Origin of the sequence: Pseudomonas sp. CCI1.1 (assembly GCF_034348165.1) — a bacterium.
GTDB lineage: Bacteria > Pseudomonadota > Gammaproteobacteria > Pseudomonadales > Pseudomonadaceae > Aquipseudomonas > Aquipseudomonas paracarnis.
In genome coordinates this window covers 864348-922018 of the sequence record NZ_CP133780.1, presented here as the reverse complement: position 1 = coordinate 922018, position 57671 = coordinate 864348, and the positions used below count along the sequence as shown (strand labels likewise).

The window sequence follows — 57671 nt, the reverse complement described above, 5'->3', positions numbered from 1 at the left end:
GGGCCAGCCCCAGGTTGGCCTGGTTGCTGAGCAACTGCGCCTGAGCGATAGCCACGTCGGTATTGGACTTCTCCCACTCCTCACCGGAGATGGCGAACCCTTGTTTGAGGCTACGCCGGCGCCGCTCTTCACTTTGGCGCTGTTTGAGCTGCGCCTGGCTGGCAATGATTGCAGCCTCCGACTGGCCCATTGCGGCCTGGGCCACTTCAACAGAGCGTCGTGCGTGCTCGACTGCCAGGGCATAGCGCGCCGGGTCGATTTGCAGTAGCAGGTCCCCTTTGCTCACATGCTGGTTATCCTGAACCCGCAAACTGGCGATCAGCCCGGAGACGTCCGCCGACAAGGTCACCACATCAGCGCGCACCCTGGCATCGCGAGTCCAGGGTGAACGGGTGTAGTGCTCCCAGGCGAACCAGCCCAGGACCAGCGCCAGCAAGACAACCGCCAGGGTAATCAGTTGGGCGATGTATTTTTTCAAGGTGACGAGGCTCCCATTACTAGAATCACAACAGCACACACGCAGACATAGAGCGCGCCTTCGAACAGCGCCTCATGCCACACAAACCGCAGCACGCCCAGCCGACGCAAGGACCAGCCCAGCACCATGAAAATCGGCAGCGCCAGCAACAAAGCCTGCGCAATGGGCGGCAGGTAGACGCCACCTACCTCAAAATCAATGTGCAAGAGACGGCACTCCTTTTTCATCGAGCTCAAGAAATTCGCGGTAGCGCTCAATAAACGAGGCAACGATCAGCAGTGCCACGCGAATGCGAAACACCGACCAGAGCTGTTCATGCCCGGACGAAAGCTCAGCGGCATGCAGTTGGTCCAGGTCATCGCCCAGGTGCCGCAATGCATCGGTCAATGCCTGCCAGTCGACGGTGGGCCTTCCCGCCACATAACGGCCTGACTGGTCCAGAACCGACTGCAAACGGGCCTGGGTTTGCGCCGTCAGCAATGTATTGTTCTGCCCTTGTTGCTTGAGCTGGTTCAACGCCACGCCCAGGGCCATGCAGGCCAGAGTGACCTCGAACAGCGCATGGGCTCGCGGGTCTTTGGTCGCGGGCAACAAACCCAGCATCATGGTCAGGCGATCCATCATCCGGCTTTCAAAGGCGAACTGCTGCTGATCCGTCGCTGAGGTCTTGAGCAATACGTAGACCTGCTCCCGGCTCTCATCGAACAGACGGTGAATGCGCCGGGCCGGATTGAATGGAAACACCCAGGAGTACACCAGTAACGACAAGGTGCAAGCTCCGATATAGGCACCGGCAAATTCGAACCACTGACTCGCGGTGTTTTGCCAGGCCCCGATATTCTGCGGGCCCACCATCAGGAAGGTCGAAAGCCCCAGGCCCATGCCTATCCCGGCAGTCAGCGGGCTGGCCAGGCCCACAGCAATCACATAGAGCAACGGCGCCAGAATCAACAGCAGCATTTCGACGTCGCCAATGGCGGGCACCAGCATGAATTGATAGACCGCTGAAATCACCAGCGACAGGCCAAACCCACGTGCGTAGTTCTGGCTCGCCGCCAAGGGCCGTGGAAAGGTCGCCATCAATGAGCACAGAATTCCCACCAGGATCATCCCTGCCCGGGCGCCATCCCAAGCCGTTTCGATCCAGATCAATCCACACACAAGCAAGGCAATAAACGCACGGGCAGCGTTCATTCCCGCCAGGCGCCAGTCCAGGTACAGCGGATTACTTCGGCTCTGGCGGTGCAGGCAGTTGGCCGGACGGCCCTCCTGAATGGCATCACTCAGTTGCAGGATCTCTTCCAGTTGTTGCAACAGCCTGGCCTGCTCCCAACGCAAGGCCCACGCCAGCGCGCGTAACGTACCTGTTATGGGCTCATCACGTTGCTCAACCTTATTGGCCTGCTGGTCAAAGCGCTGCTGCAACACGCTAAAGCGCTGGCGCGCCTGCGTCGATAATGAACGCCCCGCCACTGCCAACTCATCCAGGAACGCCAGTTCGTCAGCGCGCAGCTGTTGAATGTCTTCGGGAAGCTCACCTTGCCAACGCTCATCGATCAGCGTGCGTTGACGACGCAGCACTGTCAGACGTGAAGTCAGCAATACCAATTGATTACCCAGCAGTTGCACCAGGCCGTTGGCACTGCGCAACCGTGGCGCATCGAAATACAAATGCCGGCGCAGGCCTTCCAGTGCGTTGATTTCTCCGAGTAACTGCATCTGGCGCTTACGGAAATCGGCCTCGCTCTCCTCGGTACGAATCACCGCCGCCGCATGGGCCGCCATCAATTTCAGGACTTGATCTACTTTGGCAAAGTACCCCCGGGCGACCGCTTCCGGGCGCGCCGTCAACAGGCTGACCACGCCGACACAGGCAACCGCCAACAGCGTCTCAGTGAGTCGGGTGATCGCCAGCATCAAGGTATTATCCTGCTCCGGTACAGCAAGCAGCCCAACGACGACCGCCGTGAACCCGCTGAGCACAAAGGCGTGGGAACTGGTGTAGCGCAGCAACCTGCCACCCGCCGTGCAGAACGCCAGCCACAGCGACAAGGTAACAATGAATGGGACCGGTGCCTGGGGGAAAACGCCCATGATCAGCACCGCCACTGCCGCGCCGACCAGGGTGCCGATAATCTGTGAAAAACTACGCTGCAACGCCATGCCACCCAAGGGTTGGCTGACGATAATCACCGCCATCACTGACCATTTTGGCTGGTCTAGGTCGAAGATGAAGGCCAGGTACAAGGTCAACAATCCAGCTGCAACGGTGCGCAACGCAAATAGCAGCGCGCCCATACCTGGATTGAACACCACTTTGAAATAGTTGATCAGGGGCTGCATAAACGGCTCAAGCGGGCTGCCAAGGCCTGCGGACCGAGACACAACCTTTGGTCAAAAGCTGCGCCCAATTCATAACAGGTCGTTAGCTGGAAACCGGTTCATGCTCATCTGAACGCACCTGGTGCTAGGTTGAAATGAGGACTGCCTGTCGCAGCACAGCCCCCATGCTCGGGCTTACTTGCCTTCAGTCAAGGCGTTGTAGCTGGTGAACAGGTTGCGGTAGTCCGGAATGTGGTTGGAGAACAACGTCCCCAAGCCCTCGATGTCGTTGCGCCAGTCGCGGTGCAGCTCACAGGCCAGGCCAAACCAGGTCATCAGTTGCGCGCCGTTGGCCGACATGCGGGCCCAGGCGGACTGCTGGGTCAGTTCGTTGAAAGTGCCGGAGGCGTCGGTGACCACGAACACTTCAAAGCCTTCGGCCAGGGCCGACAGCGCCGGGAACGCCACGCACACTTCGGTCACGACGCCGGCAATGATCAATTGTTTCTTGCCGGTGGCCTTGATGGCCTTGACGAAGTCTTCGTTGTCCCAGGCATTGATCTGGCCTGGGCGCGCAATGTACGGCGCATCCGGGAACAGTGCCTTGAGCTCGGGCACCAGCGGGCCATTGGGGCCGGTTTCGAAACTGGTGGTGAGGATGGTCGGCAGCTTGAAGTACTTGGCCAAGTCAGCCAGGGCCAGCACGTTGTTCTTGAATTTGTCCGGGTCGATGTCACGGACTAGTGACAGCAAGCCGGCCTGATGGTCGACCAACAGCACAGCGGCGTTGTCTTTGTCCAAGCGAACGTAAGGTGTAGACATCGTGGTACTCCTGATAAAGAAGGTGACGCCCCGAGTAGGCGCCCCGTAAAGAACCCAGCGTGTTTACTTGCGCTGTGAGTCTAGTACTTCGTGGTTGTTTGCCACTTCCTGAGCCTTGACGTAGCTCTCGATGAGAAGCTGGTAGTGCGGCATGGCCTGGGTGTAGACGTTGGCCCACTCCTGGGCATCCGGGCGGTTCCAGGAGCCTTGCAACTCCGACAGCGTGCCCATGATGTCGATCGGCACCACGCCGGCCTGGGCCAGGCGTGCAACGGTCAGGTCGGTGGCCAGCCTGGAGTGGTTGCCCGAGGCATCGACCACCGCGAACACCTTGTAGCCTTCATGCACCGCCGCAATCGATGGGAACGCCAGGCACACGCTGGTCAGGGTGCCGGCGATCACCAGGGTCTTCTTGCCGGTGGCTTTGACGGCGGCATGAAACTCCGGGTTGTCCCACGCGTTGATTTCGCCACGGCGGGCCACGTACTGGGCGTGCGGCGCGGCTTCGTGGATTTCCGGGATCAACGGGCCGTTGGGTCCTTGCGGCACCGAAGCGGTGGTGATAACCGGTATTTTCAGCAGGGTTGCGGCCTTGGCCAGCGCGATGGCGTTGGCGCGCAATTGAGGAACATCAATGTCCTTGACGATCTGGAACAGACCACTCTGGTGGTCGATCAGCAACATGGCGGTGTCAGCGGGGTCAATCGTCGGCTTTTGACCATTGAAGTTTGCAGCGTTACCTGATGCAGTCATTTGCATTTCCTCTTGCTTGGCGATACCTCCCTGGCGTGTGCGCCGGAACTGCGCCCGGCCGTGCCTGCACTTCCTGTACAGACACGCTTGGGCAACGACCTGGACGTGTGTCAGCAGGCCCACCCAAAAAAACAGTGGAACCACCTTAATCATCGCGTTCAGGGTTAGGTAGTGGCTGAAACGGGCCGCTCCATCTCAAAAATGGAACAATGCAGCCGCACGGTGGCAAGGGCACTTGGACGTGCCGGTCGTTACAATGCGATCATCGGCTCCATCCCGTGGATTTCAGGCACTTGCGCCAATCATGACCGTTCACTTATTTCCAGGCAGGTGCCTTCATGGACATCAAACAACTTAAATTCCTGATCGCGCTGGAGCAGACCCGCCATTTCGGCCAGGCCGCCGCCCGCTGCAACATCACCCAGCCCACCCTGTCGATGCGCCTGCGCAACCTGGAGGAAGAACTGGGCTTGGAACTGGTGACCCGCGGCCAACGCTTCGAAGGCTTCACCCAGGCCGGCGAACGCGTGCTGGCCTGGGCCAGGACTTTACTCGCCGCCCACGACGGCCTGTTCGCCGAAGCCGCTGCGTGTCGCGGCCAGTTGGTCGGTAACCTGCGCCTGGGCCTGGTGCCCCTGAGCGGCTTCAATCCGATCAGCTTCATCCAGGGCTTGTCCCACAGCTTCCCGGAACTCAAGTTCAGCCTCACCTCCATGAGTTCGGACAAAATCATCGAAGCGCTGGGCACCAATCAACTGGACTTGGGCGTGTGCTACCTGGACCACGTGAGCCCCAACTACCTGGAATTTTTCGAACTGGGCGAAACCCGTGTCGGCCTGCTGTACGACACTCGCCACTTCCACTTCGAAGGCACGCAGATGAGCTGGGAAGAAGCCGCCGAACTGCCCCTGGGGATGATCAGCAATGGCATGCACTACCGAAAATCCATCGACTTGAGTTTCCGCAGTCGCGGTCTCGATCCCCAACCGATTCTGGAAAGCGACTCCACCTATCAACTGTTCCAGGCCATCCACGAAGGCTTCTGTTGCGCAATCATGCCGTTGGACAGCGGCCTGGAAAACCCCATCGAAAACCTGGCATTTATCCACCTGCCAGACGCCAGTGTCCTTGCGCCCCTGGGCATGGTGATGCGCAAGACCGAACCGCGCTCGGTCATCGCAGAGAAGTGTTTTGCCGAGGCCAGGCAGTTGTTTGCACCCAATACCCAGGCTTAGCCGGCCTGCGTTTGCAGCGCGCACAAAAAAGGCGCTCCGTAGAGCGCCTTTTTACCGCCGATTGTTTTACTGCAAGCTGACCTGACGCAGCTCGGGTTTGGTCTCACCACCAATCATGATGCGTTTTGGCTTGGCCTCTTCAGGCACTTCACGCAGCAGGTCGATGTTGAGCAAACCGTTGGTCAGGGATGCGCCACGTACTTCGATATGGTCCGCCAAGCGGAACGACAACCGGAACGCACGTTGGGCAATGCCCTGGTGCAGGTAAGCGACCTTATCGTCGGTTTCGCGTTTTCCGCCGGAAACCGTCAATACACCCCTCTCGACCTGGATATCCAGATCCTCCTCCGTCAGGCCAGCCACGGCGATCACGATGCGGTACGCGTCGTCACCGTGCTTTTCCACGTTGTGAGGTGGATAGGAATTCGGAGCCTCGCTGCGCAGCGCCGACTCGAACAGGTCATTGAAGCGATCAAAGCCCACCGATTGACGGAACAGTGGGGCCAACGACAGGGTAGTAGCCATTTTAAAATCTCCTGAGTTTCTCCAAGTGATTTAGTACGCAACCCGGATTCGGCATCGCGTGATCCAAAATTTATGGACGCGCAAAAGGAATTCAAGAGGGCTGGAAAAAAATTTTCTTGTGCAAGGGGCGATCACCGAAGCCCAAGTGTTATGACGTGTGCTCTAATCAAAATGCCAGGCGTGCTTTACCCCGTGAGCGCCTGAGACAGCCCTTGAGGTACAAAAAAATGAAAATGACATTCCCGGCCCTGGCATTGGGCATTCTGATCTCCCAAGGGGCCCTGGCCGCTGGAGATGGTACAGCCGCGCTGGGAGGCGGTGTCGGCGGTGTGTTGGGCAACGTGGTAGGCCAGCAGCTTGGTGGCTCGACCGGTGCGGCCATCGGCGCCGGCGTGGGGGGCGCCGCCGGGAGTGCGGTAGGGGCGCAAAAGGGCAACAAGACCGAAGCGGCGATTGGCGGCGGTTTGGGCTCGGCAGGCGGTTCGCTGATTGGCAATCGCCTGGGCGGCACCACCGGCTCGACCATCGGCGCCGGCGTGGGGGGCGCAGCCGGTGGCGCGCTGGGTAATAACCTGGCCGATGACGAGAGCGGCCATCGTTCAGGCGGTGCCAAGCACAAAGGCAACAAGCATAAGCACAAGAACAAGCACCACTGATCGCGTGGCGCGGCTTGCCATGTAGGAGCGAGCTTGCTCGCTCCTACGCCGGGCCAATATCCCTTTACATCGGCGTGCTGCTCACCACCCGCAACGCCAACCCTTCATACGCGTCCAGCGTGATCGTGAACGCACCCTCCTCTGTCAAATCGCCTTCCACCCGCTCATTGATGATATCCACCACCGGCCCCGGTGCGATGTTGGGCAGGTGCAGGGTTTCGGTGATCGGCGTGGCGCCAAAGTTCAGCGCAGTGATTTGAGTGCCCTTACCCGCCGGCAGTTCGTGGACCATGATCAGCAAGCCGGGATGCTCGACGTCCGGCACCAGGATCTGGCGGCTGGCGGCGATGTCGTAGGCGCGGCGTACGGCGAGGATTTTTTGCAGTTGGGAGGCAAAGGAGTCCGGGTCCTGCAGCTGGCTGTTCAGACTGCCATACAGGCTTTTTGAGCGCGGCATTTGCCCCGCCGACAGTTCGGCGTCGGGGTTCAGGTCTACCAGATCATAAGCGCCACGATGGATCCAGCGGGTGTCGCCATCGGCCATCAAATGCGCCACCTCTTCGGCCGCCAACGGCAGCGCGCCCACCAGGTCCCAGCCGGACAAGGCAAACACCCCAGGTTGCATGGCGTTGTACATCACCAGTAGCAAGTGGATCTGGCGAACCTGCTGTATATCCGCCGAAGTGATCGCCTCCAGGTCACGGATACCCAGGGCTGCGGTGATGATGCTGGCGGTGGTGCAGGACACGCCGTTGGTGACGAATTTGAGGTTATACGGCGCATGTTCGCCGGTGAGGCGTTCATACATCTGCTCGCGGATATGCTCGCGCAGGATGTTGCCGGGGAAGGTCTGGCCCTGGAACAGGAAGCTGTCATGGGCGTGCAGCGTCCAGAAATGCACCAGCTCCAGGGTCAGTTCATCATGGTTCTGCAGCGCGTGAATCAGCGAGCCGGGGTCGATGCCGAGGCTGTGCATCTGGCGCAGCATCAGGCGCAGGAATTCGGTATCGCCCATCAGCAATGCATGCTGGTAGGCCGGCCGGGTGATGAAGTCATAAGACAGGTCAGCGCCGCCGTGGGACATCGACGCGATGTCGTCCACGGTGAGGTTGAGTTCCTGAAAACTGAACCCGCCCGCCTTGCGAATGGCGCCGCCGAGTAACTGATTGCCGGTGATCGACAGCGGATGGCTTTCGGACCAGGCCGTGCCATCGAGCTTGCGCTCCACGCCGAGAAAGCCGTTGGCATCCAGGCGCAGGATTTTCGCGCCCATCACATCAATGGCGTGCAGCGCATCACCGATGATCATCTGCTGCGCAGCAAACGAAGGGTCGAGCCAGTTGAGCGACGGCTGGCCTTCCTTGAAGTAATGCAGGTACACCCAGCGCCGCGGCTTGCCATCCACGCCGAGCACCACCGGGGTGGCGCTCCAGTCGGTTTCTTTGACGCCGGGCTCGAAGAAAATCACCCGCTGCAATTGGCCGACGATGTAGTGCTTGTCACGCAGTGCGTCTACCTGGGAGGGGCTGAGGTTGTGTGCATCGCGCCCGGCGGCCACGTCGGGCAGCAACGGCCAGTCTTCCTCGCGGATTTCGACCATATGGTACAGGCCGGGATAGTCCTCATAGGCCATTTCTGCCAGACGAAAGTCCGCGCCCTTGCCGGTGTGCGACGGGATCACATCGTCGATGATCACCGCATTGTGCGCGGCAGCCATGCGCGTCAAAGCCTGCAGTTGTGCCTCGGTGCCCAGTTGCGGATCGATGTCGAAACTGATGCGGTCGAAATTGCCGTCGATGGTCGGGGTGTGCTCGGTGCCAGACAAGCCACCGGACTTCTTCAACGGGCCGTTGTGAATGCCCTGGATGCCGATCTTGGACAGGGTATGCCACAAGGTTTCGTCCCCCAGCGCCTCAAGCACGGTGCCGCCTTCGCGGGTGACAATCGAGGCGGGGTAGGCCGTGAACCACACCGACGACAAGGCCGAAGCGTCACGCGGCCGGGTCTGTGCATAGGGCTGCTGCCACAGGCGGCCTTGCCCCGAATACAGCTTGGCCCGCTGCCGCGCTGCGTGGAGCATGGAATGTTGCACCAGCCAGTTCACATGGTCGTTGTTCGCCGCGGTCATAAGCTCGGTACCTGTCGTGGTGAAAAGGGTCGGTGTAAGCATATGAGGGGCGTGCGCGGCATTCGTTGCATCGACTTGGCTTCATCCAAATGTGGGAGGGGGCTTGCCCCCGATGGCGGTGGATCAGATAAAAATAGCCTGACTGACACACTGCTATCGGGGGCAAGCCCCCTCCCACATTAGATTTTCATCTGGCCTGCCGCCTTGCGTCGCTTGCCGGTACTGCCTCGGGGTGAACCCGGTTGAAGATTTGAACTGCCGGGTAAACGCGCTGTGATCGGTGTAGCCGCATTGCAGCGCCACCTCGGTAATTGGCAGCTCGGTATGCAACAACCGCCGGGCATGTTCCAGCCGGACTTTCTGGATCATTTGCCGAGGCGTGAGGTGAAACACGCGCTTGCAGTAGCGCTCCAGTTGCGCCACGGAAATCCCGGCGATGCGGGTCAATTCCCCCAGGGTGACGCGGCGGTTGAAGTGGCTGCGGATGTGTTCGTCCACCGCCGCCAGACGCTGATAGGCCGGGTGGGTTTCACTGGCTGATTGCAGGTCTACCGAGATCCCGGCCAGGCCGATGATCGCACCGAGCTGGTTGTACAGCGGCCACTTGTGGGTCAGGCACCAGCCGGGTTCGCGGGTGCCGTAGAGGTGCAATTCGAGTTGATCTTCCAACACCAGGCCCTGCCTCAGCACACGAAGGTCCTGTTCGGTATAGCCGGGGCCCAATTGTGCGGGAAACACTTCGGCGCTGGTCTTGCCCAGCAGCGGTTGCAGGTGCTTGAGGCCGCAGCGTTGCACCAGGGTGCGGTTGGCGAGCACGTAGCGGGCGTCGATGTCCTTGATGAAAATCGCGGCGTTGGGCAGTACATCGAGCATCGGCAGCAACTGCTCTACCCCGCTCAATAGCTGCTCGATGTTGTGGGGTCGGCTGCCCTGGAAAAGGCTCGCGAACGCGCTCTGCAACATGACTTTATCTGCCCTTTTTTTCGTCGACAGCCAGCAGATTGCGCCATGGAACGAGCGCTGTCGAGCGCGGCAAATTGTGCTGAATTCGTCATCCATCGCCGCATAAAACATCAATCGTCAGCCGGGCATGTGGGTTCAGGATAGCGCCACTGCATGCCTATCCAATAACTCACAAGAAGGCGCCGCTATGTCAGGCCAAGGCAAGTTCAAGAAACAGCTGTCACTGATGGACCTCACCTTTATCGGGTTGGGGGCCATCTTCGGTTCGGGTTGGTTGTTCGCCGCCAGCCACGTGTCTGCCATCGCAGGCCCGGCGGGAATTTTTTCCTGGTTGCTCGGTGGTTTCGCCGTGCTGCTGCTGGGCATTGTCTACTGCGAACTCGGTGCCGCCCTGCCCCGCGCCGGTGGCGTGGTGCGCTACCCGGTGTATTCCCACGGTCCGCTGCTCGGGTACCTGATGGGTTTTATCACGCTGATCGCGTTTTCCAGCCTGGTAGCAATTGAAGTGGTCGCCTCGCGCCAATACGCCGCAGCCTGGTTTCCGCAGCTGACCAAGGCAGGTTCCAGCGACCCCACCACCCTGGGCTGGCTGGTGCAATTTGCCCTGCTGTGCCTGTTCTTTGTGCTCAACTACCGCAGCGTGAAGACCTTTGCGATCGCCAATAACCTGGTGAGCGTGTTCAAGTTCATCGTGCCGTTACTGGTGATCGGCGTGCTGTTCACCTTCTTCAAGCCGGCGAATTTCCAGGTGCATGGCTTCGCGCCGTTCGGCTTATCAGGTATCGAGATGGCCGTGTCGGCAGGCGGGGTGATCTTTGCCTACCTGGGCCTGACGCCGATCATTTCGGTGGCCAGCGAAGTGAAAAACCCACAGCGCACCATCCCCATCGCCCTGATCCTCTCGGTACTGTTGTCTACGGCCATCTATGTGCTGCTGCAAACCGCGTTCCTCGGCGGCGTGCCTACCGACATGCTCGCCAATGGCTGGGCCGGCATCAGCAAGGAACTGGCCCTGCCCTATCGCGATATCGCCCTGGCGCTGGGCGTGGGCTGGCTGGCCTACCTGGTGGTGGCCGATGCGGTGATCTCTCCCAGCGGCTGCGGCAATATCTACATGAACGCCACCCCGCGCGTGGTGTATGGCTGGGCGCAGACTGGCACCTTCTTCAAGATATTCACGCGCATCGATGAAAAGTCCGGCATCCCGCGCCCGGCGCTGTGGCTGACCTTTGGCCTGTCGGTGTTCTGGACCTTGCCGTTCCCGTCCTGGGAAGCGCTGATTAACGTGGTGTCTGCCGCCCTGATCCTCAGTTATGCCGTGGCCCCGGTGACGGTCGCCGCCCTGCGCCGCAATGCACCCGACATGGCGCGCCCGTTTCGGGTCAAGGGCATGGCGGTGCTGGGCCCGCTGTCATTTATCATCGCGGCGTTGATCGTCTACTGGTCGGGCTGGAGCACGGTGTCGTGGCTGTTGGGCCTGCAAATCCTGATGTTTGTGGTGTACCTGCTGTGCGCGCGCTGGGTGCCGACCGTGCACCTGAACCTCAAGCAACAAGTACGCTCCTCGGCCTGGCTGATCGGCTTCTACGCCGTGACCATCCTGCTCTCCAAGCTCGGCAGTTTTGGCGGTATTGGTGTGATCAGCCACCCGTTTGACACCCTGGTGGTGGCGGCCTGCGCCCTGGGCATTTACTACTGGGGCGCCGCCACCGGCGTACCCGCCCACTTGGTACGCCTGGAGCAGGAAGAGGACGAAAGCGAAGCCGTCATCGACGCGCACTACAGCGCCCCACTGTCCCCGACTACCCACTGATGGAGCGCCTTATGAAACGACTGCACGTGATTGACTCACACACCGGCGGTGAACCTACACGCCTGGTCATGAACGGCTTTCCCGAACTGGCGGGTGCCTCGATCGCCGATCAACTGGACCACCTGCGCACCCACCACGATCAATGGCGCCGCGCCTGCCTGCTGGAGCCCCGGGGCAACGATGTGCTGGTGGGCGCGCTGTACTGTGCGCCAGTCACGCCGGGGGCGACCTGCGGGGTGATCTTCTTCAACAACGCCGGCTACCTCGGCATGTGCGGCCACGGCACCATTGGCCTGATTGCCTCGCTGCACCACCTGGGGCTGATCCAACCGGGCGTGCACAGCCTCGACACGCCGGTCGGCCCGGTCGCGGCCACCTTGCACGAAGACGGCAGCGTGACCCTGCGCAATGTGCCCGCTTACCGCTACCGCAAGCAGGTGCCGGTTGAGGTGCCTGGGCATGGCGTGGTGCTGGGCGACATCGCCTGGGGCGGCAACTGGTTCTTCCTGGTGTCGGACCACGGCCATGAGTTGCAGATGGATAACGTGGAGGCCCTGACCGACTACACGTGGGCCATGCTCAAGGCCCTCGAAGCCCAAGGCATCCGTGGCGCAGACGGTGCGCTGATCGACCATATCGAATTGTTCGCCGACGACGCCCACGCCGACAGCCGCAACTTCGTAATGTGCCCCGGCAAAGCCTATGACCGCTCCCCCTGCGGCACCGGCACCAGCGCCAAGCTCGCCTGCCTGGCCGCCGACGCAAAACTGGCCGCAGGAGAACTTTGGGTACAAGCCAGCATCACCGGCAGCCAATTCCTCGGCCGCTATGAGTGGGACGGCGAACACGTACGCCCATTCATCACCGGCCGCGCCTACATGACCGCCGACAGCACCTTGCTGATCGACGAACAAGACCCGTTTGCCTGGGGCATCTGAGCCCTTGATCAATTCAACTGAAATGGAGTTAGCACCATGAGCGACAACATCTTCACCGGCTGCATGCCCGCCCTGATGACCCCTTGCACCGCCGAGCGCCAACCGGACTTCGATGCCCTGGTGGCCAAGGGTCGCGAGCTGATCGACATCGGCATGAGTGCCGTGGTGTATTGCGGCTCCATGGGCGACTGGCCGCTGCTCACCGAGGCCCAGCGCCAGGAAGGCGTGGCGCGCCTGGTGGCTGCGGGTGTGCCGACCATCGTCGGCACCGGTGCGGTGAACAGCCGTGAAGCCGTATCTCACGCAGCCCATGCCGCCAAAGTCGGCGCCGATGGTTTGATGGTGATTCCCCGCGTGCTGTCCCGAGGGGCTTCGGCCACTGCGCAAAAGGCCCACTTTGCAGCGATCCTCAACGCCGCCCCCAACCTGCCGGCGGTGATCTACAACAGCCCCTACTACGGTTTCGCCACCCGCGCTGATTTGTTCTTCGAACTGCGCCGCGAGCACCCTAACCTGATCGGCTTCAAGGAGTTCGGCGGCGCCGCCGACCTGCGCTACGCCGCCGAAAACATCACCTCCCAGGATGACGATGTGACCCTGATGGTCGGCGTCGATACCCAAGTGGTGCACGGCTTCGTCAACTGCAACGCCACCGGCGCCATTACCGGCATCGGCAACGCACTGCCCCGCGAAGTGCTGCAACTGGTGGCGCTGAGCAAAAAAGCCGCCAAGGGCGATGCCAAGGCGCGTCGCCAGGCCCGCGAGCTGGAAGCTGCACTGGCGGTGTTGTCGTCGTTCGACGAGGGCTGCGACCTGGTGCTGTATTACAAGCATCTGATGGTGCTCAACGGCGACCACGGCTACGCCCTGCACTTCAACGAAACCGACGGCCTCAGCGCTGCCCAGCGCCGGTATGCCGAGCAGCAGTACGCGCTGTTCCGCCAGTGGTATGCCAACTGGTCGGCCGAACAGAACGTCGCTTGATTTTCTGTAGGCGCGAGCTTGCTGTGGCGAGGGAGCTTGCTCCCGCTGACTGCGCAGCAGTCTCCGGCTTTTATTGGGGGCGCTTCGCACCCCAGCGCAAGCATGCTTGCTCGTCACATAAGCTCGCGCCTACAACACCTCTTTTTGTTCCAGGATGTCCCCATGACTCTGACAGGCAAGATGCTGATCGGTCAGCAATCCGTTTGCGGCCATCGCGATGCGATCCGGGCCATCAACCCCGCCACCAACACCCCACTGGAACCCGCCTATGCCGGCGGGGATGAGCAACACGTCGAACAGGCCTGCGCACTGGCTTGGCTCGCGTTCGACGCTTACCGCGAAACCACCTTGGCAGATCGCGCCACGTTGCTTGAAACCATCGCCACCCACATCGAAGCCCTGGGCGATGAGTTGATCGAACGCGCCTGCGCCGAAACCGGCTTGCCGCGCGCACGCATTGAAGGTGAACGCGGCCGTACCTGCGGGCAACTGCGCGCTTTTGCCCGCACCGTGCGCCTGGGCGAATGGCTCGACGTGCGCGTCGATACCGCACAGCCCCAGCGCCAGCCCCTGCCCCGCGCCGACCTGCGCCAGCGCCATATCGCCCTGGGCCCGGTAGCCGTGTTCGGAGCCAGCAACTTCCCTCTGGCCTTCTCAGTGGCGGGCGGCGATACCGCATCGGCCCTTGCCGCCGGTTGCCCGGTGATCGTCAAGGCGCATAACGCGCACCCCGGCACTAGCGAACTGGTGGGCCGCGCCATCGCCCAGGCGGTTAAAGAGTGTGGCTTGCCGGAAGGTGTGTTTTCACTGCTCTACGGCGCGGGTAACGAGGTGGGTATCGCATTGGTGCGCGACCCGCGCATCAAGGCCGTAGGCTTCACGGGGTCGCGCAGTGGCGGTATCGCCCTGTACCAAGCGGCGCAGGCACGCCCGGAGCCGATCCCGGTGTACGCGGAAATGAGCTCGATCAACCCGGTGTACCTGTTTCCTGCTGCGCTTGAAGCTCGGAGCGAAGCCTTGGCCGATGGGTTCGTCGCGTCGCTGACCCAAGGCGCCGGCCAGTTCTGTACCAACCCTGGCCTGGTGATCGCCCTGCAAGGCGCCGCTCTGGACCGTTTTGTCCAATCCGCCAGTGAGCGTCTCTCGCGTTGCCCGTCCCAGACCATGCTCACACCGGGTATTTTCAGCGCCTGCGAAACCGGCCTGAAGACCCTGGCCCAGCACGCCACCATAGCCGCCAAAGGCTTGCCAGCGACCGGGCCAAACCAGGGCCAGCCCCATCTGTTCGTGACCCAGGCCGAGGCGTTCCTGAACAATGAACACCTGCAAGCCGAAGTATTCGGCGCCGCCTCGCTGGTGGTGCAGTGCCGCGATGTCGAGCACATGCGCCAGGTGTCCGAGCACCTGGAAGGTCAACTCACCGCCACCCTGCACATGGATGACCACGACCTGCCAAAGGCGCGGGCATTGCTGCCGGTGCTGGAGCGCAAGGCTGGGCGCCTGCTGGTGAACGGCTGGCCGACCGGCGTAGAAGTGTGCGACGCCATGGTGCATGGCGGGCCCTTTCCGGCGACTTCGGATGCGCGCAGTACCTCGGTGGGCACGGCGGCGATCCTGCGATTCCTGCGCCCGGTGTGTTACCAGGACGTCCCGGACGCCTTGCTGCCCACCGCGCTGCAGCACGACAACCCGCTGCGGTTGCGGCGCCTGCTCGACGGCCAGCGAGAAGCATGATCATGGCCGATCCCAAGCAAGCAGACATCGTAGTAGTCGGCGCCGGCATTATCGGCGTCGCCTGCGCCTTGCAACTGGCACGCCAAGGCCGCCGAGTCGTCGTGCTCGACCCGCAGGCACCCGGCATGGGTGCCTCCTACGGCAACGCCGGCCACCTGGCGACGGAACAGGTGTTTCCCATCGCCGACCTGTCGATCCTCAAGCGCTTGCCCGCCATGCTCCTGGACCCCATGGGCCCGCTGCGCCTGGACTGGACCTATCTGCCCCGCGCCCTGCCCTGGTTTATCCGCCTGTTGCTCAACCTGCGGCCAGCGCGTTACCAGCGCACCGTGGCCGGCCTTCGCGCGCTGAACGAAGGTAGCCTGGGCGCGTGGCAACGCTTGCTGCAATCGATGGGTCAAACGCAATTGCTGCGTGAAGACGGTTCGCTATTGGTGTATGAGCGCGCCGAATCCCGCGCTGCACTGGATGCAGTGCAGCAACGCATGCGGCAGCAAGGCGTCGCCGTGGACTTCTGGAGCGGCGATGCGGTGCGCAAGGCTGCGCCGCAACTGAGCGACGCCATACAAGGCGGGTTGTTCTTCCCCGCTACCGGACACTTTCTGGACCCGTACACGGTGGTTGGCGAACTGGTGAACGCGGCCAAGGCTGAGGGGGTGCAATTTCTTCAGCAGCGCGTTCTGGACGGACGCCTGGAGAGTAACGGCGTTTCCCTGATGACCGACCAAGGCGTACTGACAGCGCAGCAAGTGCTGATCGCCTGCGGCGCCCACTCGGCCAAACTCACCGCAGCTCTCACCGGCAAACAAGTGCCGCTGGACACCGAACGCGGTTACCACCTGATGCTGCCCCACGAACAACAGCGCCTGCCCTTCGCGGTCACTTCGCTGGAGCGCAAATTCATCATGACGCCCATGACCGGTGGCCTGCGCCTGGCCGGCACGGTCGAATTCGCCGGCCTCGACCGCCCGGCCAATATGCAACGGGCCTGGCAGTTACACCGGTTGAGCAAAGGGTTGTTCCGACACGACTTGAGCGACAGCGAAGCCACGCCCTGGATGGGGTTTCGCCCTTCCCTGCCCGACTCGCTGCCGATCATTGACCGGGTGTGCGAAGGCAAAGTGCTGCTTGCATTTGGTCACCAGCATTTGGGACTGACACAAGCGGCGGTGACGGCCGAGCGGGTTGGGCAGCTTGCTGCGAGTGAGCAGGTGCCAGAACTGCAGCCTTATCGGCTGGATCGTTTCTGAACCTTACTGTGGTAAGCGCGAAGTGCTGAATAACGCATCAGCCGTTTCTTGGATTTCATCGCGCATCCATAGCTTGTTCAACCAACCGACAGGGATAGCCTGGACGCCGTAATACGCCCCCGCCAGTTGCCCAACGATTGCGGCAGTAGTGTCTGCGTCATCCCCAAGGTTGGCGGCGGCCAGTATCGCTTCAGCAAAGTTGGAGGTCTGATCGAAACACCAGAATGCAGCCTCCAGCGAAGCCACCGCATAACCTGAGCCAACGATTTGAGCAGAGGTCTTATCGCGATAGTCGCCAGAGGCGATAGCCTTGACCTTAGGAGCCGACAGCGCGGTGTGGGAAAAACTCAGCACCTGTTTCTTTGGCACGCCGCTCAGGGCATTGCTGATAGCCTCGGCCAGCAGCAGGCAGCACTCGATAGCCTCCTGCGCGGCATGCGTAGTTCGCGAGCTTTGCTCGGCAAACAGGTGGATGTCCGCCCTATCTGGAAAGTAAAACAACACGACAGGTGCGAGACGCATCATTGAACCATTGCCGGCCGAATACGGATGTGTTGAGCCCGCAAAAGCGTTGCCACTTTGCTGAAATTGCTCCAGCGCTTCGCGAACCGTCATGCCGATATCAAAGCACTCTCCGGTAGAACTCAAGTAACCCCACTTCCACCAATTCAGATAACGTCCCATCTGGTCCATCGCGTCAAAACCGCCTTTGCGCAACAGGCTTTCGGCCAGACACAGTGCCATGGACGTATCGTCAGTCCATTGGCCAGGCTTGAGACTAAACGGTCCGCCGCCTAGCATATCCGTCACGGGAGAAAAGCTGCCGCGGGGCATGAATTCAACCGTCGTCCCTACAGCATCGCCACACGCCAGCCCAAGTAGGCTGCCGCGATAACGATCCAAAAGCGTGATATCCATTGCCACTCCTCGTGAAAATCTTGCTACACCCGCCAGGCTACTTGACCAACCGCTTCTCCTTGGAGGGGCGATAGCCGAAATACGCGCTGTAGCATTTGCTGAAATGGCTCGGCGAGACAAACCCGCACGCCACCAGCACATCCACCTGTGACAACTCGGTGTGCTGCAACAGGCGTCGCGCTTCAGTGACGCGCAATTCCATGTAGTAGCGTTGCGGCGTGGTACCCAGTTGTTCCTTGAACAGGCGCTCCAGCTGGCGGCGGGAACGGCCGGCGTAGACGGCGAGCTGATCGAGTTCCAGGGGCTCTTCGAGGTTGGCGTCCATCAGCTTCACCACCTCGCGCAGCGGCGCGCTGACACAGATGTTTTCGGTGGGTTTGATGCGGCGGTAGCGCGATTCTTCGAACGCCAGAATATCTTCGATGCCTTCGACCAAGGCTTTGCCATGCAGGCTCTTGATCCAGTCCAGGGCCATATGGAAAGCCCCCGAGGGGCTGGACGCGGTGAGGCGGTCGCGGTCGATGACGTAGGGTTCGCTGGTGACCTGCGCCGCCTTGGACACTTCGGCCAGTGCCGGCCGATGCTCGGGATGGATGGCACAGCGATAACCCTGCAGCAGCCCCGCACGCCCGAGGAACCACGAGCCGTTCCACAAACCGGCGAGGCGCACGCCCGCTTCACCCGCACTGCGCAGCCATTGGATAAATGGCTCGCTGGCCTTGAGTTCGGTACGAAAACCACCGCAGATCACCAATAGGTCCAAGTCCTGCAAGGTCGTCAGCATCAGGTTCGCATCCGGGCGAATGACCAGGCCCAGGTCGCTGATGACTTCGCCCTCACCCGGGGGCGTGCCGAGATAAGCCAAAAATTAGGACATTCGTTCTGTAAGTAACTGTTTTTAAGGGAACTGCTCATGTGCTGCGGAAGGACGGTCGAGAATAGAGGGTGGCCACTTGGGATTCTAACCAGCCCTGCTTACAAACCTTGGCTACGGTTTGCGTCGTAATAACGAGCCAGCCGCATTCTCCTCGAAAGCTCCAGCTTCCTCGATATAGCCGTGTACGGTGCCATCGTGCCGCCAGCCACCCTGTCGTTTGATCTCAAGGAAATCCGCCCCAGCCCGATGCGCACTGGTAGCCAGTCCCCGACGCAGACTGTGGCTGCTCAGTTCGGGCACATACAACAGCCCTGCGGCTTCGGCACGTGCCGTCAGGATGGTATTCACGCTGCCCTCGTGCAGTGCCACCTCGCCGAGTACGCCCCAGCGGCTGATGCGCCGGAACAGTGGCCCCTGAACGATCTGAGCCGCGTCCAACCACCGGCGTAGCGCTGTCGCGGGGCAGCAGATGCTGTCGCCGTATGGGATCGCCTTGTCGAGTCCCTCGCCCTCCTGATCGGTCTTGGAACGGGGCAGCGTGATCCGTAGACCTTCCTGCTCCCACTCGAGGTATTGCATCTCCAGCGTGACCAATTCGCTGCGCCGGAACGCACCAAAATACCCGACCTGGAGCAGTGCACTGTCCCGCAGTGTCGCCAGTCCGTCGAGCGTGTTCAGGTGCACCACGATGCGTTCGAGATCCTCTAGGACCAGGGCCTTGGCTTTTTGTCGAGGCCGCCCGTTCACCCGCTCAATACCGCGCAAGGTTTTGCCCACGGTGGCGCTGGCGGTAGGGTCAGGAAAACCCTGATAACGGTGCCATTGCGACAGCGCCGTGAGGCGCAGGGCCAGGGTGCGCGGGTTCAATACTTCCGCAAAAGACAATAGATAACGAATCAGCGCGGCTTCATCGCACGGCAGCACGCCGCCCCAGGCGAGAAAGTGGCGAATGGCCGAGCGGTAGGTGCGCCGGGTGTTGTCGGTTGTCGCGGCGGCGAGAAAACGCTGATGTTGCTCAGCCAATTGTTCGGGGGTGGTGAGCGTACCGGGGGTACGCGCAAGTACTGTCGGCTCTTCGTGCCGCCTGGTGGGGAGGTTTTCGTCATTATTGCCGGCTGTCATCACGAAGCGCCTGTTTAGGCCATGTGTACCGCAGATTATAGACACAACCCTCGATCGCGATGACTTAACTCACGATAACCGCGCTTATCGTGGGTCAACTGACGGTCTCAGTCGGCTGAACTATTCTGTACTTAAATCGAGGTATTACGTTTTCCATAATACGGTACGAAAAAATCCGAGGTGTTCATGGCCCGTTCCGGCGTCCTCTACCTGCATGTTGCCCAGGCGGCCACCCAACTGGTGGCTGCGGGCCACAACCCCACCATTGACAGCATCCGCGTCGCCCTGGGTGGGACGGGCAGCAAAAGCACGATTGCTCCGTTGTTAAAGCGTTGGAAAGCCGCGCATCCCGGCACGCTGGCCCAGGCCGAACTGGGATTGCCCGCGGAGCTGGTCCTGGCGCTGAAAGGACTGTACGAAAAAGTTCAGGCGGAGGCGGCCGTCCAACTCCAGCAGGCCGTAGCGGCTCACCAGGCAGAGGCCGACGCGTTGCAGGAACAGTTGCAGCAGGCATTCGTCGAGCGCGACGCGCAACTCAGCGTTCAGGAGCAGCAGGCCCAGGCACTTGCCGTAGCCACTACGCGCAGCCAGGGGCTGGCTGACACCCTGCAGCGTCAGGAGATCGCCCTGGCCAGCCTGGGCAGTGAAAAGACCGGGCTCGAACAACGTCTGGCTGACCGCGCCGCCGAGGCGGCCGCACTGACCCGGCAACTGCAACAAGCGCGGGAGCAGTTTGAGCACTACCAGGCATCGGTCGCGCAACAACGCAGCGACGAGCGCCAGGCCACTGAGCAACGCCAGCAGCGCCTGGAACACGAATTGGCAGCGCTCCGGCAGCGTCTGCTCGCGCAGCAAACCCGCCTGGGCGAACTGCAGGCGCAGGAACAACGCCTGGTGCAGGACCATGATCGTCTAGAGAGCACCCTGCTCACGACGCAAGCGACGCTCGCGCAGAGTCAGATTGCGCATGAACACGTCTTACTTCAATTCACCGACTTGCAACAGTCGCATCAGGCACTGGAGCAGCGCCATGGCCAAGGTGAGCAGCGTTTGGCTGAGACGCGGACTTACCTGGCCGTCAATGAACGGGAGCGAAGCCTGCTGGCGGAACGCTTAAGCCAAACTGAAAGCCAATTGAGCCAGTTGGCCACAGAAAAGCAGCTTCTCGTGCAAGACAACGCGGTGCTGTCAAGCCAGCTCGCAGAGTCCAGAGCGATGAAGCCGAAGACTTGTTGACCGAAAAAGGCGCCTACCTCAGGCGCCTGAAACCATCCTCCAAACCAAAGGAGCCAAACAGGAGGACAGTGGAGCAATCAACTCTTCAATACACAGCCTGGCTGGAAACCAAGGTCGTAGATGAGGAGAGTCGCCATGCGTAACGCCATTACCTACACCGTCCTTGCTACCTTCATAGCCCTTGGAACTGTTGCCACGGGATTTGCCGAACAGGCCAAAGCCCCCGCCCAAAGCAGTGCCGAGACAAATAAGGGTGAGGACATGCACATGATGGACGGCAACCATATGCCGATGATGGACATGCAGGAAATGTCCAAGATGATGAAAAACTGCAATACAATGATGGAGAACATGAACCAACACATTGGAATGGAGTCCCCGAAGGGCGATAGCAAGGCACAATAGCGATCTGGTTCACGTCGGCCGTCTCCGTCCCTCGCCGGTGTGCGCCCCGACACGGAGGCCGACCTTGCCGCTCCAGATATCGTTCTCAAAACTGCCGAGGAGCTGCTTCCCCTCATCGACGGCCTTGTAGTAATTCAAACCACCGACCAAGGCGACATCATCTGCAAGCGGGTAGCTCCAGGTAGTGCCGGTATAGTATTGGTTTCAGGCATCCTTGAGACAACTGGTGTAAAGGCTGAAGCCAAGGTTGTCGTTGGGTGTGTAATCACCGCCGACTATCCACGGAGAGCCGACTTCGCCTGCGTAGAAGGTTGCAAAATCATCCCGCATGCTGCTGGAGCTGGGTTGGCTCATCGCGTGCAGGCGTCCGCCCTGTAGCACCAAGCCCTCGACACTGGTGTTGTATGCGGTGACGCCGCGGAAGCTTTCCGGAAGCAGTCGCGAATCGCCGTACTGCACGACAGGCGTGACAGGGAAGACATCGCCTACTTTGATTTCAGTGTCCAGGAAACGGGTCTTTACGGCGCCGCCGAGCTTGGAGTAATTGTCCTCGGCCTGGCCGAGCCCGACTCGAATCGGCCTATGACTCCGTGGGCCCATTCTTCCGAGTAGCCATTTCCTGTACTGCTGGACTGGCCTTTGCGAAAATCACGGTTGAAGTAGAAATTTCGATTGAGGATGCTCAGGCTGCTGCCTTCGATGAATCCCTCGCCTTTTTCCTCGGCGGCCATTGCAGCCTGCGCAGCGCTGATGCTCAAGACGATCTGAGAAAGTCCCAACAGGGCCTTGTTGTTCATAAACGCTCTTGATGTTTTGGCAGATTTTTCATTGTGCGGTTGTGTATATGCCGAAGCGCGCCGGGCATAGCCGGGTGCGCTTCTTACATACTTCCACATGCAAAATAACGTCAGGGTGACGTGAAAATTACTTTTCCGTCAGCAACACGTCAACAATGCTCAGTGCTGGCTCCTGCAGTCCGTTCCTGATACGCGGTACTCCAGAATATGCAGGTTTCCGCTCGAATCCTCGTAGGTCATTTGCGCAGGCATCACATCGCAGTTGCCATTGGTCGACGTGACGTGAATGACCTTGGCGATGTCGAGCTTCATGCCATAGCGGTAGTGAGTGACTTCTGGCGGGTTCTTGCCTTGGGCGCTAGCGTATTCGCGCATGGATTGCTCGTTGGCCTGGATCATCTTACCGTACAGGCGATCGGAACTGCCATCGGCCCATACGGTGGATGACAGCAGAGTCGCACTCACTATCAGCAGCAGTCTTAGGTGTTTCATAACGGCGATCTCCTCTCGGGTTTTCGATCCACGATTCAACTCTACCTCCGTAGTTAAGTACGGAATCAAGGAGGGAGGAGATGAAGGTCCTGGTTTATGGCGCCGAGATAAGATGGTAGGGCTTAAGTACACTTTCGTCGGGTAACAGCAGCGCATTACTGCGCCACCGCCCCCAAAGAACCGGGCATGAGAGTCGCGCCTCATCCGGCTCAAGTCTTTCGTCAGCACCATGGTCTAGTACCGGGCAATCAATCCACGTCTATCGCAGCTCGACGTTGGGCAAAGTAAGACGACCACGCAGGATCACAGGGATTGGCCAAGTTACGTAGTGCCGTTTCTCGATCCGGCTTAGGTATGTGCGCCACGTAATCACGCTTGATCGTCTTCACGAAGCTCTCGGCCATGCCGTTGCTCTGCGGGCTGCGAACTGGGGGGTCACCGGCTGCAAGCCGATCTGTCGAGCAAACAGGCACGTCTGGTCGGCGGTGTACGCCGAGCCGTTATCGCTTAGCCATTGCACCGGCGTGGCGGGCAGTTGATCACCGAAGCGCCTCTCCACGCTTTCCAGCATCAAGTCGCGGATATCATCGCCGCTGTACCCGGTCGGGCTCGCGACCTAGCCGATGGCCTCGCGATCACAGCAGTCCAGGGCGAAGGTTACGCTCAATTTGGCTCCGTCCTCGCAGCGGAACTCAAAGCCGTCCGAGCACCAACGCGTATCGCTGGTTTGCACCGCAATACGGCCTTCGTGCCGACGCGGCACGCCGGGCTGTTTTCGTAGACAGATTCAGCAGCGGTTGCAGGTGCTCGCCGCACTGGATCACCCAGCGCGCCAGGGTTTGGCGGGGGATATCGACGCCGTGACGACCGAGGATTTTTTTGAAGCGGTGCAGCGGCAGACCATCGACGTATTTGGTGATCAACAGCATCGCCAGGACGCTAGGACTGGCCATGCTCTTTTCGATCAGTTGAGCCGGTTTGTCGGCGGTGACCGGTGCGGCTTCACAGCCGCGGCAGCCGTAGACCTTGTCCGCTGGTTCCCTTCACAACCACTGGCCAACGCAGAGCGTTTTATCCATGCAGCGAAACGATTAGCGGACAGGAAACGGTCCCGTGGCTCGCACAACAGTCGTGAACCAGTTGCACCAAAACAGACTCGATCCGTCGCAGATCCGCGAGCTTGCCACGCACATCCCCAAGCTTCTGCTCGGCGAGCACGCGCGCTTCATCACAGTGAGCGCCGTCATCGAGCCTCAACAGCCCGGCCACTTCTTCGAGGCTAAAGCCCAGCCGTTGCGCGGACTTTACGAATTTCACCCGGGCGACATCGGGGGTTGGGGAGCAATGGAACTGAAAACCAACGTAAGCCGAATTAGAGTTCGTTTTACTCGTCAGCGACTGCGAATTAACGAACTTTGATTCGTGAGAAAGGTTTATTGCACTGATTTTCGGGTGTTGGTGACCTTTCCTCGCGATAGCGGAAACGGTTTCATAAAACGGTCGTTTTTCGAAACTATCCAGACGTTGCAAGGGTTTGCGGGGCAGCGACTGAGCTTAAGTGCACTTTCTGTTCCGTTGCTCCCCCAACCCCACCATCTGGATGCACGCATGCTGGCCCACATGGCCAGCGTGATCGAGCTTCACCGTTATCAACCGCGTACCGATCAGGCTCAGGAGCTGCACGCCTATCACCAGCGGCGTCAGCAACTGGTTCAGATGATCAGCGCCGAGAAGCAGCGGCGTCGCCTGACAAGAAATGCTGTGCTGCTTGAGGGGCTTGAGCGGCATATTACGCAGATGGAATCTGACCGAGCCGAACTGGACAAGATCATCGCCGGACTGCTCCAAGGAACTATGCAGGCTCAGGTAGCCAGTACGATCAAGGGAATGGGCCCCGTGGCGGTATCGACGCTCGTCTGCGAGATGGGAGAGCTTGGCTATCTGAACCGTAAAGCCATCGCCAGGCTTTATGGTATGGCGCCCCTGTCCAAAGACAGTGGCCAATTCAGTGGCAAGAGAACAACCTGGGCCGGACGTCGGGCACCCAGAAGCGCCATGTACATGGCGTGTTTGAGCGCTGTGCGCTACGACCCGGTGCTAAAACCGTTTTATCAACGCCTGGTCGCCAACGGCAAACCCAAGAAAGTAGCCCTCGTAGCCGCTGCTCGCAAGCTGGTCACCATGCTTAACGCAAGAATGCGCGAAGCCTTGAAGGCTGCCGCGCATTTGGCTTGAGAACACAGTTGCTACGTAATGTGTGTCGTACTCAGTATCAAGGCCAGAATGCGCCAAGCCTTGAAGGCTGACGCGCATTTGGCTTGAGAACAGTTGATACGAATGCGATTAATCAGAGAGTTCTGCGTTGCATTTGATGCGCGCGCTGGCCCGCGACAGGCTGCGTTAGTGGTCGTCAATTTTCAGGGTTTCCGATATTTTGCGAGCACTAGCACACTCGGTCGCGGTGGCCCGGCATTCCGGCAAGCGCACTCCTGTAAGGGCCACGACGGGCTCAAAACAGCCCCTGCACCCTTTCCAGTTTGCTGCGGGTCATCTGGCCGGTGCGGGTGTGCAGATTGACGTAGCTTTGCAGCACGGCCAGGCGGGTGTCGAGCAGGTCGCGGCGGGCCGAGAACAGGCGTTGTTGGGCATCGAGGATGTCGAGGGTCGAGCGCACGCCGGCCTGGTAGCCTTTTTCAGCCGAGGTCAATGCGATCTGGCTGGAGCGCACGGCGGTGATCAGCGCCCTGATCTTTTCAAAGCCCGCCACCACGCCCAGATAGTTGGCTTCGACGTCTTCGGTCAGTTGCTGCAGTTGCGCGTCGTAGCTGGAGCGAGCGCTTTCCAGGGCTGAGCGGGCCTTTTCCGAGGAGGCGCTGACGCCGCCGCCCTGATAGATCGGAATATCGACGACCACGCCGACGTAGTAAGTCGACTGACGCTGGGACAGTTCGTTGATGTCGCTCTGGTCGACCCGTGCCATACGCCCGCTCAGGGCGACGGTGGGGTAATGCGCGGACTTCTGCAGTTTCAGGTTGGCTTCGGCCACTTTGATCGTGGCCCGGCTGACGCCCAGTTCAGCTGCGGCCTGATCGGCCTTGAGCATCCAGTAGTCGAGGTCTTCTTCGGGTGCCAGCAAGGCGTTGGCCGGTGATGGTTCCTGCATGGGCTGGATGTCGCTCACGGCAATGCCGGCCCTGCCCGAAAGTTTGCGCAACGCGGCGCGGCGCCGGGCTTGCGCTTCAATTTCCTGGGCCTTGATCGCATCCAGGCGTGCCTGGGCCTCTTCCAGGTCGGTAATGGTGCCTTCACCGGCCTCGTACAGACGTTTTGACTGCTTGGCCAACCCCTCGATCGAGGCCTTTTGCTGTGAGGTCAGTTTCAGTTCGTTTTCGACCTGCGCCACGTCGAAGTAGGGGTTTGGGGAGCAATGGAACCAAAAACCAACGTAAGCCCGACTAGCTCCGTTCAGAGCCCTCTTCCCAGGCATCCGACTCGATAAAACCATTGCGCAACTTGACCACCCATTGGCGCCGTTATTGACCAGCCGGCTGCATTCTTGACCAGTTATTTGCATTCGGAGTGACCAGGAGGGGGGCAATAGAGAAAACGGAAAAAATCGTACGCTAAGGCCAAGCGTGTTTTGCTAATGAACTGTGCTAGCAGACAAAACCAGCGGCTAGCACAACATCGATTACTTGCATTGCGACACCCAGTACGAATTGCACGGTACTCCAGTCGTTTTGGGCAGCTATAAAATCGAATTTCGTTATCGAAGTTCGATTATTATGGATTAATCTGTGGAAAATCAGGTAGGCCAACGCATGACTAATACCTCCACCGATGACCGCAGCCCATGGTCGGTTTTTCTTATTTTTCTACGACTTGGATTGACCTCCTTCGGCGGCCCCATCGTGCACTTAGGCTATTTCCGTGACGAGTTCGTCACACGACGGCGCTGGTTGTCTGAACGCAGCTATGCTGATTTAGTGGCGCTGTGCCAATTTCTTCCAGGCCCAGCAAGCAGCCAGGTCGGCATAGCGTTGGGGCTATCACGGGCTGGATATAGCGGGGCGCTGGCTGCTTGGACAGGCTTTACGCTGCCTTCGGCCGTAGCTTTAATCCTGTTCGCGCTGGGCATTTCCAACTATGGGGATTCCGTTTCGCCGGGCGCGTTGCATGGCCTAAAAGTGGTGGCCGTTGCCGTAGTCGCCCAAGCGGTATGGGGCATGGCGCGCAACCTGTGTACGGATGGGCTGAGAGTCACAATAATGGCGATTGCCGCCTGTGCTGTCCTGCTCGTACCGTCCGCGTGGGGGCAGGTTGGTGTGATTGCTGCCGCAGGCATCATAGGCCGACTATTGTTCAAGCCAGCACATACTGTTGAGCACGACCCACTACCTATCACGGTCAGTCACCGGGCCGGCGCACTTTGGCTATCGTTATTTTTTGCCCTGCTGATTGGCCTACCGATCTTGGCAAAATTGCTGCCAAGTCCAACGATGGTGGTAGTGGACGCCTTCTATCGTGTGGGGTCACTAGTGTTCGGTGGTGGCCACGTTGTGTTGCCGCTGCTGCAAGCCGAAGTGGTGTCCTCCGGCTGGGTCAGTAATGAATCCTTCCTCGCGGGGTACGGGGCGGCTCAAGCGGTGCCCGGCCCATTGTTCACATTCGCCGCGTTCCTTGGTGCTTCGATGAGCACCGCTCCCTCTGGCTGGGTCGGCGGTATTGTGTGCCTACTGGCTATCTTCGCACCCTCTTTTCTGCTGGTTGTGGGAGCCATGCCATTTTGGGAGCGCCTGCGTCGCAATACAGGCATGCAAGCCGCGCTGGCTGGGGTCAATGCGGCGGTGGTTGGCCTGCTGCTGGCCGCGTTCTATCACCCTGTATGGACTAGCGCCATATTTCAGCCGCAAGACTTTGTCTTGGCCCTGGTCGCCCTTGTCGCACTGATGTTCTGGAAGCTCCCGCCGTGGCTAGTTGTCGTCGGCAGCGGTGCAGCGGGTTGGCTGTTGAGTATCGCGCTGTGAGGCACGAAAAACGACAGATAAAGACCTGTACGGCGGGTTGATCCGCCTGCACATACTTCACCATGCAGCCGAGAAGCCCGTCTTCGGACTGGGAATCATCGAAGAACTGCAACGACACGGCTACGAGCTGAGCGCCGGGACGGTATACCCAATGCTGCACGGGCTGGAAAAGAAGGGCTATTTGACCTCACGCCACGAACGCACCGGGCGACGTGAACGGCGTGTCTATGAGATCACTGAGCAAGGCCAAGTTGCGCTGGTCGAGGCACGTGCAAAGGTTAAGGAACTGTTCGGCGAGTTGATCGAAGGTTGCTGAGTTTACGGCTTCAACTCGGCGTCAGGCGGTTCACTGGCACCGCGTCAGACTAGGGCCGCTTTCTGCATTTTCTGACGCCAAGGCGTCAATCTCTATGGCCTCAACCTGACAGGCCGAATGCTTAGCGTACGATTTTTTCCGATTTCTCTATCGACCCCAGGAGGATCTGAATTGATCTCTCCACCATGTGTACACTGCCTGACAGCGGAGTTCGTCGCGGTTTAATCTAGAAAGACTTGCCCTAGGGAGATCAGCACGGCTGGAAGAACTGACCCAAACGAGGCAGCAGGTCGCATTTGACGATATCTTCACTGTATACTTTATCGCTCAGCCATACCTCTTGAGCTACAGGAACACCAGCATGACTGTACTCCAAACGATCTACTGGCAGCCTACGCCGCCTTAGCGCTACGCCCCCTCGCAACATCTCGCTTCCGCTAGTTTCGCTCGCGGTCGCGTACTGCTGTATGCCCGGTTTTTACACCCAAGGCACACAGCCAAATAATCCTCACAACTTGAATTCGTATCGACGCGCTCGCCATCTGCCTGGTGTGCGTGTGGTGCATTGCCTTGGATATTCTGATGCTGCAATCGCTCAAACAAACGTGGTTTTCCAACGTCCGTGGAGACGTGCTCGCGGGGATCGTGGTCGCGCTCGCGCTGATCCCGGAGGCCATTGCTTTCTCTATCATTGCCGGCGTCGACCCCAAGGTCGGTCTCTACGCCTCCTTCTGTATCTGTGCTGTCATCGCCTTCGTCGGCGGTCGACCCGGCATGATCTCGGCAGCTACCGGTGCGATGGCACTGCTGATGGTCACCCTGGTAAAAGATCACGGGCTTCAGTATTTGCTGGCAGCCACCTTGCTCTGCGGGGCGCTTCAAATCCTCGCTGGATACCTGAAACTGGGCTCTCTGATGCGCTTTGTTTCGCGCTCGGTAGTCACAGGCTTTGTGAATGCATTGGCGATTCTGATTTTCATGGCGCAGTTACCTGAATTGACCAACGTGACCTGGCACGTTTACGCCATGACCGTAGTGGGCCTCGGAATAATCTATCTGTTTCCGTATGTACCGAAGATCGGCAAGCTGATTCCCTCGCCGCTGGTGTGCATCCTGGCCCTGACGGCCATTGCTATTTACCTCGGTCTGGATATCCGCACTGTGGGTGACATGGGCGAACTGCCGGACACGCTGCCGATTTTCCTGTGGCCTGAAGTCCCGCTGAACGTTGAAACTCTGCGCATCATCTTCCCGTACTCAGCCGCCTTGGCCGTAGTAGGTCTGCTTGAGTCCATGATGACCGCGACCATCGTCGACGATTTGACCGATACCACCAGCAACAAAAACCGTGAATGCAAGGGTCAAGGCATTGCCAACATCGCTGCCGGGATGCTCGGCGGTATGGCAGGCTGCGCCATGATCGGCCAGTCGATCATCAACGTGAAATCCGGTGGACGTACCCGTCTCTCCACATTGTGCGCGGGCATTTTCTTGCTGCTGATGGTCGTTTTCCTCGGCGAATGGCTCTCCAAGATCCCGATGGCTGCATTGGTTGCTGTGATGATCATGGTATCCATCGGCACCTTTAGCTGGGATTCCTTGCGCAATCTGAAAGAGCACCCACTGTCGACCAACCTCGTCATGGTCGCGACCGTTGTGGTGGTCGTGGCAACGCATAATCTGGCTTACGGCGTGTTGGTCGGCGTACTGCTGGCTTCGTTGTTCTTTGCGAACAAGGTCGGACATTACCTCGATATCAAGAGCAGTCTTGAAGAGACGGAGTCGCATCGGACTTACCGCGTGGTAGGCCAGGTGTTCTTCAGCTCGGCAGACAAGTTCACCGAAGTTTTTGACTTCAAGGAAGCGCTCAACAAGGTCACCATCGATCTGACACAGGCGCATTTCTGGGATATCACCGCCGTCGCCGCGCTGGATAAAGTGGTAATCAAGTTCCGTCGCGAGGGCGCCGAGGTTGAAGTGCTGGGTCTAAATGAGGCCAGCGCCACAATCGTTGACCGCTTTGGCGTGCATGACAAACCTGGCGCCATCGACAAGCTCATGAGCCACTAAGGAGATCGACAATGACCCACGTAATGGCATGTATTGATAACTCACAATCCTCATTGGCGGTCTGCGACTACGCAGCATGGGCGTCGCAGCGACTCAACGCGCCTCTTACCTTGCTTCACGTATTGGATGAAGAGAAATACCCAGCAGCAGCTGACCTAAGTGGAAATATTGGTCTCGGCAGTCGAGAGCATCTGCTGGAGGAGCTGGCTACATTGGATGCCCAACGCGCCAGACTCGCTCTGGAACAGGGCCAACACATGCTGGAAAAGGCCAGGGAGCGAACGGTCATTTCCGGCGCTGCGTTTCCTGAGCTGAAGCAGCGCCACGGACACTTGGTAGAAAGTCTGAGCGACCTTCAGGAGGATATTCGACTGTTGGTGATAGGAAGAGTGGGTGAAGACAACTCACGCAACGCGCACAGCCTTGGCAGCCAGATAGAAGCTGTAGTGCGAACAATTCACCGGCCTATCCTGATCACAGCCAACAGCTATAAAAAGCCCGAAAAGGTGATGCTCGCATTTGACGGCAGCTCCACAGCCTACAAAACCATCCAAATGTTTGCCGCCAGTTCGCTTTGCAAAGACTTGCCCATTCATCTTGTTACGGTCGGTGCAGATTCGGTGAGCAATCACGAGGCACTGGGAAAAGCACAAAGCATGCTTCTCTCGGCTGGCTTCCTAGTCCAAGCTGAAATCAGACAAGGTGAGGTGGAGTCGGCTCTGCACGATTATCAGACAGAGCACGGCATTGATCTGCTGGTCATGGGTGCCTATGGGCATTCACGCATCAGGCAGTTTTTGGTAGGAAGCACGACTACGACGATGCTTCGAACAGCCACCATGCCTGTATTGCTGCTGCGCTGAGATAACTCTCTAAGCCACAGTGTTTCTACTTATTGAGAAATGCTGTGGTCAATCCCATCTAAGCTATCTGACAACATAGCCCACTGAGTTCGACCTGCGCACCTAAATATCGTCGTCTGGATTACGCAGTGGCCGTAGCTCACCTCGGGCGACCTCTTCTGGTACCGCGAAGGAGTACCGTCCCAACATATTGATGTGCTCGAAGATCAGCGGCGACAAACGAGCCAGGTCTTCGTCCTGTACCGGGTAGCCGTGCTGCTTTAACCGCTCCACGGCAGCCGTCATGTAGAGGGTATTCCATAGCACAATGATATTTACCACCAGGCCCAGGGCACCGAGTTGATCCTCCTGGCCTTCTCGGTAGCGCTGGCGAAGCTCGCCTCGTTTGCCATGGAACACGGCGCGAGCCAGGCTGTGTCGGCCTTCGCCGCGATTCAGTTGGGTCAGGGTGGCGCGGCGCTTGGACTCATCATCAATGTAGGTCAACGTATGCAGGGTTTTCTCGATCCGTCCGAACTCTGCCAACGCCTGGGCCAGACGGGTCGGACGATCTCCCGTTTGTAGGGTGCGCATGATGCCTGTCGCCGGCACTCGGCCAAGTTTGAGTGAGCCAGCCAAACGCAACAGGTCATCCCAGTGCTCGGCGATCAGGTCGAGCTTGACTGACTGGCGAGCAAGTCCGTTGAGCTTGCCGTAATCCGCGTCCGGGCGGGTGCGCCAGAAGCGGGTACCGCCGACATCAGCCAGGCGCGGGCAGAAGTGATAACCGAGCAGACGGAATAACCCGAACACCACATCGCTGTAAGCACCGGTATCGGTCATGATTTGTGTGGGCTGCAATTCGGTCTGTTGTTCCAGCACAACCGCGAGCAATACTAGGCTGTCGCGCAGGGTGCCGGGCACCGTAATGGCGTTAAGACCGGAAAACTGGTCGGAGATCAGGTTGTACCAGGTGACGCCCCGGCCGGTACCGAAATACTTCGGGTTAGGGCCGGCATGTACGGTACGCACAGGTACGACAAAACGCATGCCATCGGCGGAGGCCACCTCGCCGCCGCCCCAGACCTGAGCCAGCTCCAGTTGACTCTGCGCAGCCACCAAAATGGCATTGGCTGCCGACAGGGTATCGTCACGGAGATAGTTCTGGCTCACCCAGGACAGCCGGTCACGGCGCAGCGCTTGGTTGTCGTTGCGAGTCAAGGGCTCCAGGCCGGTGTTACAGGCTCCTCCCAAGAGCACTGCGCACAAACTCGTCACCAAGTTGTCGGCCCGCGCATTGCGTTCGGACACATGGGTGAAGGCTTCAGTGAAGCCGGTACGAGCGGCGATTTCTAACAGGATTTCCGGCAAATCGACACGCGGCATCAAGTCGGCCACGGCTGCACGCAGTTGCAGCAACGAGTTGGGCTCTTCCAGCTTCTCCAGCGCTCCGAGGGACAGCTCGGTTTTGCCCTCTGTATTCTCACTCAACTGGATCGCAGGATTGTCGGGCAGGCGAGCGGCGACTGCGTACCAAGTCGCATCCAGCTCGGCAGACAAGGCGTCCAAGGTGGTTTTGGCGTCCACAGTCAGGCCCAGTGAGCGACAGATGATCGGTCGCGCCGACAGCCATTCTGCACCATCGAGCAGACCGATACGCGGGTCGGCATAGCGCCAACTGGGTGCAACAAAGACATCGCGGCGGCGTAGGGCCGTGCGTAGTGCATCAAGCGTGCAGAAGACATAGGCGCCCATGTCGAGGGAGCCATCTTCGCGAGTGATGTGGTTCTGCCAAGCCTTGGCCACGATCTCCTGCGGCACGTCATCCTCCGGCTTCCTGCGAGGCAAGTTCAGTTGCAACCAGTCCAAACTAGCCGCCACACCCTTACCCGCCGGGCTGAAGCCGAAGCGAATATGTTTCAATAAGTCAGGAAGGAAACGGCGCACGCTGCGGTAGCGCTCCTCCAGAGCGAGGTAAAACACATCGTTGGCCGGACGGATCAACGCATTGACCTCTTCCAGGGCTTTCTCCAGCGTGACACGTGGCAGGTCGTTGAACAGCCGGGCACGGACATTGTCATCGCTGATCGAGCTATCCAGCACGACCTTGCACGCAGCGGCGAGCATTGCCGCCGAGCGATCCAGGTCTTTTAGACTACGCAACCGAGCCTTCTTGTCAGCCTTCTCTGCGTTGTTGAAGATATCACGCAGTAGCGCTTCCAGAACTTCCAGAGCATCGTCGTGCGCACTGGCTTCCAAGGAAACCGCGAATGCCACCAACGTCGCCAACCGGCGCGACGCCGGCAGTCGATTGATGGCCGTGACCTTCGCGGTGTTGGCAAAGCGAGCCAGGGCGGCAATGCGGCTGGGAGGGATATGCGCAGCTGCCGGTAAGGCGATACCCAACCCGCGTACATCATCCAGCCGACGCAGCGCCCGAACCAGTGCAGGGCCACTGACCATCACCGGGCCGGAGCGTAGTTGATCCAGTCGGGAACTACGGTTGCCTTCGGCCACCAGAAGCAAGTCTTGTAGGTGCTGTCTTTGCTCCTCGGTCACGCTGCGGCCCAAGGTGTACCAGAGGCGTTCTTCAACCCGGCTACGCAGTTGGGCAATGAAGCGCTCTAACTGGGAAATTCCGGGCAATAGGACTTTCTGTGTGAGCAGCCATGAGGTAGCTCGTTCGAACAGCACGCCAGGACGATCAGTACCAGTCCAGCAAAGGGCATACAGCCATCGGCTCAAACGAAAGCCGATGCCTGGGTCAGTAAAGTGGCGATAGCCATAGCGCTCTTGAATATCGGCCGCATGTATCCAGCGACGATGATCGCTATAACGTACAAGACAGTCAGGGTCGGCGATTGCCAATTGCCGACAAAGCACAAGCAGGACTTCCACCGGCACAGCCGTGGGTTTGTCCGGCAAAACACCGACGAAGCGAACGGTAGTCAGCAGAACGGCATAGCCCAAGCGGTTATGGTTGCCCCGTAGTACCTGGACGGCTTCACGGTCTTCATCGCTCAGGTGGAAGTAGCGCTCCAGTTCATCACGGCTGGGCGCATCGATGTAGCGACCAAAGCCGTCGCGTTGCTCCTGAGTCAGAAAACCAACCGGCATCGATCACAGTACCTCGGCGCAGAACACGGCGGGGGTGACAATCCGCGTGCGTTCGATATGTCCGCGCTGCAAGAGGCCTGCGCGTCGATCACCGGTTACTAGGTAGTCCGCATTGCCCGCCAAAGCCATGGCCAGCAGAAAAGAGTCATCCGGATCATCGGCTTCAACCTCAATGGTCAACCGCTCCAATACCACGGCGCGTTGCAGGTTATTGATCATGGCCCCCACTTTGGCAGGCTGAAGGATGGCCTGAAGCTTGGGGTAACGACTGGCGCGACGAATTTCGTCGAGCTGTGCCCGTGAAGTCACCACCTCGAAGCGAGCTGAACGCCAGGCCCGATAGATCGCATCAGGAGACCCATGCGGTGAGATCAGCGCACTGAACAGAATGTTGGTATCCAATACAACCCGCATCAGCGCTTACGCGCCCAGTCGAGCGCTTCTTCAACCGCTTCGGTCAGTTCGGCCTCACTCAGATGGGCATTGGAAACCTTGGCCTGTTCGGCGCTCAGCTCCAGGATGTGTGCCCGCACCGCTTCTTCGATGAAGCGCGACAGGTCGCCCTTACGGCCACCGCCTTGGCTGGCCAGAAACATGCGAAGCGATTGGTCGGTGTCGGTGGAGACGGCGACGTTCCAGCGAGTGGTATTCATGACTTTTTCCAATGTTAGGTGTTTATGTGTTTATACACTCGATCCTCACTGCGCCGCAACGGTTCGATAAAACCCTCGTTTTATAGAACTTTAACGGAAGACCTGCCCAGCTCCGAGTTAGCCCATATTATGGTTTTAAATACTGGTATCGTTAATCAAGGTTCTATTTTCAATTTCTCTGTTGAGTAAACGGTACTTTTGATGAAAATTGGCTATGCGCGGGTGAGTACTCGGGATCAGAACGCCGACCTCCAGATCGATGCTCTGACAAAGGCAGGGTGCGAGCGGATCTATCAAGACGTTGCCAGCGGCTCAAAAAGCGCACGTCCGGAACTGGACAAATTATTGGTTCATGTACGGGCCGGTGATGCTGTGGTGATTTGGAAGCTGGATCGTCTAGGGCGCTCGCTCAAGCACCTGGTCGAACTGGTCGGTGAATTGGCCGCTCGTAACGTTGGCCTGCAAAGTCTGAATGACCCCATCGATACCACCCACGCGCAAGGCCGCTTTGTGTTCAACCTGTTCGCTTCATTGGCAGAGTTCGAACGTGAGTTGATTCGTGAGCGCACACAGGCAGGCTTGTCCGCTGCACGGTCACGTGGTCGAGTCGGTGGCCGCCCGAAGGGGCTGCCCGCTCAGGCGGAAGCGACCGCTATGGCCGCAGAAACGCTGTACCGAGAGGGTCGGTTAAGTGTGAGCGCCATTGGCAAGAAACTGCACATTTCCAAAAGCACGCTTTACCGCTACCTCCGGCATCGCGGCATAACGATCGGCGTACCCGCAAAAATCACCCAGCATCTCAACATCACGGTCCCACCGGCAGTGGACAATGCCGAACGGATCGCGACGGTCATATTGCGCCTGGCCGTCGAGAACAACAGCAAGTTCGTGCGTGGTAAAAAACGGGCACTGGAGAATATCGAGCGTTACTGCCTGGAACCTTACGGCATGAAGCTGCTTGAGTCGGGCAACTACGCGCTGAGCATTCCCTATCGCAACGATGAGGCACTGGATAAGACGGTACATGATCTGCTGACCGAGATCAGCCAAGAGGCCGAGATGCGTAATTGCTTTATCGAGGCAGATGCCTGGGAAGAGGGCTCTGAGCGGAGGTGGTAGGGCTTATGTTGGTTTTTGGTTCCATTGCTCCCCAAACCCCATCTTGATCGTTGCCGCAACAGCCGGCACGGCTTGCATCAACAACAGCGACACGCCAACAGCAACCAGGGCTTTCTTCATGGGATTCTCGATATCGAGGAGGGGTGATATTGAATGGCCACAATGATAGCGCACTATTGACGCGTCACAGGCCAAATGAAAAAAATCATCCGGCCCGTGCAATACCGTTACTTCGGCAAACGCCCGTAGCGGTCTTCAAAGCGCACGATATCGTCTTCACCCAAGTAGGCACCGGACTGCACTTCAATCAGTTCCAGCGGTACTTTGCCGGGGTTGGCCAGCGAGTGTTTGACGCCAAGCGGGATATAGGTCGACTGGTTCTCGGACAGAATCAGTTCCTGTTCACCACAAATGACCTTGGCCGTACCGGACACCACGATCCAGTGCTCGGCGCGGTGGTAGTGCATCTGCAACGACAGGCACTCGCCTGGCAATACGCTGATCCGCTTGACCTGATAACGGTCGCCCATGTCGATGGTGTCGTAATGGCCCCAAGGGCGGTTGACCAGCGGATGGGTCACGAATTCTGGACGCTCTTCGGCCTGCAAGCGCTTGACCACATCCTTGACCTGCTGGCTGTCGTGCTTGTTGGCGACCAGCACGGCATCCTTGGTCTCGATGACGATCAGGTCCTCGACGCCAACGGTGGCCACCAGACGATGGTGCGACTGCACCAGGCAATTGTTGGTGTTGATCGCCAGCACATCACCTTCAAGGCGGTTGGCATGGGCATCGTGCGGGCCCACGTCCCAGATCGCCGACCAGCTGCCCAGGTCGTTCCAGCCGGCATTCAGCGGTACGACCAGACCGGCTTCGGTGTGCTCCATGACGGCATAGTCCACCGACTCGTCGGCGCACAGCGCGAACTGCTCGGCCGGGATATGCGAGAAATAGCTGTCGATTTGCGCATGCGCCAGCGCCACGCGGCAGGCACTGAGAATATCCGGGCGATGACGCTCAAGCTCAGCCAGAAACACCGAGGCGCGGAACATGAACATGCCGCTGTTCCACAGGTACGCACCGCTGGACAGGTACTCGGCCGCCAGTTCAGGCGACGGCTTTTCCTTGAACGCTGCGATGGCGAAACCGCCCTGATCGACCGCCTGGCCGCACTGAATGTAGCCAAACCCGGTTTCAGGGTGGGTCGGCGTGATGCCGAAGGTCACCAGACGGCCGGCTTCGGCATGCGCCTGGGCCACTTGTACGGCCTGACGGAACGCCTCTTCGTTGGGAATATGGTGATCAGCGGCCAGTACCAGCAGCACCGGATCCGTACCATCGGCGGTCGCTTCCAGCGCCGCCAGGGCGATGGCCGGGGCGGTGTTGCGCGCCAGCGGCTCCAGAATGATGCGACGGCTGCCGATCTTTGCCACCCGCAACTGCTCGGCGACGATAAAGCGATGGTTTTCGTTGCTCACCACCAGCGCAGGCGAATGCTCCAGACCTTGCAGACGCGCCAGCGTGCGCTGAAACATCGTCCCCTGATCCTGGCCGTCCAGGGCCAGAAACTGTTTGGGGAAACTCTGCCGCGACAACGGCCACAGACGAGAACCATTACCGCCAGCCAGAATTACGGGGGTGAACATAGAAACTCCATTCCTTAGCCACTAGGGCGTCATGAGGGCAGCATTATCTGAGGGATGTTATTGAGATGCAATACAAGCCCGGGTGCAAGTAGACACGCAAAAGCACGGATATTTCCCTGCTGCAGTGATGTCAGAACATATCCACATTGCCTGCGCATGGTAGTCTGCGCGCCCTGTTCGGCCAGACATGCGGCGATCCGTACGGATTTGCGCCATCCAGCGCCGATATTCACCTGAAAAACCTGATGCAACTGAGCGAATTCGAGAAAAACAAGACATGGACATAGGCTTGAGCTGTACCGTCTGGGCTGGCGGCGCACGGACCGGACATCTGGACGGTATCGGTATTTACTCCCGCGCACTCTGGCAGGGCTTGAACGCCCTGAGCCAAGACAACGACCTGCGCATCAAGCCCTATGCCTTTGGCAAAAACCTGCCGGCCATGCCGTTCGGCAACCCGCAGGTACTGGCCAGGGACTTTCGTATTCATACGGTTCTCGGCGGTGTGCTCAAGCTGCCCTTGAGCAACTCGGGCGACATCGCCCGTGAGGTACAGCTGTTCCATGCCACCGACCACCATATTCCGCTGATTCGCGGCGTGCCGACCATCGCCACAATCATGGACGTGATCCCGCTGCTGCACCCGGAGTGGATCAAGCAAGACCTCAAGCGCCTGAAAAGCTGGCTGTTCATCAACAGCATCCACCGCGCCGACCACATCATCACCATCTCCGAATACAGCAAGCAGGACATGGTCACGCACCTGGGGATAGCACCCGAGCGCATCAGCGTCACCCCGCTGGGCGTCGACCCTGTCTACTTTCAGCGCGTCGACAGCGTAGAGCGCGAGGCGGTGCTGGCCAAACATGGCCTGCAACCGGGCTTCTTTCTGTCGATCGGTACCCTGCAGCCGCGCAAGAACCTGCTGCGTGTGCTTGATGCCTTTGAACTACTGCCGCCCGAAGTACGCAAGGCGCATCCGCTGATCGTGGTCGGCCGCGATGGCTGGCACAACGAAGCCCTGCTGCCGCGCCTTGAAGCACTGCAACAACGTGGCGAGGGCCGCTGGCTGAGCTATTTGCCGCAAAGCGACGTCATGGCCCTGCTGCAAAGCGCCGGCGCCCTGGTGTTCGCCTCGCTGTATGAAGGCTTTGGCCTGCCGGCCATCGAAGCCTTTGCCGCACAATGCCCGCTGATTGCCTCCAACAGCACCTCGCTGCCGGAAGTCACCGGCGACGCCGCCTGGGCGGTCGACCCGCACGACGCACAGAGCATCGCTGCCGCCATGCAAGCGGTACTGCAGCAACCTGAAGAACGCGAGCGCAAAGTGCGCCTGGGCCTGGAACGCGCCCGCCAGTTCACCTGGAGCGCCTGCGCGCAACAGACCCTGGAGGTTTACCAGAAGGTGTTGGCGAACAGGCGCTGAGGCCAGGTGTTTATGGACGGTTTTTCAGGGGATCGTCCAGTTTGACCACCTCATCGCGATGCAGCATCGAGCCAGGCTCGGTCTGCACATCGACATCGGTACGGCGCACCGTGTCTCGCACGGTCTCGGTATGGTCAGATGACTGCCTGCCCACGCTGACTTCCTCGACCACACGGGCGGTTTTTTCCACCACGAGTTCTTCGGCGGTTTCCTGGATTTCTATGAAGCCCTCCTTGAAGCTGTCCAGCTCATCGGCCGTGGCAGGACGATCAACCGGATGGCGCTCGATGTAAGCGTGTTCCTCGTGCAGGCTGACGGTCTCCTCGATCGGCCGTTCGGTCACGCGTGAAACAACCCGAACGCGCCCGGTATTGATCACCCGTTTACCGACCCGCAGGCTTTCTTCAATAATCGGAATCGAGGTACGGTCATCCACCAGACGGGTTTCCGCCAGTGGCGCGACCACGTCCGTGACGCCGGCGGCCTCGATATCCCAGGTGGACGAGCGCTCATCGATATCGAACGCGCCGTTGTGCTCCAGAATATCTTCGGCCTGCTCTAACTGCTCATCGGTGTCGAGCGTGATCGTCAGCAGCGTGGCGCCACGGCGGTAGGCTTCCGGGTAAGCCGTCGCGTAACGGTGGGGTTTATCTTCATCGTCGCCGCTGAACAGCGAACCGAAGAATTGACCGACCTTGTGCCCGAACGGCGCGTGATCGTCCTCGGCGCCAACACCGTGCTCGGGCGAGGAAAGCTTGATATGGCTCTCAGGAATGTTGTAGCTCAGCAACTGAGCCTTGGCTTCATTAGCTTTTTCCAGCTCATCGAAGGCAGCGACTAATGTATGCGTCTTGACGTCCTCCCCCACCTCGATCTTCGATCATCGCCACAGGCGAAAAGGAAGGGGATTCCTGCTTCACAGAGCACAGCCCCAGGCTACTTGAGCCATCGGTCTTACACGCTCTCCACAGGCTAGCACCGTGAGTCCCACGGCTTTGATATTCTTTGCAGCATTGGTGTCGCGATCATGCTCGGCGTTGCACGATGGGCATGCCCACATTCGAGTCGAGAGTGATAATTTGGCCAGTACGTGACCACAACCTGAACAGGTTTTGCTGCTCGGGTACCACTGATCAATCCTCACGATCTGCCGGCCCGCCCAGTCACCCTTGTACTCCAGCTGCCGGGCGAACTCACCCCAGGCGGCGTCGGCAATGGCCTTGGACAGCGTGCGATTCCTGATCATGTTTTTGACTTTCAAAGACTCGACGCAGATCACTTGGTTTTCGTTGATCAATCTGCGCGACACCTGATGAAGGTTGTCCTGGCGGGCATCTGAAATTTTTGCGTGCAGCCTGGCCACCTTTCGCTTGGCTTTCAGGCGATTGGCTGAGCCGAGCTTCTTTTTGGCCAGTCGGCGCTGTAGCAGCGCGAGCCGGGCGGCGTATTTGGCCGTGTGCTTTGGATTGGGCTCTTTCTGTCCGTCGCATCGCGTAAACAGATCCGTGATCCCCAGATCAATGCCGATCATGTTTGGCGAAACCGTGAGTTTTTCAGGCTCAAAGTCGCACAGTAAAGACACGAAATAACGACCAGACCTGTCTTTTGAAACCGTGACGGTGGAAGGCTCACCCGGAACGCCTCGGCTCCAGCGAACATCAAGGGGCACCTTGCTTTTCGCAATGAAAAGCTTCCCGTCGACATACTTGAAGGCGCTGCGCGTGAACTCAGCGGACTGACGATGGTGTTTCTTTTTGAATGAAGGGTATCCGGAGCGCTTTTCGAAGAAGTTGGTGAAAGCCTTTTGCTGGTGGCGAAGCACCTGCTGCAGAGGAACGCAGGAGACCTCGTTGAGCCATGCCTTCTCTGGGTCCTTCTTTAATTGGGTCAATGCCGCATTAGCGCCAGTAAAGCCAATTGTCGTCTTGTCTTCGGCGTAAGCTTTGGAGCGAAAATCCAGGATGTAATTGTAGACGTAGCGTACACAGCCAAAGGTTTTCTCCAGTAGCAGTTTCTGCTCTGAAGTGGGGTAAAACCTGAATTTATAGGCGCGCTTGCTCATCGATGGATAGTGCCATCAAGCTGTATTTATGTACAGCCTATGCGGCTACGCCGCGCTCCTTTCCTCCCCCACCTGAAGGAAGGGGTTTCTCGGAGTAATCTGGATGACCTGTGGGAGGGGCCGGTCGGCGCCTCGATCTGCCGGCGATGAGGCCGGCATGGGCAAAGACAATGGCGATGCCGGCCACCGATTGCGCAGCGCCTTAGCGAATCCCGGTCGGGGCCGGTTTGGCGGGTTCTTGCGCCACGGCAGTGCCACCCAGCCAGACGTTGACGCTGTCGATACTGTCTTGCGGTGGACGCCCGGCCCAGCGGTTCAGGATGAACAGGTTGGTGATGAAGTCGTATTGCGCCTTGAGCAGATCTCGGCGGGCTTTGAATTCGGTCTGCACGCTGTTAAGCACATCCACCGCATTCACCACGCCGTACTTGAACGCTTGCTCCGCCGCATTGCTCGACTCTTTTGCCGAATCCAGGGCGTTCTTGCTGGCCCGCACCTTCTCGACACTGGAAAACGCCGTCAGGTACGAGTTGGTGGTCTCCTTGACCACCTGCCGGCGCGCCGCTTCAAGTTCCTGCTCGACCGCCAGTTGCTCGTCGTACAGTCCACGCACCCGCGCCGACGTCGAGCCGCCGCTGTAGAGCGGCACTTTCAGGTTGATGGTCGCCACGTAACTGTCGCTGCGACTGGTCAGCGTGTTGTCGTAACCGACGTCACTCTGCTGCCCGCTGATGCTGAAACCCAGGGTCGGATAATGCCCGCCCTTGCCTTCACGCACGGCGGCATTGGCCACCTCGACATTGCTTTCACGCGACTTGAGCATCGGGTTGCTGTCCATCGCCTGGGTCACCCAGCTTTCCAGCGAATTACCCGGCACTTCAAAGGCAATGTCGTTACGAATACGGCTCAAAGGCTCGACGATCGGCCGGCCGACCAGCTCTGACAACGCTGCACGGCTGATACGCACCTGATTGCGCGCCTCGATCTCCTGGGCGGCCAACAAGTCGACCCGCGCCTTGAGGTCCAGCACATCGGTCTTCTTGGCAAACTGGCGCTCGTACAACGCCGACACCAGATCCAGGTTCTTCTGCGTGGCGCGCCGCTCGGCCATCAACAGCTCAAGCTCGTCGTCGGCCGACAACGCCACGAAATAGCGTTTGGCCAGATCGACCGTCGCCTCCGCCTGTGCATCATCGGCCTGCTGGCCTTTCTGCAGCGTGACGCTCTTGGACTTCTGATACCCCTCCCAGACCGCCTTGTTGTACAAGTGCTGGGTCAGGCTCAAACCGTAGCTTGAGTTGTTATAGATGTCGCGCTCGGCATCATTCTTGCGCAACACCCGGTTGAAACTGCCATTGGCCGACACCTGCGGCAGCAACGTACCGAACGCCTCACGCTCTTTCTCCTCCGCCGACCGGGCACGCAGATAGGCGGCCAGGATGCGCGGGTCTTCAAGACGAGACTGGCGAAACAGCTCCATCAGGTCGATGGTCTGCAACGATTCGCGGGTGACCTGAGGGGCATCGGGTTGTGCGGCCTGGGCCTGGTACGAGACCAGGCCCAACGCCAGAACGAGAGGTAATAAACGCAGCACGGTCATTCCTCGATCATCGACTTGGCAAACATATTGCGCGCAGGCTTGAGCAGGTATTCAAGCATGGTGCGGCTACCGGCGTTGATCAGCACTTCGGCAGGCATGCCCGGTTGCAGGCGGCGATCGGCGAGTTTTTTGATGCCGTCTTCGGTGAGCTTGACGCGTACGAGGTAGTAAGGGGTGCCGTCTTTTTCTTCAGTAAGCCGGTCGGCAGAAATACCCACCACCGTACCTTCAATTATCGGAGTAGTAGAGGCGTTAAAGGCGGTGAAACGGATATCTGTCAGCTTGCCCAGCTCGACACGATCAATGTCGTTGGTCGAAATATGTGCCTCGACTACCAGATCGGAAGACTCCGGCACGATGTCCAGCAACGGCGTTGCCGGGCTGACCACACCACCTACGGTGTGAACCTTCATGTCCAGTACCATGCCGTCTTCAGGTGCCCGAATCACGATTCGAGACAGACGATCCTCAAGGGCTGCGGCCTTCTCTTGCAGATCGAATACATTGGCCTGCACATCGCTGAGTTCATTGACCACGTCAGAGTTGAATTTCTTGTTCAACTGAACGATCTGCAGCTCGGTTTCGCTGATCTGCAACTGGGTCTTGGTGATCGTAGACTCATGATCAGCCACTTCGGATTTGAGCATGTCCAGGCGGCGCTCCTGCTCAAGCAAGCGCTGTTTCTCGACAAAGCCCTGAGCCAGTAATGGCTTGAGTTCGGCGATCTCGCTGCTGTACGAACGCTGCAAGCTGCCTTTGGTACGAATCATGTCCTTGAGGCCGATGATCTGCTGCTTCAACTGACCGATACGCTCACGCTGCACTGAAATCTCGCCCAGCATAGAGAGCTTGCGGGCTTTGAACACCTGTTGCTCGCCAGCGATGGCTTCTTGAGCACGCTGGCTGTCAGTATCCTTGATCACCAACGCCGGAATCTCGTCCAGACCATCGCGCTCGGCACGCAAACGGGCTTCCTTGGCCTTGGCGGACACCAACTGGTTACGCGTCGATTCGTACTCTGCGCTCAATTGCGCCTCATCCAGCACGATCAGCGGATCACCCTTATGCACGGTATCGCCATCACGTGCCAGCAACTCTTTAACGATGCCGCCTTCCAAATGCTGAACCGTCTTGCGGTAGCTCTGAACCATCACCACGCCCGAGCCATACACCGCATTATCCAGCGGCGCCACAGCAGCCCAAGTGCCAAACAGGCCAAAGGTCACCAGTACGATCGTCATCCCGATGCGGCGAATACCGCGATCGGAGGTCGGCATATCATCAGAGTGCTCGTCGTACTGCTCATCGAGCACATTCACTGCTTTACTGCTCATCTACGAATTCCTTTCACGCGCCAGGTTGCGCGGGGGCAACGGCAGTACCGGCTGACGCCGCCTTCTGTTGAGCTTGCAGTTGCGCAGCCTTGGCCTGCTGCTGGGCCAGTTCGGCAATCACTTGTTCGCGGGCGCCGTATAGGCTGATGGTGCCGTTACTAAGTACCATGACTCGATCAAGACGCGACAAAATGCTCGGCCGATGCGAAATTATGAACACCGTGGCTCCAGTTTCCTTGACCTTTTCTAGGGCAACGCTCAAAGCACGCTCGCCGACATCATCAAGGTTGGAATTGGGCTCATCGAGCACGATCAACCGCGGGCTGCCGTACAAAGCACGCGCTAGGCCGACACGCTGACGCTGACCACCAGAGAGGTTGATGCCCTCACTGCCGATTACGGTGTCGTAACCATCAGGCTGCTGCAGAATCAGCTCATGCACACCGGCCATACGCGCAGCCAATACGACCTTATCGGGGTCGACTTTGCCAAAACGAGCGATGTTGTCACTGATGGTACCTTCAAACAGCTCGATATCCTGCGGCAGGTAACCCAGGTGCGGCCCTAGGCGCTCCTTGTCCCAGCTGCTGATATCGGCGCCGTCCAGACGTACTACGCCGTTTTTCGGTGTCCAAATACCCAGCAGTGCACGCGCCAGTGTCGACTTGCCAGCGCCGCTTGGGCCGACGATACCAACAATGCTACCTGCCGGTGTTACGAAGCTGATATTACGGATGACGGCAGATTTGGCGCCTGGCGGGGAAACCACAAGGTTTTCGACCTGAATGTCACCTTGAGGGTCAGGCAACGCCATACGTTGAGGCTCGGCGTTGAGTTGCTCCATGGTTTCGTTCAGGCGAGCATATTGCACACGGGCAGCTACGAAGCCTTTCCAGCTGTTGATCATCTGGTCAATAGGCGCAAGGGCACGACCTAGCAGTAGAGAACCCGCCATCATCAAACCTGGGTTGACCTCATGCGTGATCACCAGATAGGCACCTAAGGCAAGCATGATTGACTGCGCCCACTGCCTGAACGTACGAGATATCGAGCTAAGGATGCCGCCCTTATCGCTTGCCTCAGACTGCAATACGAGAACTCGACGCTGCCGCTTGGACCAACGTGCCATCAATGTATCGAGCATTCCCATTGACTCGATGACTTCGGCATTACGCAAGGTTTTGGTGGTTTGTAGGTTAGCGGCCACGCTTTGCTGGTTAGCCTCAGTGAGAGCCTTACCAGTAAAACGATGATTAAAATACGCCAGCACAACCAAGACGATTGCCGAGGCCACCGTCATCCAGCCAAACCACGGATGGAAAAGGAACATGACCGCCGTATAGATCGGCAGCCAAGGCGCGTCAAAAAAAGCAAACAGACCGTTACCGGTCAGAAACTGCCTTAATGACGTCAAGTCATTAAGCGACTGAGCCGAAGCATCCATACCGCCGCTGTTCAACGCTTTCTTGAAGCTGGCGCGGTATACATCACGGCTCAGCAACGTATCCAGACGGTTGCTGATGCGCACCATAATCCGTGAACGCACCCATTCCAGTGACCCTAATGTCATCATCAAAATGGTCAGGATCAGTGTCAACATGATCAATGTCGGGATACTGGCTGTAGGCACCACCCGGCCAGTAACCTGAATCATGTAGAAGGTGGGCACCAGCATCAAAGCGTTTACAAACAGGCTGAAGAAGCCAACGGAGAGAAAACTGCTTTTGCAGACCTTGAGGGCAGCCTGCAAATTATTTTCGTGTGAACGACTCATAGAATCCGTACTGATGAGGGGCGGCAAAGGCGCGGCAGTGTAGCACCGGCGGTGATGCCGATGCAGCATTAGAGGGCCATCAAGTTAACCAAAGCACCAGTAAACACAAGTGAATCTTTTCCCAATGGTGCTTGCCGGTGGAGGGAAAAACAGTCAAAGCAGCTTTTAAAAACCATGAAAAGTTCCATTTTATTTTCTGTTTCCGACAGACGAGCCGCTCAGGCGTAAGTATCAAAATTAGCTCCTAATGCACCTGCTTACGGACCGAAAACAGTATCTGTGTATAAAGACATAACGAGACGGCATAACTTGAAAACAGCATGAACCGACAACCAAATACAGATGCTCTATTAATTTTTACCAAGAATCCTGCACCAGACCTCAGGCCAAAAATTTTGTTCCCGTACCGAAAAAAAATATCAAAGCGCCTTGTCTCGATGCAGACCTCCTCAGAAGGAAAATGCCCGTAAAGCCTGGCCCGCACACCACGTAACACGATGTTACGTGAGGCTTGTAGATCCACTAGAGTACGACTGGAGCGTGGTCTCGCCCGAAGCTAGAAGTACCATTCGTCGCACTCTCATGGTTCAGCTACTGATACCTGACCCGTGTCAGCGCAGGGAAAATTTCCCACAAGGCTTAGAGAATTTTCCTCTCAACTCAATTGACATTTCCCACAAATGGATTACCCTCTCGACTTCGTGACTCGGAATGGGTCGCCTGAACAATTACATCTAGAGAAGTTGGTTAGCGTCTTTAGGTCGCTAATAGATGTAGCCGCTCAAGATGAGAAGGAAGCTTATTGAGTGCAGTCGCAAAAACACGATGGCCTGAAAATCAATTCCCGGATCACCCTGCTGGAACCCGGGATGTACATTTTCCGCTACGCCTCACAGCCCACTGCTGAAAAAAGCGTCTGCATCGCCTTGCAGCAAGCGCCGCTGGGTAAGGGTGCGATTGACTTTTTCCCCGCTGAAGGCGTGAGCAAGAACATCCTCACCAAGCTGGGCGACTGCATCATCGGTCGCGTCAAAGGCGGCGTCACTACGGTTCTGATCACTGAATACTACCTGGCCAACCATGAGGTTGAGCCGGTGGATTTGCGCATCGACCGCATCGACACCTCTGCCGCCATCATGCGCAATATTAAGCCTACTATTTCCTCCCCGGACACTGCAGCCCTGTCAAATATGACACCTGGCGCTGCCGTACTGACATTGACGGGTCATATCGAACAAATCGGTGACGTCAGTGTCATTAACCAGTGCCTGGGTGATGAAGCCGGGCAAAGCCGCCTTGAAGGTTTCGCTATCAATTGGGCTAACAAGCCTCAAGGCGTAGATCTTGCCTACACCACCACATTGGCAGGTGCTGGCCCCGGTCAAAAAGTAATGACCGGCAGTTTTACGGGCGCCCGTAATAAAGCTGCAGCAATCATTGCCGTAGGCTTCAGCCTCACAGGCCCGGAACGCGCCGACTATGAGTTGGCAGGCCATGTGGTATTTGCCGGGGGTGACCGGCAGGCAATCGTCACCGATCAAATGATTTTTGGACCCAGTGGCAGTGAGCCGCTGGTTGCAATGAGTTTAACGATTACTCCCAGGAACGAGATCAACGCCCTCCGCCATACATCTCAAAGTCAAAGGGAACAACCTGCGATTACGCAGACGGATAGCAACATAGGCCAACTGGCCTGATATGGCAGGAATTGACTCATGGCATTGCAATACGACACTCCAGTATCGAAAACCGCATTCGTAGCCGCTCTGGATGCTAACCCAAGCATCTCCGCTACTACTCTGGATGCAATCAACAGCGTACTGGGCCTGGACACTGCTGAATCTCTGGTAGTTGCTGGTTGGGACGGTCAAGGTGCAGTTGTTGCTCCAGTTGGTCAGGTTCCTGACGTTCTGGCTATCAGCATCGACGGCACTACTGCTACTACTCTGGAACTGCCAGCTGGCACCGAAGACACCAAAGTTATCGTCATCGAAAGCGATGCCGGCGTAACTCTGACTGTCGGTGAAGAAGCTGCTGCTTCTGCTCGTCTGTTCGCAGCCGACGCAACTGTAGCTGCTGACGCTACTGCAGCTGCTGGTGGCATCGCTCAAGTCATCGTTGGCGGTAACGGCAACGACACCCTGACTGTCAACGGCAGCACCAACGTTCTGCTGGACGGCGGCAACGGTAACGACATCCTGACCACTGGCAGCGGCAATGACGTGATCATCGCTGGCACAGGTGTTAACACCATTTCTGCTGGCGCAGGCGATGACACTATCGTTGTTGGCAAAGGCATCGACACTGTCAACGCTGGTGACGGCTTCGACACCATCCAGGTCGAAGGCAATAGCGCTAACTTCACTGCTACTGCTGCTGGCGGCTCGCTGGTTCTGACTGGTACTGGTGGTGTTTCCGCTACTGTTACCGACGCTGAGTTCGTTTCCTTCGCTGACGGCAAGACTCTGGCTGTTGTCGGTACTGAAGAAGAAGCTGAAGCTCTGTCGCTGTACCAAGCCCTGCTGGGTCGTGACGTTGACGCTGGCGGCGCTGCCAACTTCACCGCTCAAGTACAAAGCGGTACTTCGGTAACTGAAATCGCCCAGTCGTTCCTGACCTCGGACGAGCACTTCAGCAACCTGCGTGCTGACTTCCTGACCGACGTTTACTCGTCGCTGCTGGGTCGTGAAGTTGACGCTACCGGTGCTGCTACCTGGCAGGCTCAGTTCGAAGCTGGCGCTACCCGTGGTGAAGTCATCGGCGCAATCGCTGCTTCTGACGAAGCTGCTAGCCTGAGCGACGAAGACTTCGTTTCGGCTCTGTACACTGCCGCTCTGGGCCGTGATGCAGAAGAAGCTGGTCTGAACAACTGGGTATCGCTGCTGGCTTCCGGTACTTCGCGTACTGAAGTTGCCGACACCATCTACGCCTCGACTGAGTCGAACACCAAAATCAACACTGATTTCGTTGATTCGCTGTTCACCAACGCTTTCGGCGCAGACACCAACGAACTGGCCAAAGACTTCGCAGTCAAGGCTCTGGACGGTGGTTCGGTAACTCAGGCAGACGTAGTGATCGCGGTCATCGGTCAGCCTGAAGCTCAAGATCACATCACCAATGTGATCGTGGTACCTGGCGCGGTCTAATCCCCGTACCAATGCAACAAAGCTGAACGCCTCCAGCCGCAAGGCTGGGGGTTTTCAAAAAAAGGGGCACCTTCGGGCGCCCCTCTTTCATTTATCAGCGAAATACCCATGCCCATGTCTAACGATGCCGTACATGAGCGAAGCACGCTCATGGATCATTTCCATCGCCAGCGCCAGAATGGCCAGCATGGCGATGCCGCGGCTTGTCTGGAACGTGCGCTGCAAACCCCCGAATACCGTCCTGAAGCCTTGGTCTGGAAAGGCATACAAGCGCTGCAGGAACAACGCCCCACCCAAGCATTCATCTACCTCACCAGTGCCGCCAATGCTTTGCCCGACAGGGCCGACATTCGTGCACTTGTAGGTCGTAGCATTCTCGCCCAGCAGCAGCCTGAGCTCGCTGCACGGCAACTGACCGCTGCCTGGCAACAGATGCCCGCCGATCCGGCGTTGCGCATCATGCTTTGGCAAGTGCGTAGCAAAACTGAAACGCCCGAGAAACTGCGCAAGCAGATTCTGGCCCGCCTGCCTGAAATCATCGATCCTAAAGAACTGAACCTGGTCCTGACGCTATTGATCGCGCAGCCCAACCCGCCCGCCAGTATTGGCGTGGTCAGTTATCAAGTGGACACGGGAGAAATTCAGGGCTGGGCCGTGAGCCTCAAGAACCCACAAGCGGTCGTTGGCCTGAGCATTCTCAATGCCGGGCAAAGCACATCATGTGCGGCCGACAAACCTCATCCGCTGCTGACACAGGCAGGCTTTCCTGCCACCCATGGCGGCATTCACGAGCGCGTGGCCGATCCGGCACTGACGCTGCATGTGCAATTCAACGACGGCACGCGCTTGCTGGGCAGCCCGTTGCTGAACCAGCCAGCCTTTGTGCCGCCGGTACACGTTGGCAAAACCCGCAGCCGCCAGGAACCGGTCGATGTCCTGATTCCGGTTTACGACGGCTACGAAGAAACCCTCGAGTGCCTGGACAGTGCCATCCGCAGTCGCCGCCTGAACCGCACCGCACACCGCTTGGTCGTACTCGATGACGCAACGCCCAATGCGCCTTTGCGCGAAGCACTGCTGGCCATGGCCGCCGCCGGCGATATCGAGCATGTGATCAACCCGGTCAACCTGGGTTTTATCCGCAACGTCAATCGTGGCATGGCCTACAGTCCGGAGCGCGACGTGGTGTGGCTCAATGCCGATACCCGCGTGAACGGCGACTGGCTGGACCGCCTGCGGGCGGTCGCCTATAGCGATAAAAGCATTGCTTCGGTGACGCCGTTTACCAATAACGGTGAACTGATGAGCTTTCCTGAAAGCCGCATCAGCCACAGCATGCCCACCGCCCAGGAACAGGCGCATCTGGACGATCTGGCCCGCCAGACCGACAGCCCGCCGATGGAAATCGAAACCGGCTGTGGTTTTTGCCTGTACATCAAGCGCCGCGCCATCGTTGAGGTCGGTTACCTCGACGAGGTGCACCTGATGCGCGGCTACGGCGAAGAAACCGACTGGTGCCTGCGTGCCCGATCGCACGGCTGGCGGCATATGGGGGCGCCCAACGTGTTTGTCGCGCACCAGGGCGGTGCATCGTTCGGCGACGAAAAGGTCATACGCGTGGCGTATAACAACGCGATTCTCATGCGCCGTTACCCGGATGCTTCGGCACGCTATTCAGCTTTTTGCCTTTGCGATCCGATCAAGCCGGCGCGGCAAGCCTTGCAACGAGCGCGCCTTGCCGAGTTGCACGAGCAGATTGCAAACAGCACCAAAAGCCAATGGCCAAAAACCGGCCTGAAACAACTGCATCTGCACAAAGGCAGCTTGCCCGATTTACCATTAAGCCTGACATGGCGTCATGCCAACCAACAGACGTGGGTCACGTTGCAAGCCAACTTACACCCCTTGGCTTTGAGCCTCGATTACACCTGGCCTGCCGATCAGGAACGTCTATTGCAAGACCTGCAGCCTTTACCGCTGGATGAGCTGATTTTTCAACAATTGAACGGCTGCCCGGATGCGTTGCTCGACTTGCCAAACCAGTTGGACAAGCCTTATCGCATTGTCTGCCGTGATGATCGGCTACTGGAGCAAGACAGTACGTACGACTGGCAGGCTTTTGCCCGCTTGGCTGCCAGCGTGCAGTTACCTTTTAAGGCCCTGCAAAAACGCTACGTCGCCGTGCTTCCTCATGCTCGACTTGCTTTTGATAAGCCTTTAAAGGCCGTAGCTACAATCAAAAGCACACCTCACATAATGCTGATCGGCGATACATTGCAGCATGAAGAACTTGCAGAACGTTGGCTTGAACTGGCCCGGCGTATTACACGAGAACAACTGCCCGTTATGCTGCTGATCCATACCAACAGTCCTTGGCTTAAGACCTTGTTGAACACCGGCGCAGTACAAACACTGTCTGAAATTAATGGTCTCGGTCTGGCCCAATGCGCAGGCTTGGCCAATTGCAAAGCCGTATTAAGCCTGGAGCGCAATCCGGGTGCTGAATGGAACGCGCCGATTCTGGCGCGCGAATTGGGTCTTGCACTGTATGCCCCTCCGGGTACAGTTGCTGATGAAGCCAGCGCGCTCTCCCCTAAACAGCTACCTATTCAACTGGGCCAAGCCTGATGCCAGAACAAGTCATCAACCCGTCTGATGTCGACTCACCTCGGACCGATAAATCCAGCATTAGTGGCGCCATTACCGGATTGTATGGTGACGTATTGCAAGGCTGGGCACTCGATAGCGCGCAACCGGACCAACGCTTAGTCATCGATATTTGTATAGACGGTGCCAGCGTGGCACTGGTTCGCGCTGATCAGTTTCAGCCAGAAGCTGAAAGAGGCGATCAGTTTCATGGCTTCAGCGTTCAGTTGAAATCACATTGGCTTGAGAATGCTCGGAAGATTAGTGCTCAAGTCGCCAATCAGACCTTTCGGCTTGAAGGCACCTTGCAAGTGCCCGTTTTGCCTGCGGAAGATAGCGCTCCGATTGCATCGCACGTCTGGTACAGCGGAGGGCTGCGCATCAGTGGCTGGGCGTGGGACCCGAAAGCCCAGCATCGTCATGTACAACTTACGGTGCGCGAAAATAGCCGTGTAGTGGGACGCATAACCTGCGACATACATCACCAGGGACTGGTCCATTGTGCAACCAGCGACCATGGCTTCAGTTTCGATTTACCTTGGGAATTAGCGGATGGCAAGCCGCACATCCTCAATATTGAAAACGATCTGGGCCAGCCCTTATCTGGCAGCCCGATCAAGATATGCTGCTGGCCTGAAGGGCTGGAAGGCTTGCTGCACCAGTATGACCAAAGTCCTGACGAACAGACCATGACTCTGTTGACCCAAGTAGCCAGAGAGCAATCGGTGTTCTTGCCCAAAAGCGCAGGTTTTGGTCATTACCCACAGTGGTTTGAATTGTTCCAGCACAGTGTGCCAAACAAAAACCGGCCGCCGCAAGGCAAGCTGGGTGTGTTACTAATCAGCGAAGGGGATGCAGCGCTTGAAAGCATCAGCCTCGGCAGTCTGCGTGGTCAGCGAACAATCCAGTACCAGATCGCCAAAGGCTCGGCCGAAGATATACTGCCTGCCTTGGCTCATCTGCTCAAAGACGGTTGCGATCGCATCGTACCGCTGTTTAACGGTGACCGGCTTGGTGCTCATGCGCTTGAACACCTAAGTGGCCTGTTAAATGATGGCTGCGCTTGGGGTTTTGCCGATTGCGACCGCGACGGACCTCAAGGTGAACGCAGTCTGCCGTGGTTAAAACCAGTCTGGGATATAGACCTGTTCATTGGCGCTGATATCTTTACACCTGGCGCTATCTTCAGCTCGGCGATTCTCAATCAAGCCTTGTCATTGCTGACACCGCTCGATGGCCTGCATGCCCTGAACTGGCATTATTTGCTGGCGGGCATAGCGCTCGCCAGCGAAATGAGTCGAGCTACTGTTGTACATCTGCCCCAAGTTATTTATCACCGACACCATAAAGCCTATGCCAGCCCTGAGCAAAGCGTGGCATTGATGGATCGCCACCAGGCTATAGCTTGGCTATGCCAATGCCTGACGCCGGGATCTTTGGTCAAACCTGTACCTGATTTCCCAGGGTTGTTACGAGCCCACTGGCCATTACCAAGCAACCTCCCACGTGTCAGTCTGATAATACCGACCCGTGACCAGTTCAGCTTGCTAAAAGCGTGTATCGAAGGACTGCTGCACGAGACTGACTATCCTAATCTGGAAGTGATTGTCGTTGACAACCAATCCAGCGATCCGGAGACACTCGCCTACCTCAATCAGTTACCCGGCCGTGGTGTAAAAGTACTGCCCTATCCTCAACCCTTTAATTATTCAGCAATTAATAATTATGCCGTGAGCTATGCTACAGGTGATTTAATTGGCCTTATAAATAATGATATTGAAATCATTGAGGCCGGTTGGTTGAAAGAAATGGTCAGTCAGTTATTACGCCCTCATGTGGGCGCCGTTGGCGCAAAACTGCTTTGGCATAATCGCATGGTCCAGCATGGTGGGGTTGTGGTGGGCGTTAATGGTCTGGCAGCTCATACTGGTAACAACCTTGAACAACGTGACCCTGGCTATCTTGGCATGAATCAGATTAGCCGTCGGCAAAGTGCTATAACCGCTGCGTGTCTATTAATGCAAAAAACCACGTTTGACACGATCAAAGGACTGGATGCCCATGCATTCCCTGTTTCTTTTAATGATGTAGATCTTTGCCTCCGCATTCAACGATTAGGACTGAATCTGCTATGGACTCCCTTCGCACAGCTGATTCATGCAGAGTCAGCTAGCAGAGGAAAAGACCTGACCCCGGAAAAACGCGCTCGAGCGAATCGTGAGCAACAATGTTTTATCGAGCGGTGGTTTAGCGGGGGGCAAAGCGATCCTTATTATCACCCTGCGTTGAGCCTTGACTATTTAAGTGGGCCTTACGGCGGTCTGGCGATACCACCTAGGGGTTCAGCTCAGCGTACCAACATGAAATCACCTATTTAGGTCGGGACCAGTTGTTAAGATCATAATCGGTTTCGAAATACGGATCGGACTAATCAGTAGACTTAGTAATGAAAAATATCGCAACCGTTTCGAAATTGTCTAAAAACGTGATTGGTTTTTTTGATCACATCCATGATGGGTATGCTTATGGGTGGGCGTTTAACCAAAACTCCCCAGGAGAACGGGTAACGGTAGAAATTTACTGTGACGGCAATTTGGTTGGGCAATCGATTGCAAATGAGTTTAGAAAAGACCTCTTGGATGCAGGCATAGGTGATGGGAACTACTCATTTCGAATCCCCATTTCCTATGAACTCAGCAATGGGAAGGAACATAAACTGTTAGCCAGAGACGCTAATAGTGTGGCAGAGCTTGAAGGCAGCCCACAAATGTTTGGGCCTCACATGCTGACAAGAGAGTTTGATTTAATCAATCGCTCTGAAGGCTCGGCGTATCTTCTAAAATTCATTAATTCAAAAACAAATAAATTAACTGCATCAAAAATAGAAAGCTATATAAAGGTTTTTGATCTTGCTTCCATGCTCCAAGAAACAGGCAAAATTTATGATGCGCGTCATGCCTGGGAATCTTTTGAAAAAGCATTGGGTCATAATGCGCTTTTCCTCTCTAAAATTGCAGAAACGTTCATGCTCGAGGGGCAGTATGAAAATGCTTTAAAGTTTTATATGAAAGCAGCCAGCGAAGATTTAAAGTGGTTTTGGCCTCACCTAGGTATGGGTGGCGCTTATCGGTTAATGAAAAAATACTCAGAGTCCTTTTCATCATTTGAAGTCGCACGCTCCCTAGAGCCTGTAGATAAAACTATAGCGACAAGACTGAGCGAGCTGAAAAGCCTCATTAACCCAGGGCCTGCTGAAGAAGGCTTGCGTTCCAAAAAGCATCCACAGTTAGTTAGTTTATTATTTTCCGATACGACTGAAGCCAAAACGCCGCAAGAAAAATCCGGCCCACTCAGCACCCGCAAGAAAAAAATTATTAGCAGTAGTCCACATCTAAATGAGTTTATCAAAAAATTAGAAGCATTAAAAAGCACGATAAGCCGTATGGATGAGCTTAAGGATCAAAACAATTGAACAGAATTTATAGCGAAGCCATTAGACAAAGAACATCCCCTCTCCATACGGCTGTAGTAATAGGCGGGGGCACGGGTGGATCGTTGACAGAACTGCGTAATCTCTGCTGCAAGCATATAGTTCTAACTGAGGCTCACCCCAAACAAATAAATAAAATATCTAAAAAAATTCGATCATCAGCAAATGAGCAAGTATTGCCACTAGCTATATCAGCAGACACGAAGGGCGAAGCAACTCTCCATGTCTACAATAACATGGCGTTTAACAGCTTACACACGCCGGCACCTATTGATAAAAAACTAAAAAACATACAAAAAATAGAAGAAATCGAGGTACCTACAAAATCCTTGTCCGCACTAATATCGGGATTAAACCTAGAGGACAGCAATAACTTACTAATAATAAATTCGCCTGGTTACTCAGCAAATCTCATTGCTTCAGCGGAAATTGAAATACTTCAGAAATTCAACTGGCTCATTGTAGTAGAACTAAACTCAGCATCATCACAAGTTTTACCTGGCTTTTCAGACCATTTGAGTCAGCTCGGATTCGAATATATAAAAATGGAAGACGTGCCTAGTTATCCATTTATTGAGCACGTCTATCATTACGACGGTGTCAAACAAGTTGAGCTTAGTATAAAAAACAATATTCGTTCCTTGCCCACTTCAGGTGAGAGCATACTCGGTAATGGAAAAAATTTTATAGCCAAACTCCTTCCTCAAGAAGCGTTTGAACTTTACTGGCAATCTCAGCGTACAGGCCTTGCCTCAATAAGTGTATCTGCTTGTTTGGCTAATATTAATGCTGGGAATTTTTTGATCGCCCGTGAATTACTGGACTCAGCTATTGAAAGCGGTAAATTGCCTCAAGATTTAGCAGAGATGGTTAGCAATGAGCTTGTACTAAAACACCAGGAACATTTGCGTAATCTTGTTCCTGAGATATCTGTGATAGTTCCTTATCACAACAGAGAAAAAATAATTAAAAAGTGCCTCGACTCTGTCCTTAATCAGACGATCAAAGATATTGAAGTAATCGTTGTAGATGATGGGTCCACGGATAACGGCCGGCAGATCGTAGCTGACATTGACGATGATAGGCTAGTTAGGATTAATTGTGACACCGCCAGTGGGAATTCAGGGACACCTCGTAACATTGCATTAAAAGCAGCACGCGGTACTTACGTTGCCTTTGTAGATTCAGACGATACTATTGATGAAGAATATTTTGAAGAACTGTTGATAGAGGCTAAAAAAAGCAAAGCTGATATCACACTTTCTAAATCGTTTACTAAGCTTTTCAACGACGCTGCAGGAAACGCAAAAAAAACAAAAATCAATTATATATTTAACCCAGACTTCATCTCTGAAAATGAAAGAAAATATTTTTTCATTAATAGCTTTGTTATATGGGACAAGTTATACAAACGTGATTTCATGGAAAGAAATAACATAAAGCTGGCGGATTCAAAAATCGGCGCAGATACGTTAATGGTTGCAAAAAGTTATTATTACGCAACTTCTGTAGCAATGTGCTATAACAAAGCATCCTATAACTATAATGCATTTTCTGAAGGTTCTGTTACTCAAGCTTTTCGATCAAAAGGTGACATAAGAGAAGAAGATAAGCCCTATGCTGAAACATTTGCATGGATGAAAAATGATAATATTCCTAAGGCCTACCTACTTATCCAGTGGATCCGTCGCTTAATGAGCCTAAGTTACTGCCTCAGCTCAAGTAAAGTTGAATTGTCATCGGACTCTTTAAGCTACTTGAGTGAACAATTAAAAGAAGCACCTTTCAAATCAGCCATGGCGCATTTGAAAAAGAAAAATCTTAATGAGCAACATCAAAGTATCAGCAAACTGTTAACCATGCTTGGCAGATAAAGCCATCTTTTTATTTTAAATATTTTAATTGGCCGATTCTTCTATTAAAGAGGCAAAGCATGAAGCAGCAACTGAAGGAAAGAAAATATAAACAGCTTGGTCTGATTGATGCGAGCAGTCATTTTCTCAAGCCCAGAAAATTTACCACAAGCGAAGGCTTGAGAAAATTCATTGCAAAATGCACGCCGAAAGGCAAGCAGCAAGTAACGACAGGTAGTTTGATTCGTTCTGCGCAGACTACAGATCCGTCTGTTACGGTAATTATTCCTTCATTTAATACATCACTTTATATTGAGCAATGTATAAAATCAGTTTGCGACCAGTCCCTGGAAAACATAGAAATAATCATCATTGATGATGCCTCAACAGATGATACTGTTCAAAAGATTTTGCCATTCACGTACACCGACAAGCGGATTACTCTAATAACTTTAGCACAGCAAAGTGGATCGCCAGGTAAAGCTCGTAATATTGGAATGGCGCTCGCATCAGCTTCTTATATATCCTTCATTGATAGTGATGATTGGATTGATTCAAACATGCTTGAGGCTTTGTACAGTGCCGCCTCAATACAGAATTCTGATATTTGCTTCCTGAGTGGATTCATTAACCACCTTGATGATAAGTCCAGCAAGAGATATTATAAAAAGCCTCATATAGATTCATCCTCAGACTTGAAAGGATTTCATGAAAGTTTCATGTTGTGGGATAAACTTTGGCGCCGAGAATTCCTCTTGGAAAATGAACTCGAGATTGCACACACTTCGGCCTCAGAAGAGCTTCTTTTCATTATAAAATCGTATTATCTGGCTCAGAATGTATCTGTATCCACCGGAAACTATGGCTATAACTATCGACGTTTGAATCCTTCTTCAATAACAAAGAACATAAGAAGCAACCTCTATCCGTCCTTTGAATTTGAGGCATGGGGATTAGTCGATAACTGGCTGAAGGAAAATACTGTATCTGATCAATACAAAAACATTATTTGCCTGAGAAAACTACTTAGTTTTAATTATGCACTGTCAATCGTTAATGATACCCACCGAGTGCAGTTTTCGGAGGAAGTAGGCGTTTATCT

At 56.9% G+C, this 57671-nt stretch carries 44 protein-coding genes and 5 pseudogenes (2 of these 49 cut by a window edge); 23 read left to right on the top strand and 26 right to left on the bottom strand.

The window, feature by feature from the left end; translation table 11 throughout:
• The 5 genes from RHM69_RS04030 to RHM69_RS04010 all read right to left on the bottom strand — a co-directional run.
• Positions 1-478, bottom strand: partial view of an HlyD family secretion protein gene (locus RHM69_RS04030; protein WP_003191534.1) — the 5' portion only. 479 nt of this gene lie to the left of the window's left edge; the window shows 478 of its 957 coding nt (coding positions 1-478); the start codon lies at positions 476-478; the stop codon falls past the left edge of the window.
• Positions 475-684 carry a DUF1656 domain-containing protein gene (locus tag RHM69_RS04025; RefSeq protein ID WP_003191536.1) on the bottom strand — a complete coding sequence of 70 codons (210 nt, stop codon included), beginning with the start codon at positions 682-684 and terminating at the stop codon, positions 475-477. The genes RHM69_RS04030 and RHM69_RS04025 overlap by 4 nt, the downstream gene beginning before the upstream one ends.
• The gene (locus tag RHM69_RS04020; protein WP_200599616.1) at positions 674-2821 is read right to left on the bottom strand and encodes an FUSC family protein; all 2148 of its coding nucleotides are present in this window, start codon (positions 2819-2821) and stop codon (positions 674-676) included. The genes RHM69_RS04025 and RHM69_RS04020 overlap by 11 nt, the downstream gene beginning before the upstream one ends.
• A gap of 174 nt (positions 2822-2995) precedes the next feature.
• Positions 2996-3622 (bottom strand): isochorismate family cysteine hydrolase YcaC, encoded by a 627-nt coding sequence (ycaC, locus tag RHM69_RS04015; RefSeq protein ID WP_003191542.1) that lies wholly within the window; start codon positions 3620-3622, stop codon positions 2996-2998.
• Between the two features lie 63 nt (positions 3623-3685).
• Positions 3686-4375: an isochorismatase family protein gene (locus RHM69_RS04010; RefSeq protein ID WP_003191543.1), complete on the bottom strand. Its 690-nt coding sequence runs from the start codon at positions 4373-4375 to the stop codon at positions 3686-3688.
• Positions 4376-4713: 338 nt separating this feature from the next.
• Here RHM69_RS04010 and RHM69_RS04005 point away from each other — a divergent pair, with 338 nt between their 5' ends.
• Positions 4714-5610, top strand: coding sequence for a LysR family transcriptional regulator (locus RHM69_RS04005; protein ID WP_014718572.1), 897 nt, complete (start codon positions 4714-4716; stop codon positions 5608-5610).
• Between the two features lie 66 nt (positions 5611-5676).
• Here the strand turns inward: RHM69_RS04005 and RHM69_RS04000 are convergent, their stop codons facing one another.
• Entirely contained in the window at positions 5677-6135 is a 459-nt protein-coding gene (locus RHM69_RS04000) for an Hsp20 family protein (protein ID WP_014718573.1), read from the bottom strand.
• A gap of 227 nt (positions 6136-6362) precedes the next feature.
• On the opposite strand from RHM69_RS04000, the gene RHM69_RS03995 reads away from it, so the two are divergent.
• Complete coding sequence (locus RHM69_RS03995; protein WP_014718574.1) at positions 6363-6791, top strand: glycine zipper domain-containing protein; 429 nt, start codon at positions 6363-6365, stop codon at positions 6789-6791.
• Positions 6792-6855: 64 nt separating this feature from the next.
• On the opposite strand, the gene treS is transcribed toward RHM69_RS03995, so the two are convergent.
• Together treS and RHM69_RS03985 are read right to left on the bottom strand one after the other, a co-directional pair.
• Positions 6856-8919, bottom strand: a complete 2064-nt coding sequence (gene treS / locus RHM69_RS03990) for a maltose alpha-D-glucosyltransferase (protein WP_014718575.1) — start codon at positions 8917-8919, stop codon at positions 6856-6858.
• Positions 8920-9072: 153 nt separating this feature from the next.
• A complete protein-coding gene (locus RHM69_RS03985; RefSeq protein WP_200599618.1) occupies positions 9073-9882 on the bottom strand; it encodes an AraC family transcriptional regulator in 810 nt (269 codons plus the stop codon).
• 187 nt (positions 9883-10069) lie between these two features.
• On the opposite strand from RHM69_RS03985, the gene RHM69_RS03980 reads away from it, so the two are divergent.
• From RHM69_RS03980 to RHM69_RS03960, 5 genes are all read left to right on the top strand, one after another.
• A complete protein-coding gene (locus tag RHM69_RS03980) occupies positions 10070-11695 on the top strand; it encodes an APC family permease (RefSeq protein WP_200599620.1) in 1626 nt (541 codons plus the stop codon).
• An 11-nt stretch (positions 11696-11706) separates the two neighbouring features.
• Entirely contained in the window at positions 11707-12633 is a 927-nt protein-coding gene (locus tag RHM69_RS03975) for a 4-hydroxyproline epimerase (RefSeq protein WP_168223859.1), read from the top strand.
• A 36-nt stretch (positions 12634-12669) separates the two neighbouring features.
• Positions 12670-13617 (top strand): dihydrodipicolinate synthase family protein, encoded by a 948-nt coding sequence (locus RHM69_RS03970; RefSeq protein ID WP_014718579.1) that lies wholly within the window; start codon positions 12670-12672, stop codon positions 13615-13617.
• A 162-nt stretch (positions 13618-13779) separates the two neighbouring features.
• A complete protein-coding gene (locus tag RHM69_RS03965) occupies positions 13780-15351 on the top strand; it encodes an aldehyde dehydrogenase (NADP(+)) (RefSeq protein ID WP_200599622.1) in 1572 nt (523 codons plus the stop codon).
• Positions 15352-15353: 2 nt separating this feature from the next.
• Positions 15354-16601: an NAD(P)/FAD-dependent oxidoreductase gene (locus tag RHM69_RS03960; RefSeq protein WP_200599624.1), complete on the top strand. Its 1248-nt coding sequence runs from the start codon at positions 15354-15356 to the stop codon at positions 16599-16601.
• A 3-nt stretch (positions 16602-16604) separates the two neighbouring features.
• Here the strand turns inward: RHM69_RS03960 and RHM69_RS03955 are convergent, their stop codons facing one another.
• The 3 genes and pseudogenes from RHM69_RS03955 to RHM69_RS03945 form a co-directional block, all read right to left on the bottom strand.
• Complete coding sequence (locus RHM69_RS03955) at positions 16605-17519, bottom strand: ADP-ribosylglycohydrolase family protein (RefSeq protein WP_020302720.1); 915 nt, start codon at positions 17517-17519, stop codon at positions 16605-16607.
• Between the two features lie 37 nt (positions 17520-17556).
• Positions 17557-18360: pseudogene (locus RHM69_RS03950) on the bottom strand (GlxA family transcriptional regulator); the annotation flags it as partial.
• A 147-nt stretch (positions 18361-18507) separates the two neighbouring features.
• Positions 18508-19518: a tyrosine-type recombinase/integrase gene (locus RHM69_RS03945; RefSeq protein WP_077747747.1), complete on the bottom strand. Its 1011-nt coding sequence runs from the start codon at positions 19516-19518 to the stop codon at positions 18508-18510.
• Positions 19519-19704: 186 nt separating this feature from the next.
• On the opposite strand from RHM69_RS03945, the gene RHM69_RS03940 reads away from it, so the two are divergent.
• Positions 19705-20754 carry a DNA-binding protein gene (locus tag RHM69_RS03940; RefSeq protein ID WP_011154388.1) on the top strand — a complete coding sequence of 350 codons (1050 nt, stop codon included), beginning with the start codon at positions 19705-19707 and terminating at the stop codon, positions 20752-20754.
• Between the two features lie 135 nt (positions 20755-20889).
• The gene (locus RHM69_RS03935; RefSeq protein WP_033979952.1) at positions 20890-21159 is read left to right on the top strand and encodes a hypothetical protein; all 270 of its coding nucleotides are present in this window, start codon (positions 20890-20892) and stop codon (positions 21157-21159) included.
• 36 nt (positions 21160-21195) lie between these two features.
• On the opposite strand, the pseudogene RHM69_RS03930 reads toward RHM69_RS03935, so the two are convergent.
• The 5 genes and pseudogenes from RHM69_RS03930 to RHM69_RS03910 all read right to left on the bottom strand — a co-directional run.
• Positions 21196-21956 (bottom strand): annotated as a pseudogene (locus tag RHM69_RS03930) (OprD family outer membrane porin); the annotation flags it as partial.
• 159 nt (positions 21957-22115) lie between these two features.
• Positions 22116-22448 (bottom strand): DUF2790 domain-containing protein, encoded by a 333-nt coding sequence (locus RHM69_RS03925; protein ID WP_033979951.1) that lies wholly within the window; start codon positions 22446-22448, stop codon positions 22116-22118.
• A 314-nt stretch (positions 22449-22762) separates the two neighbouring features.
• Positions 22763-23217: pseudogene (locus RHM69_RS03920) on the bottom strand (DDE-type integrase/transposase/recombinase); the annotation flags it as partial.
• Positions 23218-23230: 13 nt separating this feature from the next.
• Positions 23231-23476, bottom strand: a pseudogene (locus RHM69_RS03915) (IS66 family transposase); the annotation flags it as partial.
• A gap of 43 nt (positions 23477-23519) precedes the next feature.
• Positions 23520-23777 (bottom strand): annotated as a pseudogene (locus RHM69_RS03910) (MerR family DNA-binding protein); the annotation flags it as partial.
• Between the two features lie 93 nt (positions 23778-23870).
• On the opposite strand from RHM69_RS03910, the gene RHM69_RS03905 reads away from it, so the two are divergent.
• A complete protein-coding gene (locus RHM69_RS03905) occupies positions 23871-24683 on the top strand; it encodes a transposase (RefSeq protein ID WP_322255478.1) in 813 nt (270 codons plus the stop codon).
• A gap of 274 nt (positions 24684-24957) precedes the next feature.
• Here the strand turns inward: RHM69_RS03905 and RHM69_RS03900 are convergent, their stop codons facing one another.
• Complete coding sequence (locus RHM69_RS03900) at positions 24958-25851, bottom strand: TolC family protein (RefSeq protein ID WP_282376581.1); 894 nt, start codon at positions 25849-25851, stop codon at positions 24958-24960.
• Positions 25852-26269: 418 nt separating this feature from the next.
• On the opposite strand from RHM69_RS03900, the gene chrA reads away from it, so the two are divergent.
• From chrA to RHM69_RS03880, 4 genes are all read left to right on the top strand, one after another.
• Positions 26270-27475, top strand: a complete 1206-nt coding sequence (chrA, locus tag RHM69_RS03895; protein WP_017735062.1) for a chromate efflux transporter — start codon at positions 26270-26272, stop codon at positions 27473-27475.
• A gap of 37 nt (positions 27476-27512) precedes the next feature.
• The gene (locus tag RHM69_RS03890; protein WP_024015051.1) at positions 27513-27791 is read left to right on the top strand and encodes a PadR family transcriptional regulator; all 279 of its coding nucleotides are present in this window, start codon (positions 27513-27515) and stop codon (positions 27789-27791) included.
• 582 nt (positions 27792-28373) lie between these two features.
• Positions 28374-29861 carry a SulP family inorganic anion transporter gene (locus tag RHM69_RS03885; protein WP_017735063.1) on the top strand — a complete coding sequence of 496 codons (1488 nt, stop codon included), beginning with the start codon at positions 28374-28376 and terminating at the stop codon, positions 29859-29861.
• Positions 29862-29872: 11 nt separating this feature from the next.
• A complete protein-coding gene (locus RHM69_RS03880) occupies positions 29873-30724 on the top strand; it encodes a universal stress protein (protein WP_017735064.1) in 852 nt (283 codons plus the stop codon).
• A 102-nt stretch (positions 30725-30826) separates the two neighbouring features.
• Here the strand turns inward: RHM69_RS03880 and RHM69_RS03875 are convergent, their stop codons facing one another.
• Genes RHM69_RS03875 through RHM69_RS03865 form a run of 3 tightly spaced genes read right to left on the bottom strand, consistent with a single transcriptional unit; the run spans position 30827 to position 34473 of the window.
• Positions 30827-33820, bottom strand: a complete 2994-nt coding sequence (locus tag RHM69_RS03875; RefSeq protein WP_017335985.1) for a Tn3 family transposase — start codon at positions 33818-33820, stop codon at positions 30827-30829.
• Between the two features lie 3 nt (positions 33821-33823).
• On the bottom strand, positions 33824-34234 hold the full coding sequence (locus RHM69_RS03870) for a putative toxin-antitoxin system toxin component, PIN family (RefSeq protein ID WP_017335986.1): 411 nt from the start codon (positions 34232-34234) through the stop codon (positions 33824-33826).
• The gene (locus RHM69_RS03865) at positions 34234-34473 is read right to left on the bottom strand and encodes a ribbon-helix-helix domain-containing protein (protein WP_017335987.1); all 240 of its coding nucleotides are present in this window, start codon (positions 34471-34473) and stop codon (positions 34234-34236) included. Before RHM69_RS03865 ends, RHM69_RS03870 begins: the two co-directional genes overlap by 1 nt.
• Positions 34474-34674: 201 nt before the next feature.
• On the opposite strand from RHM69_RS03865, the gene RHM69_RS03860 reads away from it, so the two are divergent.
• Positions 34675-35592 carry a recombinase family protein gene (locus RHM69_RS03860; RefSeq protein WP_017335988.1) on the top strand — a complete coding sequence of 306 codons (918 nt, stop codon included), beginning with the start codon at positions 34675-34677 and terminating at the stop codon, positions 35590-35592.
• 227 nt (positions 35593-35819) lie between these two features.
• Here RHM69_RS03860 and RHM69_RS03855 read toward each other — a convergent pair whose 3' ends face one another.
• Positions 35820-37238, bottom strand: coding sequence for a mannose-1-phosphate guanylyltransferase/mannose-6-phosphate isomerase (locus RHM69_RS03855; RefSeq protein ID WP_212549524.1), 1419 nt, complete (start codon positions 37236-37238; stop codon positions 35820-35822).
• 277 nt (positions 37239-37515) lie between these two features.
• Between RHM69_RS03855 and RHM69_RS03850 the strand changes: the two genes are divergently transcribed.
• Positions 37516-38664: a glycosyltransferase family 4 protein gene (locus RHM69_RS03850; RefSeq protein ID WP_212549525.1), complete on the top strand. Its 1149-nt coding sequence runs from the start codon at positions 37516-37518 to the stop codon at positions 38662-38664.
• A 10-nt stretch (positions 38665-38674) separates the two neighbouring features.
• Here RHM69_RS03850 and RHM69_RS03845 read toward each other — a convergent pair whose 3' ends face one another.
• From RHM69_RS03845 to RHM69_RS03825, 5 genes are all read right to left on the bottom strand, one after another.
• Positions 38675-39532: a YsnF/AvaK domain-containing protein gene (locus tag RHM69_RS03845; RefSeq protein WP_212549526.1), complete on the bottom strand. Its 858-nt coding sequence runs from the start codon at positions 39530-39532 to the stop codon at positions 38675-38677.
• A 48-nt stretch (positions 39533-39580) separates the two neighbouring features.
• A complete protein-coding gene (locus RHM69_RS03840) occupies positions 39581-40726 on the bottom strand; it encodes an RNA-guided endonuclease InsQ/TnpB family protein (RefSeq protein WP_212549527.1) in 1146 nt (381 codons plus the stop codon).
• A 202-nt stretch (positions 40727-40928) separates the two neighbouring features.
• Positions 40929-42326 carry a TolC family outer membrane protein gene (locus RHM69_RS03835; RefSeq protein ID WP_212549528.1) on the bottom strand — a complete coding sequence of 466 codons (1398 nt, stop codon included), beginning with the start codon at positions 42324-42326 and terminating at the stop codon, positions 40929-40931.
• Positions 42323-43660 carry an HlyD family type I secretion periplasmic adaptor subunit gene (locus RHM69_RS03830; protein ID WP_212549529.1) on the bottom strand — a complete coding sequence of 446 codons (1338 nt, stop codon included), beginning with the start codon at positions 43658-43660 and terminating at the stop codon, positions 42323-42325. Before RHM69_RS03830 ends, RHM69_RS03835 begins: the two co-directional genes overlap by 4 nt.
• 13 nt (positions 43661-43673) lie before the next feature.
• Positions 43674-45434 carry a type I secretion system permease/ATPase gene (locus RHM69_RS03825; protein ID WP_212549530.1) on the bottom strand — a complete coding sequence of 587 codons (1761 nt, stop codon included), beginning with the start codon at positions 45432-45434 and terminating at the stop codon, positions 43674-43676.
• Between the two features lie 869 nt (positions 45435-46303).
• On the opposite strand from RHM69_RS03825, the gene RHM69_RS03820 reads away from it, so the two are divergent.
• The 7 genes from RHM69_RS03820 to RHM69_RS03790 form a co-directional block, all read left to right on the top strand.
• Entirely contained in the window at positions 46304-47131 is an 828-nt protein-coding gene (locus RHM69_RS03820) for a hypothetical protein (RefSeq protein ID WP_212549555.1), read from the top strand.
• A gap of 18 nt (positions 47132-47149) precedes the next feature.
• The gene (locus tag RHM69_RS03815) at positions 47150-48580 is read left to right on the top strand and encodes a DUF4214 domain-containing protein (protein WP_212549531.1); all 1431 of its coding nucleotides are present in this window, start codon (positions 47150-47152) and stop codon (positions 48578-48580) included.
• A 150-nt stretch (positions 48581-48730) separates the two neighbouring features.
• Positions 48731-51208: a glycosyltransferase gene (locus tag RHM69_RS03810; RefSeq protein WP_212549532.1), complete on the top strand. Its 2478-nt coding sequence runs from the start codon at positions 48731-48733 to the stop codon at positions 51206-51208.
• The gene (locus tag RHM69_RS03805) at positions 51208-53604 is read left to right on the top strand and encodes a glycosyltransferase family 2 protein (RefSeq protein ID WP_212549533.1); all 2397 of its coding nucleotides are present in this window, start codon (positions 51208-51210) and stop codon (positions 53602-53604) included. Before RHM69_RS03810 ends, RHM69_RS03805 begins: the two co-directional genes overlap by 1 nt.
• Positions 53605-53672: 68 nt before the next feature.
• Complete coding sequence (locus RHM69_RS03800) at positions 53673-54698, top strand: tetratricopeptide repeat protein (RefSeq protein WP_212549534.1); 1026 nt, start codon at positions 53673-53675, stop codon at positions 54696-54698.
• Positions 54695-56590, top strand: a complete 1896-nt coding sequence (locus RHM69_RS03795; protein WP_212549535.1) for a glycosyltransferase family 2 protein — start codon at positions 54695-54697, stop codon at positions 56588-56590. Before RHM69_RS03800 ends, RHM69_RS03795 begins: the two co-directional genes overlap by 4 nt.
• 59 nt (positions 56591-56649) lie before the next feature.
• Positions 56650-57671 carry the 5' end (the start) of a glycosyltransferase gene (locus RHM69_RS03790; protein WP_212549536.1) on the top strand. Its footprint extends 1198 nt past the window's final position, so the window shows 1022 of its 2220 coding nt (coding positions 1-1022); its start codon is at positions 56650-56652; its stop codon lies beyond the right edge, outside the window.

Excerpts from the sequence above, each read along its gene's own strand:
- RHM69_RS03965 (WP_200599622.1), top strand. The coding sequence starts at position 13,780 with ATGACTCTGACAGGCAAGATGCTGATCGGTCAGCAATCCGTTTGCGGC.
- RHM69_RS03935 (WP_033979952.1), top strand. The coding sequence starts at position 20,890 with ATGCGTAACGCCATTACCTACACCGTCCTTGCTACCTTCATAGCCCTT.
- RHM69_RS03955 (WP_020302720.1), bottom strand. The coding sequence starts at position 17,519 with ATGGATATCACGCTTTTGGATCGTTATCGCGGCAGCCTACTTGGGCTG.
- RHM69_RS03970 (WP_014718579.1), top strand. The coding sequence starts at position 12,670 with ATGAGCGACAACATCTTCACCGGCTGCATGCCCGCCCTGATGACCCCT.
- RHM69_RS04020 (WP_200599616.1), bottom strand. The coding sequence starts at position 2,821 with ATGCAGCCCCTGATCAACTATTTCAAAGTGGTGTTCAATCCAGGTATG.
- treS (WP_014718575.1), bottom strand. The coding sequence starts at position 8,919 with ATGACCGCGGCGAACAACGACCATGTGAACTGGCTGGTGCAACATTCC.
- chrA (WP_017735062.1), top strand. The coding sequence starts at position 26,270 with ATGACTAATACCTCCACCGATGACCGCAGCCCATGGTCGGTTTTTCTT.
- RHM69_RS03960 (WP_200599624.1), top strand. The coding sequence starts at position 15,354 with ATGGCCGATCCCAAGCAAGCAGACATCGTAGTAGTCGGCGCCGGCATT.
- RHM69_RS03835 (WP_212549528.1), bottom strand. The coding sequence starts at position 42,326 with ATGACCGTGCTGCGTTTATTACCTCTCGTTCTGGCGTTGGGCCTGGTC.
- RHM69_RS03800 (WP_212549534.1), top strand. The coding sequence starts at position 53,673 with ATGAAAAATATCGCAACCGTTTCGAAATTGTCTAAAAACGTGATTGGT.
- RHM69_RS03860 (WP_017335988.1), top strand. The coding sequence starts at position 34,675 with ATGAAAATTGGCTATGCGCGGGTGAGTACTCGGGATCAGAACGCCGAC.
- RHM69_RS03975 (WP_168223859.1), top strand. The coding sequence starts at position 11,707 with ATGAAACGACTGCACGTGATTGACTCACACACCGGCGGTGAACCTACA.
- RHM69_RS03805 (WP_212549533.1), top strand. The coding sequence starts at position 51,208 with ATGCCAGAACAAGTCATCAACCCGTCTGATGTCGACTCACCTCGGACC.
- RHM69_RS03830 (WP_212549529.1), bottom strand. The coding sequence starts at position 43,660 with ATGAGCAGTAAAGCAGTGAATGTGCTCGATGAGCAGTACGACGAGCAC.
- RHM69_RS03940 (WP_011154388.1), top strand. The coding sequence starts at position 19,705 with ATGGCCCGTTCCGGCGTCCTCTACCTGCATGTTGCCCAGGCGGCCACC.
- RHM69_RS03885 (WP_017735063.1), top strand. The coding sequence starts at position 28,374 with ATGCTGCAATCGCTCAAACAAACGTGGTTTTCCAACGTCCGTGGAGAC.
- RHM69_RS03985 (WP_200599618.1), bottom strand. The coding sequence starts at position 9,882 with ATGTTGCAGAGCGCGTTCGCGAGCCTTTTCCAGGGCAGCCGACCCCAC.
- RHM69_RS03815 (WP_212549531.1), top strand. The coding sequence starts at position 47,150 with ATGGCATTGCAATACGACACTCCAGTATCGAAAACCGCATTCGTAGCC.
- RHM69_RS03995 (WP_014718574.1), top strand. The coding sequence starts at position 6,363 with ATGAAAATGACATTCCCGGCCCTGGCATTGGGCATTCTGATCTCCCAA.
- RHM69_RS03945 (WP_077747747.1), bottom strand. The coding sequence starts at position 19,518 with ATGACAGCCGGCAATAATGACGAAAACCTCCCCACCAGGCGGCACGAA.
- RHM69_RS03865 (WP_017335987.1), bottom strand. The coding sequence starts at position 34,473 with ATGAATACCACTCGCTGGAACGTCGCCGTCTCCACCGACACCGACCAA.
- RHM69_RS04010 (WP_003191543.1), bottom strand. The coding sequence starts at position 4,375 with ATGACTGCATCAGGTAACGCTGCAAACTTCAATGGTCAAAAGCCGACG.
- RHM69_RS04005 (WP_014718572.1), top strand. The coding sequence starts at position 4,714 with ATGGACATCAAACAACTTAAATTCCTGATCGCGCTGGAGCAGACCCGC.
- RHM69_RS03880 (WP_017735064.1), top strand. The coding sequence starts at position 29,873 with ATGACCCACGTAATGGCATGTATTGATAACTCACAATCCTCATTGGCG.
- RHM69_RS03820 (WP_212549555.1), top strand. The coding sequence starts at position 46,304 with ATGTACATTTTCCGCTACGCCTCACAGCCCACTGCTGAAAAAAGCGTC.
- RHM69_RS03850 (WP_212549525.1), top strand. The coding sequence starts at position 37,516 with ATGGACATAGGCTTGAGCTGTACCGTCTGGGCTGGCGGCGCACGGACC.
- RHM69_RS03810 (WP_212549532.1), top strand. The coding sequence starts at position 48,731 with ATGGATCATTTCCATCGCCAGCGCCAGAATGGCCAGCATGGCGATGCC.
- RHM69_RS03925 (WP_033979951.1), bottom strand. The coding sequence starts at position 22,448 with ATGAAACACCTAAGACTGCTGCTGATAGTGAGTGCGACTCTGCTGTCA.
- ycaC (WP_003191542.1), bottom strand. The coding sequence starts at position 3,622 with ATGTCTACACCTTACGTTCGCTTGGACAAAGACAACGCCGCTGTGCTG.
- RHM69_RS03980 (WP_200599620.1), top strand. The coding sequence starts at position 10,070 with ATGTCAGGCCAAGGCAAGTTCAAGAAACAGCTGTCACTGATGGACCTC.
- RHM69_RS03855 (WP_212549524.1), bottom strand. The coding sequence starts at position 37,238 with ATGTTCACCCCCGTAATTCTGGCTGGCGGTAATGGTTCTCGTCTGTGG.
- RHM69_RS03870 (WP_017335986.1), bottom strand. The coding sequence starts at position 34,234 with ATGCGGGTTGTATTGGATACCAACATTCTGTTCAGTGCGCTGATCTCA.
- RHM69_RS03840 (WP_212549527.1), bottom strand. The coding sequence starts at position 40,726 with ATGAGCAAGCGCGCCTATAAATTCAGGTTTTACCCCACTTCAGAGCAG.
- RHM69_RS04000 (WP_014718573.1), bottom strand. The coding sequence starts at position 6,135 with ATGGCTACTACCCTGTCGTTGGCCCCACTGTTCCGTCAATCGGTGGGC.
- RHM69_RS03875 (WP_017335985.1), bottom strand. The coding sequence starts at position 33,820 with ATGCCGGTTGGTTTTCTGACTCAGGAGCAACGCGACGGCTTTGGTCGC.
- RHM69_RS03825 (WP_212549530.1), bottom strand. The coding sequence starts at position 45,434 with ATGAGTCGTTCACACGAAAATAATTTGCAGGCTGCCCTCAAGGTCTGC.